Source organism: Massilia sp. ST3, assembly GCF_018119405.1.
Lineage (GTDB): Bacteria > Pseudomonadota > Gammaproteobacteria > Burkholderiales > Burkholderiaceae_D > Telluria.
Genome location: NZ_JAGPWC010000028.1, coordinates 1 through 56,808 on the forward strand (window position 1 = coordinate 1; position 56,808 = coordinate 56,808).

Genomic DNA, 56,808 nt, shown 5'->3' on the forward strand with positions numbered 1-56,808 from the left:
GGGGATGCCGCCGACCGCGGTGGCGACCACCGGCAGGCCGCTGGCCATCGCTTCCAGCAGGGTGACCGGGGTGCCCTCGGCGATCGAGGACAAGGCGAACAGCGAGAAGCCGCGCATGGCCGGAGCCACGTCGGCGCGCGCGCCGGCGAAGCGCACGCTGTCGCCCAGGCCGGCGTCGCGCGCCTGGGCCTCGAGCGCGGCGCGCAGCGGGCCGTCGCCGACCAGCACCAGGCGCAGGGGTTCGTGCGGCAGCAGGCGGCGCAGTTCGGCGAAGGCCTGGATCAGGGTCGCCTGGTCCTTGACGTCCTGCAGGCGGCCGACGGTGCCGATCACGAAGGCGTCCGGGTCGTCGTGCCAGGTCTCGACGCCGGCTGCGCCGGCCGGGGCCGGATGGAAGCGCTCGGTGTCGACGCCGTTGTCGATCAGGACCAGCTTGCGGCCGGCGATGCCGACCACCTCGCCCAGCCAGCGCCGCAGGTCCTGCGAAACCGGCACGATGCGGTCGATGAAGGGCGCGGCGCAGCGGCGCAGCAGGTTGTGCTTGGGATTCAGGCCCTCGGGGTCGCGCGCATCGCGTCCGTGCTCGGCGTGCACCCGCACCGGGACGCCGGCAGCGAAGCCGGTGGCCGCATATTCCATGGTGCCGAAGTTATAGGTGTGCAGGATCGCCGGGCGCAGGCGGCGCAGCAGGCGCCACAGCACGAGGTGGATTCCCAGGCCCAGGCCCGGCTGCTTGTGCAGCGCGACCAGCTCGACGCCTGGGCGCGTGATGCGCTGGGCGAAATCGGTGTAGTCGGTCAGGCACACGACGGCATGCCGGTAGCTGTGCGCCGGCATGCGGTTGATGATGTCCACCAGCAGGGTTTCCAGACCGCCGATGTCGAGGCGGTAGATCAGGTGCACTACCAGCGGCGGCGCGGGCCTGGCAGCGGCGGCGGAAACGGAGACGTCGGTCATGCTCAGCGTCCCTGGGTCGCCGCCAGCGCTGCGTCGAGCGCCTTGAAGTTATCGCCCAGGAAGGCGCGCAGGGCGCCGCGCGCCTTGTCCTGGCTTTCCGTGAACGGTGCGGCGAGCGCGATCATGGCGCCGTCGTCGCCCCGGAAGCGCAGGCGGCTTTCGGCCTGGCGCAGCTTGCCGACCACGTTGCTCGGGGTGTACTGGCCGCCGATCCACAGCACCTGCCACACCAGCAGCTTGCCGCCGGCGCTGTTCAGCACCGTCTCGCGCAGCGCCAGGCTGCGGCCGTCCACCTGCTCGCTGCGGCCGGCGCTCGAGAGCGGATGGTAGGGATCCTTTTCGCCGGTCAGGCGGTTGACGGAGCTGATCAGGCCTTTCTGCTTGGTCTGGTTGCGGTAGTAGAGCACCTGCAGGCGCACCGGGCGGTCGACGCCGGTGCGGGTATAGGTGCGCTCCAGGCGCGCATCCGGCTCCATGTAGTCGACGCGCCAGTCGGGGAAGCCGGCGGCGACCTGCCAGGCCAGGCTTGGCTCGGCCAGCTGTACCGGCGCCGGGTTGTGGTTGGCGCGGTCGTTGAAGACGGCGAAGGCGGGCCACAGCGCGGCCACCAGCACCGCGCCCGCGGCGACCGGCACGATGCGTCCCGGCAGCGAGGGCACCATGGTATGGGCGGCGGCGCGCTGCGCGGCCGCCTGCTCGTCCTCGCGCCAGTAACTGCCGACCCAGAACATGATGAACATGATCAGGCCGAAGAACAGCCAGCCGTAGATGATGTGGTCGACGCCGGTGGCCAGCTCCATGCCGCTCGAGTGGCCGATCATCACGATCATGTAGGCGCGCAGGCCGTTGGCCACGATCGGCACCAGGATCGACAGGCCGATGAAGACGACGCGGCGCAGGGTCGAGTGGTAGGTCAGGTAGGCATACAGGCAGCCCAGGGTGATCGAGGAGATCAGGTAGCGGATGCCGCTGCAGGCTTCCACCACCGACCAGCTGCCGGTGGGCAGCTCGAAGCGGGTGCCGTTGCGCAGCACCGGGATGCCGGTGGCCTGCACCGCCCAGATGGTGAAGTCGGCGGTGAACTGGATCAGGGGCTCGACGAAGATCTCGCCGAAGGGCACCGCGAACAGCAGGAACAGCAGCGGGAAGGCGAGCGAGCCGGCCAGGCGCGGGCCGAACAGGGCCACCGCCGCCACCGGGAACATGGCCACGAAGCTGTACTGCATCACCACCTGCACGTCGCCCATGCGCGCCGCCAGCCAGCCGGCGCCCAGCAGGGCCAGCAGCAGCAGGGCCGGCGGATAGGGACGGGTCGGGATCAGGCTGAAGTTCTCGCGCCGGCGCCAGATCAAGGCCAGGCTGATCGGCAGGATCACGTAGCCGTGGGCGAAGGTGTCGGAGCTGTTCCAGATCGAGACCATCGACTCCGCCGTGGCGAAGTAGAGCAGGAAGGGCGCCAGCATGGCCAGTGCCAGCACGGCGACCTGGACCGGCGTCAGCGGGGTGGGGGCGATCGGAACATGGGCGTGCGCGACGCCCGGCGGTGGTTTCAGGAACATTCGAGTCGCTCCCCGATGCAGGCCAGGTTGCTCGGCCAGCTGTATTGGCGTTCTACCCTGGCGCGTGCCGCCAGGCCCATGTCGTTGCCGTCGCGTGCCAGCAGCTGTGCGACGGCGTCGGCGAAGCCGGCGCCGTCCTCGGCCACGATCAGTTCGCGGCCCGGTTCGGCGTGGATGCCTTCCAGCGCCTGCGGCGAGACCACCACCGGGGTGGCCATCGCCATCGCTTCGAGCACCTTGTTCTGGATGCCGCGCGCGATGCGCAGCGGCGCCACCGCGGCGCGCGCGTGGGCGATGTAGGGGCGCACGTCGGGCACGGTGCCGGTGACGCGGATGCCCGGCTGGCGCGCCAGTTCCTGCACCGCGGGCGCGGGACGGGCGCCGACGATGTAGAAGTGCAGGTCGGGGTGACGCGCGCGCAGGATCGGCATCGCCTCCGAGGCGAACCACTGGACCGCGTCGACGTTGGGCCAGTAGTCCATGGCGCCGGTGAACACGATGGCCTGCTCGCCCGCCGCGTAGGGACTGGCGTAGTCGCTGTCCGGCGTGAAGTAGTCGGTGTCGACGCCGTTGCTGAAGTGGCCGATCTTGGCGGTGCTTTCGGGCGCCAGCTGGCGGAACAGGTCGGCCTCGGGGCCGGACACGAACAGCGAGGCGTCGTAGTCGCGCGCCACGCGGCGCTCGTAGGCCAGCAGCTGGCGCGCCTCGTGGCGGTACAGCCAGCTCATCGGCCAGGGCTTCTTGTCGGCGTACTGGCGCCATTTGTCCGAGTCGACGTCGCAGAAGTCGACCACGCGGCGCGCGCCCGGGAACTTGTCGGCGTACTGCGCCATCGCCGAGGAGAACACCAGGACCCGTTCGATCTTGTGGGCGGCCACGGTCTCGTCGACCCAGCGCGCCAGGCCGGCGTCGCGGTAGTAGTCGAGCGAGAGCGAGCGGCCCTTGACCAGCGCGCCCAGGCTGCGCACGCGGGCCAGGGTGGGGTTCAGGCTGGCGAAATGGCTGCTCGCGCACAGGCGCTCGACGGTCGGCACGTGCTGCCAGTCGTCGGCGTCGTCCACGAAGGTCGCCAGGTGCACCCGGTAGTCGCGCGCCAGGTGCTTGAGCAGGTGGTAGGAGCGGATCTTGTCGCCCTTGTTGGGCGGGTAGGGGATCCGGTGGATCAGCAGCAGCAGGTCTTCCACGGCATTATCCCAGGTTGCGCACGATGTACGGTCCGAGGAAGTTCGCCACCGGCAGCGGCAGCTTCTTCCACATCTTGATGAACAGCTGGTATTTCGGGTTCAGCGGATTGTTGTCCGGCAGCTTGCTCGAGGTGTACAGCTTGTATTCGTAGGGCAGCGGCTCGGCGGTGAAGCCCCAGTTCTTCTTGAAGTCGTAGGCGCCGGTGCCCAGCTTGCTGCGGCCGAAGTCGAAGATGCGGCAGCCGCGCGCGGCCGCAGCCTGCATCAGGCTCCAGTACATGTAGTCGTTGCCCGCCACTTCGCGCGCCAGGTCGGTGCCGCCGCCGTAGTAGGGTACGACCTCGTCGCGCCAGTAGAAGGACAGCACCGAGGCCACCAGGCGGCCGTCCTCGGTGAGGATGGTGCGCACTTCGCACTCGTCGCCGAAGGTCTGCTGCAGCAGGGCGAAGTATCTTTTTGGGAATACCGGGGTGCCCAGGCGCAGCACGCTGTGGGCGTAGGCGGCGAACATGCGCTCGACGTTGTCTTCCACCACGGCCTTCAGGCCCAGCTTGATCCCCTTGCGCACCATGGCGCGCTGCTTGCGCGGGATGGCGTTCAGGTTGGTCTCGTCGTCGCTAGAAATCTCCTTGCGGAAGGTGACGTAGAGTTCCTTGGTGTGCCAGCTGGGATCGTCCGGGTGGGCGCGCTGCATGCCGCGGTATTCCAGGTGGCCCACGCCGAGCTTTGTCGCCAGCGCGTGCGCGGCCTCGTCCAGCATGCGGCGCGCCTGGTCGCCGAGCGCGGCCACGCCGCCGTAGACGCAGAAGGGCATGGCGCCCAGCGCATGGCCGAACAGGCGGCTCTTGATCTCGGCCAGCGGCAGCACGCCCTGGATCTGGCCGTCCTGCTCGACGTAGTAGAACCAGGTCTTGATGCCGAAGGATTGCTGGATGACCTTCTGCCAGCCCGACAGGTGGAAGAAGGTCGCTTCCGGGCAGGCGCGCACGAAGGCGTCCCAGCGGGAGGCGTCCTGCGGCTGCATCAGGTGCAGGGTCAGCGGCCCGGTCGCCAGGACCGGGGCGGCGCGTTGGGCCTGTGCGGCTTCGATGATCGAGTTCATGCCGTGCGTGTTTCTTTCTTATTGCTTGTCCAGGAAGATGCGGTCCATGCGGTCCCACGCGAAGTCGCGCGCCAGCTGCTCGAGGCGCTTTTCCATGCGTCCGATGTTGACGTAGTGGCGGAAGCGCGACTTGGCGTCCAGGCCCGCGGGACGCGGCTGGCCCGGATCGAGCTCCCAGGGGTGGAAGTAGAACAGGGCCGGTTCGCCGTCCTCGCGGTTGACCTTTTCCATCATCCAGCGCGACAGCGCGTAGGGCAGCAGGCGGAAGTAGCCGCCGCCGGCCGGCAGGTTGCGTCCACCCATGCGGACCGTGGTGACCGGCACTTCCAGCAGGCCGTCCGGGCCGTTCGGGTAGAAGGCGAAGCGCGGCGCGTCCGGCATGCCGTAGTGGTCGTGGGCGATCGGGTAGATGCTCGAGCTGTAGCGGTAGCCCGCCTCGCGCAGCGCGTCCAGGGCCCACAGGTTCTGCGCGCCGATCGAGAAGCTGGGCGCGCGGTAGCCGAGCACCTCCTGGCCGCCGAGGTCCTCGAGCAGGGCCTTGCTGGAGCGGATGTCGTTGTCGAACTCGGCGCGGCTCTGGTCCGAGGCGCGCAGGTGGCCGTAGCCGTGGCTGGCCAGTTCGTGGCCGCTCGCCACGATGCGGCGCACCACGTTCGGATAGCGCTCGGCGATCCAGCCCAGGGTGAAGAAGGTGGCGCGCACGCCGTGGCGCTCGTACAGCGCCAGGATGCGCTCGACATTCGCCTCGACCCGGCATTCGCGCGTATCCCAGCTGTCGCGCGCGATGTAGGGGGCGAAGGCCGAGACCTGGAAGTAGTCCTCGACGTCGCAGGTCATGGCGTTGCGGATGCGCTGGCCGGGAGCAGGACGCGGCCGGGCGGCGGGGGCTTGCATCTTCATTCCTGGTTGTCCATGTGTTGGGCCGCCTGGCCCGGGGGCGCGGCGACGATTTTCTTCAGGATCGACAGTACGGAGACGATCGATTTCTCGAGGCGCATCATGCGTTCGTCCAGCACTTCCACGCTGGCGCCAGTGCGGCGTTCGCCCAGGCGCAGCTCGCCGTCCAGCGCGTCGGCGCCGGCGCCGGAGGCGCCCGGAAGTTCGGTGTCCGGCAGCTGGTATTCCTCCGAGATGTCGCGCACCACTTCCTTGACGTCGGCTTCGCCGAAGGCGTGCAGCTCCTCCAGGTAGCCCATCAGGAGGACGCGGTCCATCAGGGTATTGGTCTTGCGCGGGATGCCGCCGCTGTAGGCGAACACCGCCGCGTAGGCGCCGTCGTCGAAGGACGGGTCGCCGTTCCAGCCGACCGTGGCCAGGCGGTGCTCGACATAGGCGCGGGTCTCCTGGGCATCCATCGGGCCCAGGTGATAGCTGGCGATCACGCGCTGGCGCAGCTGCTGCATGCCGGGGCTGTGCAGGGTGGCGCGGAATTCCGGCTGGCCGAGCAGGAAGGTCTGCAGCAGCGAGCGGTCGTCGGTCTGGAAATTCGACAGCATGCGCAGTTCTTCCACCGTGCGCGCGTTCAGGTTCTGGGCCTCGTCGATCACCAGCAGGGCGCGCTTGCCCTGGCGGTCGACCGAGCGCAGGAACTGCTCCAGGCGGTTGAGCAGCTCGGCCTTGCTGGCCCCTTCATAGGGCAGGCCGAAGCTCGACACCACCATGCGCAGCGTGTCCTCGGGATCGAGGCTGGTGTTGACGATGTGGGCGGCGACGATCTGGTCGGTCGGGATCTTGTTCAGCAGGTTGCGCACCAGGGTGGTCTTGCCGGCCCCGACCTCGCCCGTGATGACGATGAAGCCCTCACCCTGCGACAGGCCGTACTCGAGGTAGGCCATGGCGCGCTTGTGGCCCTTGGAGCCGAAGAAGAAATGGGGGTCCGGCCGCAGCTGGAAGGGCTTGGCGGACAATCCGTAGTAGGTTTCGTACATCGCTGTTCTTCCGCTTAAAGCTGCATCGACAGGCTCGCCGTGACGGCGTTTTCCTGGTAGGTCGCGCCCGCGCCCAGGCCGAGGTCGCCGCTGCGGCGGCGCAGCTCGAGCGCGCCCAGCACCTTGTCGCCGTAGCGGCGCGTCAGGCCCAGGCGCAAGGTGCGCTGGTGGTCCACCAGGCCGGTGGTGATCGAATGGCTGCGCCGCAGATCCCAGCTGGCGATCACGCTCGAGCGGCGGTTCAGCTGGTAGGTGTAGCTGGCGTCCACGCCGCGCTGGCGCACGTTGTCGTTCAGGCTGGACAGCTGGCTGCCCAGCAGCTCGCTGTCGCTCTGCGAATCCGTGAGCGCGATGCGCTCGCTGGCATACAGGCTCAGCACCGCGCTGCTGCGTCCGCGCCGGTAGGCGCTCGAGGCCTGCAGCAGCTTCTGGCGCATGTAGCGGTTGCTCAGGAAGTTCACGCTGTCGGCCAGGCTGGGCGGCAGGCCGGAGGCCTGGATGTAGGCCGCCACCATGCGCTGGCGTTCGACCGGATCGGGGAAGGAGGCCGCGAACAGGCGGTCGAGCAGGGCCGCGGTGTCGATCGTCGACGGCAGCAGGAATTGCTGGCGCGAGTTCGTGACCGCGTCGCTGTAGTTGACGCTCCATACGGTATGGCGGCTGCGGTGGCTGGCCAGCAGCGAACCGGTCTGGCCGTAGTAGTGGCGGCCGAGCGAGGCCTGCAGGCTGGTGCGGGTACTTGGATTCCAGATGAAGCCGCCCGACCAGTTGCGTCCCTCGTCGCCGTTGCCCAGGCCGAAGTCGTAGCGGTCGTAGCCGGCGTTGGCGGTCAGCGACAGGCGCGGCGTGACGCGGTAGCTCAGGTTGGCCGACAGCGACTGGGTCGAGGAGTCGCCGATGCGCTCGCTCTCCAGGTCCTGGCGATAATAGGTCAGGCCCCAGCCGAGCGCGTCGAAGGCGCGGCCGCTGACCAGGCTGGCGTTGACGCTCTCGCCATTCGTCTTGTTGAAGCCGCGCCGCGTGACGCCGTCGAGCGCGTCGCGGCCGCTGGCATCGACGCCGTCGCGCGTGTAGCGCAGCTGCATGCTGGCGGTGTTGCCGAAACGCTGGACCAGGTAGGGGCTGATGCTCCAGGTCTCGATCTCGGCGCGGTTGCCGAGCGCATACAGGTCATTGCTCAGCTGTGGGCCGAAGGCCGAGGCGCTGCGCTGTCCGCGCGAGGCCGAGGCGTCGATGAACAGGAGATCCTCGGCCAGCTCGCCGCGCAGGGCGCCGTTGTACTGGCGCTGGTTGTCGACGGTGCGGCGGCCGGTGCTGTGCAGGAAGGCGTACTGGTGCCAGGCGGCGCTGGCCGAGACGCTCAGGCGCCGGCCCCTGCCGACCACGGTCACGCCGGGCGCCACCTGGGTCACCAGGTCGCTGTGCTTGAGCGTGTCGTCGCGCAGGTCGATGTTGTCGGTGTAGGTGGCGGTCGTGCTGAGCGTCGGGGTCACGCGCCAGTCGGCGTGCGCCGGCAGCGCCAGGGCCATGGCGGCCGCCAGCGGGGTCAAGCGTAACAACCGGCGCTGCGGGCGCGGCTGCTGCTTAGCCGTAGTGATAGTCATACGTCTCTTCGATGCCGGGGATGTCCCTGGTCTTGTTATAGATGAGGTTTACGTTGTTCATGCCGTCCAGCTGCTGCAGCGCTTCCTTGACCGCGTGCTGGGTCGTGGTCTGGGCTTCCACCACGACCACGATCTGGCCCATGTGGCTGGCCAGGACGCGCGATTCGCTGGTCAGCAGCAGCGGCGGCGAATCGAAGATGATGACGCGGTCCGGATAGCGGTTGGCGAGCTCGAGCACCATGGAACTCATGCTCGAGCTGGCCAGCAGCTCGGTGGCGCGCGAGGTGCTGGTGCCGGCCGGCAGGATCGACAGGGTGTCGACGTTGGTGCGCAGCATGACGTCGGACAGGTCGAGCTTGTCGTCCAGCAGGATGTCCATCAGGCCGCGGTGGGCCGGCAGGCCGAGGGTGCGCAGCACCGAGGGGCGCGCCACGTCGGCGTCGACCAGCAGGACGGTGTGGTCGAGTTCCATGGCGATGCTCATCGCCAGGTTGATCGCGCAATAGGTCTTGCCTTCGCCCGGCAGCGAGCTGGTCACCATGATCAGGTTGGCCGGGTTGGCGCCCGCGCTGCGTTCGCCGAAGGCGCGCTTGAGCAGTGGGCGCTTGATGATGCGGAATTCTTCCAGCAGGTTGGTGCGGCCGCCGGCGGCGGTCACCATGCCCAGGTCGCGCATGCGGCCCAGGTCCAGTTCGACCTTGCGCGGGGTGGAACGGGGCTGCGCCGGCGCTTCGGCAGCCGGTGCGGCGGCCGGCGCGAACGCGGCCGCGTCGACGGCCGCCTGGGCGCCGGATGCGGGGGCAAGGGCCACGGCCGTATCCAGGACCGGTTCCACGGAAACATCCGCCGGGGCGCCGGCGGCGGGGGTGACGGGAGCAGCGGCCTGGCGCTGCTTGTCGATGCGGCTGGCCGCTTTTTCGATAATGCTCACATTCGCTCCTTGGCTACGGCCTTACATGTTGGGACGGACGAGGATGGCGGCGACGCCGGCCCCGTAGGTGCCGAACAGCACCAGCACCGAGACGGCCAGGGCCACCAGGCGGCGCTTGCGGCGCACGGTCTGCTCGGCGGTCCAGTTCATGCTGATCGAGCCCAGGATCGGCACGCCGGTGACTTCGCGCAGCGTCGACTGGCTGAGGAAGGTCGGGCGCAGCTGGCTCATCAGGAATGCACCGGCCAGGCCGGCGGCCAGGGCGGCCACGAACACGAGCGAGAACAGCTGCAGGCGGTTGGGGCCGGACGGGACCGGCGGGGCGGTCGGCGGTTCGATCACGCGGAAGGTCAGCATGTCGGTGGCCGAGGACAGGTCGCCCGACAGCTTGGCCGATTCGCGGCGCTCGACCAGTTTCTGGTAGTTTTCGCGGTTGACTTCGTAGTCGCGGTTGAGCTGGGCCAGCTGGGCCTCGATCTCCGGCGCCTGGGCGCTCTGGGTGCGCAGCTGGGCAACGCGCGCGCCGTACTCGGCCACGCGCGCCTGCAGCGAGGCCACGCGCGCTTCCGCCTCCGACAGCGAGACGGTGAGCTGCTGCAGCATCGGGCTGTAGCTGGCGCCCGGATCGGCGCTCGGCTTGCGGTTCTTGGCTTCGTCCGCCTTGCGCGCCTGCAGCTGCTCGAGCAGGCGGCGGTTGGCGACGATGTCCGGGTGCTGTTCGGTGAACTGGGTGCGCAGGGTGTCCAGGGTCTTGGTGACGGTGGCGATGCGCTCTTCCAGGGCCGGATCGGTGAACGGCACTTCGGGACCCTTGCCCGGGGTGCTGCTGCCGCCCGAGATCTTGCGGCGGATCGCGTTGCGCGCCTGCTCGGCCTCGGCCAGCTCCAATCGTGCCTGGCTCAGCGCTTCATTGGCGGTGATCATGCGCGAACCGAAGTCGGCGCCCTCGCGCGGCAGCATGCCGACGTGCTTGATCTTGAACTCCTTGAGCGTGTTCTCGGCGTTGGCCAGCTTCTCTTCGTAGCTCTTGATCTGGTCGTCGATGAACTGCACCGCCTTCTCGGAATCCTGCTTCTTGCCGCCGAAGCTGCCCTCGACGAAGATGGTCAGGAAGGCCTGGACCACGTCGCGGCCCTGCTTGGCGTTGGGCGCGGTATAGCTGATGGTGTAGATGTCGTCGCGCTCGGTGCCTGCCATCTTGATGCGCGAGATCATGTCGTCGACCATCTTCTCCTGTTCCTTGCTGTCGCGCGCCTTGACGTCGAGGTCGACCATGCGCAGCACGCGCTCGACGTTCGGACGGCTGATCAGGGTGCGGCGCATGAACAGGACCTGCTGGTCCAGGTTGGGCACCGTGGTCATGTTCGACAGCAGGGGCTTGAGGATGCTCTGGGTGTCGACGTAGACGCGGGCCGAAGCCTCGTACTGGTTCGGCAGCTTGAACACCACCGCCCATCCGGCCAGGGCGACTACCCAGGTGATGACGACGGCATGCCAGCGGTATTTACCGATGGCTTTCAGGAAAGTAAGAATCAGGGCTGTAATCTCGGCCATCTTGTCAGTCTCGCCAGTGGGAGCCCTCGGCAGGGCTCAACAAATAAACATCTCGCATGATCGCTTGTACCCTGAGCAATTGCAATTACGTATTTGGAAATTGCGCTTTTCGGTACCAAGAGTGCAAACTGTTTGCAACAGAACTTCTGCATTGCAACAAAATCATCGTGCTTCCTGCGGTTTTTACCCCTGTTTCTGTTGCATTATCGCAAACATTTGCTTGCAGGGGTAATTGTATTTTTCTAAACCTTTTGATACCGGGATACGATGATGTCGTAACAAGTCAATAATTTTGTTGCTTTCAGTAAAACATGCTTATTGTAATGTTTAAAATAGGAAAGGGCCTGCACAATTGACAGCCCGAACGACAGATGTACCGGAGCATTGTGATATGCGTATGACAAGACTTTCATCCATCCTGCCTGGCGCCGTGCTGGCGCTGGCGGCCATCCTGGGCGCCTCTGCCGCGCATGCCGCGCCGCTCACCGAAACGGCGGCGGCCGTGAAGCAGTCGGTACTCGGCATCGGCACCTACCAGAAGACCCGCAGCCCGGCGATCGTGTTCGTCGGCACCGGCTTCGTCGTGGGCGACGGCCTGAGCGTGATCACCAACGCCCACGTGGTGCCCGACACCATGGATGGCGCCCGGCTGGAAGAGCTGGGCGTGGTGGTGGGCAAGGGCGAGCAGGTCGCTTTCCGTCCGGCCACCCTGGTGGCGCTGGACCGCGAGCACGATCTGGCCCACCTGCGCCTGTCGGGCGCGCCGCTGCCGGCCCTGGCCCTGGGCGACGGCGAGCGGGTAGTCGAAGGGCAGGAGATGGCCTTCACCGGGTTTCCCTTAGGCATGAACCTGGGCCTGTATGCCGCCACCCACCGCGCCTTGCTGGCGGCCGTCACGCCGGTGGTGCGGCCATCGCTGAATTCGCGCAAGCTGGATGCGCGCGCCATCACCCAGCTGCAGCGCTCCTCCTACCAGGTGTTCCAGCTCGACGCCACCGCCTATCCGGGCAACAGCGGCAGTCCGCTCTACGATCCGGCCAGCGGCGCCGTGCTCGGCGTGATCAATGCCGTGTTCGTCAAGGGACTGAAGGAGACCGCGATCAGCAACCCGAGCGGTATCACCTACGCGATTCCGGTCCGCCATGTGCAGGCGCTGTTGCAGCGTAAGCAGTAGAAATGAAACTATTTCAACTGTGCACGCAATTCAGCGGGAGCCTGTTATACAATAGCCACGCCTGTTAATGGGTGAATAACATTTTTTAGATCGCAAGATGATGCGCAGGCCAGGCGCCGCGCTGCCATGCGAAGGGGATCGACGTGAGCAAGATGATGCATTTGATGAAATATGTTGCTGCGGCGGGCGCCGCCGGCTGCCTGCTGCTGCTGGGCGGTTGCGCCAGCCCCGCGGCGCCGAGCCAGGCGGCCCTGGCGCCGGTCAATCCGGACTACCTGATCGGGCCGGGCGACAGCGTGAACATCATTGTGTGGCGCAATCCCGAAGTGTCGATGTCGGTCCCGGTACGTCCGGACGGCAAGATCACCACCCCCCTGGTCGAAGACCTGCCGGCCGCCGGCAAGACCTCGACCCAGCTGGCGCGCGACATCGAGCAGGCCCTGGCCAAGTTCATCCAGCAGCCGGTGGTGACCGTCATCGTCACCAACTTTGTCGGCAATTTCAACGAGCAGATCCGTGTGATCGGCCAGGCGGCGCGTCCGCAAGCCCTGCCGTACCGCCGCGACATGTCGCTGATGGATGTCCTGATCGCGGTCGGCGGCGTCACCGAATTCGCTGCCGGCAACAAGGCGACCATCGTGCGCACCGTCGACGGCAAGCAGGAAAAGCTCCCGGTGCGTCTCGACGCCCTGCTCAAGGATGGCGACATCTCGGCCAACGTGATGATGCGTCCTGGCGACGTTTTGATCGTTCCCGAAAGCTTCTTCTGAACGCCTGTCGAGAATTTTTACAAACCGACGCGTTCCCAAATTACAATAGCTTAAGCGGCAAACCGCCCGGCCGCAGCTAGGCCTCTGTTTCTCAAGGAGTTTTTTCTAAAATACAATGTATTTTGGAAAACCTTGCTAATAGAGGCACGTTTCTTGCATCATGCTACGGGCGTGCGCCGACCGGCCATCAATCCTCGAGGAACCCGACGTGGCTACCGAACATCAACCCGACCAAACTACTCCCCCGACTCTCGATGCCCGGGGTGCGGCCCGCCGCCGCCTCGGCAAGGCGGGCCTGGGCGCGGCCGGCGTCCTGTGGACGCTCGAGAGCAAGGCGACCATGAGCTACGGCGCGATCTGCGTCGCGCCCTCGGCCGGCCTGTCCGGCGGCCTGGACAGCACTTACGGTCCGAAGCCGACCTGCATCGGCCGTTCGCCGGGCTACTGGAAGCAGGCCCACCATTCCTGGCCCTGCTCGCGCCGCATCAAGTTCAGCGAAGTCTTCCCCTGCTACGGCGCGAACAAGAACACCTATGGCGCCGCCACGATGCTGACGATGCTGGGCAATGTTTCGTTCGACAAGTACAACCTCGGCCAGCACCTGGTCGCGAACTACCTGAACGTCATTTCGAAGAAGTCCTCTTTCCTGAGCGTCAAGACCCTGGTCGAGATGTGGACCGAGCTGCAATCCACCGGCCAGTACAGCCCGGCGCCGGACGTGTTCTGGAACGCCGAGGAGACCAAGCGCTACCTGGAACGCACCTACGGTGGTTCCTGAGGCGCGCCCCTGGCGCATCGTGCCCGGGCAAACGCTCGCCTGCCGCGAATGGGAAGACGGCGCGGTCCTGTTCAACAGCCTGTCCGGCGCCACCCACCAGCTGTCGGACGCCGCGCTCTGGATGCTGGATGCCCTGGCCGAGGCGCCGCGCAGCCCCGCGGCGCTGGCCGCCGCCCTGCGCGAGCAGGGCGCGCAAGCCGAACCCGAACACCTCGCCCGCCTCCTGCATGAGCTGAAAGGCCTGCACCTGGTCGAACCATGCTGACCGTGTCGTCCCTCGCGCCCGCGCAGCTGCGCGCGCGCCTGCAAGGCCCCGGCCTCGACTTGCGCACCGGGCCCTTCACCTGCCGCGTCACCAGCGACATCCCCCGGGTCCAGCAAGGCATTGCGCTGCTCTACGCCGACTATCCGGTGCAGGCGCCAGGCGGCTTCGCCGATTTCCACGTCAACCTGCGCCGCACCAAAGGCCTGCGCCGCTGGTTCCGTCCCCAGGTGCGCTTCGACCAGGACGGCCTGACCCCGTTCAAGCCGCTGCCCCTGGCCCAGGCCTATCCGATGTTCGAATGGGTGCTCAACTGGTGCGTGACCAACCGCGCCCACGGCTACCTGGTCGTGCACGCGGCCGTGGTCGAGAAGGGCGGGCGCGCCGTGATCCTGCCGGCCCCTCCCGGCTCGGGCAAGAGCACCCTGTGCGCGGCCCTGGTGTGCCGCGGCTGGCGCTTGCTGTCGGACGAGCTGTGCCTGGTCCGCCACGCCGATGGCGCGCTGGTGCCGGTGCCGCGCCCGGTCAGCCTGAAGAACGCATCGATCGGGGTGATCCAGGCGTTTTCGCCCCAGGCGGTGTTCGGTCCGCGGGTAGAGGGCACGGCCAAGGGCACCATCGGCCACATGCGCGCGCCGGGCGACAGCGTGGCGCGCGCCCTCGAGCCGGCGCGGCCCGTGGCCATCGTCTTCCCGCGCTACGAGGCCGGCGCCGCCACCCGGGTGGCCCAGTTGGGCAAGGCCGGCACCTTCATGCGCGTGGCCGACAACGCCTTCAATTACGCGCTGCTGGGCGAGCGCGGCTTCGCCACCCTGGGCGACCTGGTCGACGCCTGCAGCGGCATCGAGTTCAGCTACAGCAGCCTGGACGAGGCGATGGCCGTGTTCGAGCGCCTGGCCGAGGGACGCCAGCCATGAGCATGCCCTTGCTGCTGCAGCTGCTGCGCGACCCGCGCATCGCCGCGCGGCTGGCGCCCGGCGACTGGGACCTGCTGCTGCGCCAGGCCGCCAACGCCGGCATGGGCGCCACCGTGCTGGCGCTGCTGGAAGACGGCGGCCTGCTGGACACGGTGCCGTCCGCGCCGCGCGCCCATCTGGAATGGTGGCGCGTGGCCGCCGAGCGCCATGCCTGCGCGGTGCGCTTCGAGGTGGCGCGTATCCGCGAAGCCCTCGACGAACTGCAGCTGCCCGTGATCCTGCTCAAGGGCGCCGCCTATGCCCTGGCCGAGTTGCCGGCCGGGCGCGGGCGCGTGTTTTCCGACATCGACATCCTGCTGCCGAAGGCCGCCATGGGGAAGGCCGAGGCCGCCCTGATGCTGCACGGCTGGGCCACCACCCACCACGACGCCTACGACCAGCGCTACTACCGCCAGTGGATGCACGAGCTGCCGCCGATGATCCACATGCACCGCGGTAACGCGATCGACGTGCATCACGCGATCCTGCCCGAGACCGCGCCCGCGCGCCCGGATCCGGCCAAGCTGCGCGCCGCCGCCGTGGCGCTGCCGGGCGAACCCGGCCTGTGGACCCTGTGCCCGCACGACATGTTCCTGCACAGCGCGGTGCACCTGTTCTGGGGCGGGGAATTCAACCACGGCCTGCGCGACCTGTTCGACCTGCACCGCCTGGCCCTGCACTTCGGCGCCCGGCCCGGCTTCTGGGACGGCCTGGCGGCGCGCGCCGCCGAGCTGGAACTGGCGCGCCCCCTGTTCTATGCGCTGCGCTGGTGCGTGCGCCTGCTCGATACGCCGGTGCCGCCGGCCGTACTGGCCCAGGCCGCCGGGGGGCGTCCCAAGGGCGCGCTGATGGTGCTGATGGACGCGCTGTTCGCGCGCGCCCTGCTGCCGCTGCACCCGAGCTGCGGCGGCCGCGCGGCCGCCCTGGCGCACTTTGCGCTCTATGTGCGCGGCAACTGGCTGCGCATGCCGCCGCTGCTGCTGTCGCGCCACCTGTTCCACAAGGCCTTCCTGTCGCCCAAGGCCGCCGAGCCGGTTTGAGCCAGGCCCGGCCGAAAGCGGGCTGGAGGGGTGGTGCGGCGCGGAAGAATGGCATACTATTAACAGATTGCATCCCGGACCCTTGCGATTCCTCCAACGTCAACCCTTACGCGGATAAGACCCATGGAAACAGCGGACAAGCTGGTACGCCTGCAAGACCTGCGCCAGTTCCTGGCCGGCGGCAGCCTGGAAGACAACCTGCAGCGCCAGGCCGAGCAGGCCGCGCTGCTGGTCGGCGCCGACCACTGCTCGATCATGCTGATCAACAGCGGCAGCGGCGAGGAAATGCGGATGAGCATGTATGCGCGCCACGGCGACTTGCCGGACGCGGCCCTGCATGCCTCGATCGGCACCGGGGAGGGCATCTGCGGCCATGTACTGGCCAGCGGCGAGGCGCTGTTCGTGGAAGACATCGGGCGCTCGCCCTTCGCGCTGCTGGCGCGCCGCCCCGACGCTGCCGGCCGCGCCCTGATGGCGGCGCCGGTGAGGATAGGCGACAAGATCATCGGCGTGGTCAACGTCTCGGGCGCCCGTTTCGACCCGCTCGACCTGCCCCTGCTCGACATCGTCGCCAGCCTGATCGGCAAGTCGATCCAGGTATCCCAGCTGCAGAGGGTGCTGGACTCGCGCTTCGCCCAGCTGGCCCTGCTGCAGGAAGCCCAGCACAAGGTCGGCGAGCAGGTGCGCACCGCCTACCAGAATCCCGAGGACGTGGCGCGCATCCTGGCGCGCGCCTTCTTCCGCGAAATGACCAAGGCCGGCTTCGCCTCCGGCCAGATCGTCAGCGCGGCCACCGAACTCATCGATCAACTCAATCGTCAATTGCAGGCGGACGGAAAAGCCGCCTGAACCGCAATGGAAACACAACCCACCCCGCTCGAGGCGGCCGCCGCCGAGTGGCAGGCCGTGCTCGGCCCTCAGCAGGTTCTTTCCCGTGAGGCCGCCAGCGCCGCCTACGGACCCGACACCACCGGCATCGAGCGCAGCGTCCCGGCGGCCCTGCGCATCCTCGACCCCGCCCACCTGCCCGAGGTGATGCGCATCGCCCAGCGCCACCGGGTGCCGGTCTATCCGGTCAGTACCGGGCGCAACTGGGGCTACGGCAGCGCCCTGGCGGTCCAGCCCGATTGCGTGATCCTGGACCTGTCGGGTATGAACCGCATCCTGCATTTCGATCCCGAGATGGGCGTGGTGACCCTGGAACCCGGCGTGACCCAGGGAATGCTGGCCGACTTCCTCGACAGCAACAATTATCCCTTCATGGTGCCGACCACCGGCGCCGGGCCCTCCTGCAGCCTGCTCGGCAACGCGCTCGAGCGCGGCTACGGGGTCACGCCGTATACCGACCACTTTGCCGCCGTCACCGACCTGGAAGCGGTGCTGGCCGACGGCAGCCGCTACCGCACCGCGATGCGCGAGGCCGGCGGCGAGGAACTGGCGCGCCTGTTCAAGTGGGGCATCGGCGCCTATTCGGCCGGCCTGTTCACCCAAAGCGGACTGGGCGTGGTCACGCGCATGAGCATCCTGCTGGCGCGCCGGCCCGAGGTGGTCAAGGTCTGCCTGTTCAGCCTCAAGGACGACGCGCTGCTGGAACCGGCGATCGAACGCATCCGCACCATCCTCGGCAAGCTGCCCGGCACCGTGGCCGGCCTCAACCTGATGAACCGGCACCGGGTGCTGGCGATGTCGGCGCCTTATCCGGCCGACCGCCTTGGCGCGGACGGCCTGATCCCACCCGCGCTGGTCGAGGAGCTGGGCCGCCAGTACCAGATCTTTCCCTGGACCGGCTTCGGCACCTTGTACGGCACCCGGCGCATGGTGGCCGCGGCCCAGAAGGAGATCCGCGCCGCGCTCAAGGGCGTGGCCAGCCGCATGCTGTTCCTGAGCCAGGACAACGCGAATACCCTGCGCCGCGTGGCCGGCTGGCTGCCGGGCCCGGCCGGGCAGCGCCTGGCCAGCACGGCCGCCACCCTGGCGCGCTCGCTGGAACTGGCGGGCGGGCGTCCGAACGAGACCGCGCTGCCGCTGGCCTACTGGCGCAACCCCGCTGCCGGCGCGGAAGGAGCGCGCAATCCGGCCCGGGACGGTTGCGGGCTGATCTGGTACGCGCCGCTGGTGCCGATGCGCGGGCAGGGCGCGCGCGCCTATGTCGAGATGGTCAGCGCCGTCACCCGCAAGCACGGCATGGAGCCCCTGCTGACCTTCACTTCGCTGAGTGACAAATTATTCGACAGTACCGTACCCTTGCTGTTCGACCGCCACTCTCCCGCCGCGGTGGAAGCCGCCCAGGCCTGCTACCGCGAGCTGATCGAGCGCGGCCGCGAGCAGGGCTGGTTCCCCTACCGGGTCACGACCTCGGCCATGCCTGGGTTGAGCGCCCTGACCCAGGACTCGCAGCAGCTGCACGAGCGCCTGCGCCGCGCCCTCGACCCGCACGATCTGCTGGCGCCGGGACGCTATCGTTAATTATCTGTCGGGAATTTTTACAATGGCCGAGCCCGCACGGCCGTCCAGAATTGTGAACTTTGTGAAAAGCGATGCATTTTCAACCACTTAGCGAGGATCTTTAAACGCTGGCACACAGATTGCTAAATACCCAGTGTCGGTGTCGTTATCTATCAAACAGAATTTCTTTATCTTGGAGAACGCAGCATGAAAAAGATTCTCGCACTCGCATTTGGCGCTGCCATGAGCTTTGGCGCATATGCCGCACCGGCTACCCAGCTTCCTCCGGGCCCGATCTACCTGAAGTTCTCGGGTCAAGAGCAGATCGCCATCAACGGCGCCACCACCTGGGCGGGTTCGAACGAAATCAACTGGGGCGTGTTCACCATCTCGACCATGGAACGCGGCTCGGTCAACACCCCGAACGACCAGATCGACCCAACCGGCGACATCTTCTTCGTCAACGGCCTGGGCGGCGGTCAAGTGACCGGCATGTTCTACGGCGTCGAGGCAGGCACCCCGAACGCGAACAACCCGTTCCCGGCGACCAAGGGCTACATGGACCTGTACTGGCGCGACCTGAACAGCATGTCCAAGACCACCCTGGACACCATCAACCCGGGCGTTCGTTGCGGCTTCAGCTGCGCCACCGGCTTCACCGAAGGCACCTTCCTGGCCCGCCTGTTCTTCGACACCGGCATGGACACCATCGATCCGAACAACACCGTCGTGGGCGACCAGGTTCCGAGCAGCAACGGCTTCTCGGGCACCGCCGACTCCTACGCATCGGTGGACACCTCGGCCGGCGGCCTGTGGGCTGACCAGCTGGATTCGGATTGGTTCTCGAGCTGGCAAGGCCTGCGCGACCTGCGCTTCAAGAACAGCTACAACTACAACCCGAACTGGGGTAACGGCGCCAACAACATCCTCGGCGCGCGCATCGACGATCCGGGCCAGGCTTACGCCCTGCCGGAACCGGGCGCCCTGTCGCTGATGGGCCTGGCAATGGTCGGCATGGGCGCCGCCCTGCGCCGCCGCCAGAAGAAAGACTAAGCGTCTTCCTTCCCGCTAAAAAAGGCCTCTTCGGAGGCCTTTTTTGCGTTTACATGCCCGATTCGTATGCTGGGTTTATTGACAATATTGACGGAATCATAGTCTACTCTCCGACATGCGAATTCCTTACCGTCTATTGCTTCAAGTGCCATTGGTAATGGCCATCCTCGCCTTCGTGCCGACCAACCTCGGCAAGCTGGCGGCCTTGCTGCTCGTGTGGGCGCTCACCTTCGGCCGCCTGAGCAAGGTCGAGGCCGTGTTCTTCGCGGTGGTGTGCGTGTTCTTCACCGGCATGAACGGCGCCTCCCTGGCCCAGGGCATCTTCCGTTTCACCGAACCGGACCTGCTCGGCATGCCGGTATGGGAATTGTTCATGTGGGGTTTCTACCTGCTGCACACGCGCCGCGTGCTGGGCGGGAAGGCCGCGCACGACCGCCGCGGCGCCGTCTGGGCGCTGGCGCTGGCCTATTCGGCGGCCTTCTCCGCCATCCATGACGGCAATACCCTGCTGGCCGTCACCGGCGTCCTGCTGGCGATCGGCCTGGTGCTGTTCCACGAACGCGAAGACCTGGCCTATACCGGCTACATGATCCTGCTGGGCGCGCTGATCGAGTATTCGGGCGTCCTCAGCGGCAACTGGGCCTACCCGGGCGATCCGCCGGGCGGCGTGCCGCTGTGGTTCATCACCCTGTGGGGCGGGGTGGGGCTGTTCCTGCGCCGCCTGGTGCTGCCGATCCTGGAGCGCTTCGAAGGACGCCCACATGAAAACGGCCTGCTCGCGCAGGCCGCATCCGGGGCGTAAGTGCCGGTGAGAGGCAGCTCAGCCGAGCGACATGAGACGCCGGGTGATGCCTTCTTCTTCTTTCTGGGAGAAGAAATACGGGAACAGCGAACGCTCGTTGCCGGGATGGTTGCTGGTGCCGCCGAAACGCTCGATCTGTTCCTGCACATGGTCCAGGCTGCTCCACAGCAGCCAGGCCGGCGCGTCGACGCGCGGATTGGTGCGCATCTCGCCCAGGCGGGTGAAGCCGAGCATGGTCTCGTAGAAGCGGCGGTGGCGTGGATTGACCTCGATGAAGACGTCGGTGCAGTTGTGGATGCGGCGGCCGTAGATGAACAGGATGTGGAACAGCGAGGCCAGCGCCATCTTGGAGCGCACCTTGGGATCGAAAGCCAGCTTGGTGATCTCGCACACCTTGCCGCCCCGCGCGCGGTAGCGGTCGATTTCGTCCTTGAAGATCTCGTCGGCCAGTAGTCCGACATCGGAATCGATGCCGAGCGTTACCGTTCCCACCACTTCGCCGTGGTCGGATGCGGAGAGGGTGATTCGGTTAGGGTTGTCCTCAAGACGATGCGTGCCTGCATAACCACGCCACGCATACATTTTATTGATCAAGAGACTGGCTTTGCTTCGGCCTTGATCAGTATCGGCAACCCGGATCCCGAAGGATTTTTCGTTGATGGCCACGTCGGTGATCCTATCACATGAGGCCGGTGAGCCTTCGGTAGCTGAGCTGTATCGTGCGCTCCCCGGTTCAGAGATTAAATCTTTCAATTCTGTGGAATTTAGCGTGGTCATATTCTCTCTCCGCAGGATGGGCGCCGGACTGATGCAGTGGCGGTTCTTCTATCCTAGCACTGACGGCACGGGCGTGCCAGAAAGAAATTGCAAATTTATAACTAATGATGCTAAAACGCCACCTTGCGGTGGCGTTTTCGTTCCGGCTTACAGCTGCTTCAAGAGTTCCTTGGCCTGCTCGGCGCCGGGGCCGTTGCCCTTCGATGCCAGCAGTTCCAGTTCCTTCTTGGCGCCGGCCTTGTCGCCCGACTTGATCAGGGCCTGGGCCAGGTGCAGGCGCAGGTCGCCGCTGTTCGGCGCCAGGTTCACGCCCTTCTGCAGCAGGGGCACGGCGCGCTTGAGATCGCCGCGTTCGACCAGGATCGCACCCAGGGTGTCCATCACCGCCGGGTGGTCGCCGCTCGCGCGGTAGGCCTGCTCGGCGGTTTCGAGCGCCTTCGGATCCTTCAGCTGCTGGTAGGTCCAGGCCAGGTTGTTCAGCGCCACGCCGTTGTTCGGCGCGGCCTTCACGATGGTCTCGAACTGCGCCGCCGCCTGCTTGAGCTGGCCCTTGGTCAGGCTGCGCTCGGCCTGGTACATGGTGACCGACATGTCGTTCGGGTTCTTCTTCATCCAGTCGGCCAGGCGGGCGTCGGCCTGGGCTTCCTTGCCGGACGCGAGCATGGCGCGGTGGATGGTCAGCAGCACCTTGGAGCTCGGCTGCAGCGCATAGGCCTTCTCGTACATCGCCAGCGCCTGGGCCTGCTTCTTCTCGCGGGTCAGCAGGTCGCCTTCGAGCACGTAGCCGACGGCGGCGTTGTTGGGCTGCTTCTGCAGGGCGCGTGCGCTCTCGAGCGCCTGCTCCGGCTTCTTGGCGCGCATCGCCAGCTCGACCTGGGCCAGGTGGGCCGGCAGGAAGTCCGGCTGCAGGGCCAGGGCGCGCTTGATGTCGTCGGCGGCGGCGCTTTCGTTCTTCAGCGCCACGTGGGCGTTGGCCAGGCGGTACTGGGCCATTGCCGACTTCGGCAGCACCTTGACCAGCTTGCTGTAGGTCTCGAGGGCGCCGGCGGCGTCCTTGCTGGCCAGCTGGGCCTGGCCGAGCAGGTCGAGCAGGTCGGGCTGGGTCGGGTTCTCGGTGCTGGCCTTGCGCGCCAGGTTCAGGGCCTTCTGCGGCTCGTTCTGGCTCAGGTAGTGGCCGCCCAGCTTGATGATCGGGGCCACGGCGCCCGGGTTGTCGGTGCTGGCCTTCTCCAGCCAGGTGGTGGCTTCGGCCGGTTTCTTCTCGTAGAGCGCGATCTGGGCCAGCGCGGTCATGGCGCCGACATGCTTCGGATCGGCCTTGAGGACGCCGTTGAAGCGCGCCTTGGCGGAGTCGATCTTCTTGTCGCGCATGTCGAGTTCGGCCAGCGCGGTGGCGGCCGGGTAGAAGGCCGGCTGCAGGCGGACCGATTCCTCGAAGGCGGCGCGGGCGGAAGCCGCGTCCTGCTTGGCCAGGTGGACCAGGCCCAGCAGGTTATGCACCTGGGCGTTGTTCGGCTGCTGCTTGGCCAGCTGCTGGGCGGCGGCCAAGGCCTTGTCGTAGTTCTTCATGCCGAGTTCGGCCTGCACCAGCGCCATGCCGCCGTCGGGCGACTTCGGATCGAGGGTGGCGCCTGCCTGCAGGTCGCTCAGGCCCTTGTCCCGGTCGCCCTGGCCCAGGCGCGACAGGCCGAGCGAGGTGCGGATCGCCGCCACCTTCGGCGCCAGCTCGCTGGCCTTCTCGAAGTAGCTGGTGGCCTTGTCGAAGTCGCGCACCTGCATGTAGGACTGGCCGGCCAGGGCCAGCAGCTGCGGATCGTTGCCGGCGTCCTTGAGTACCGGGGCCAGGGCGTCGACCGCATCCTTCGGCTGCGAGCTCTTGAGCAGGGTCTGGGCCAGCAGTTTGCGCGCGAAGACGTTGTCCGGATTCGACGCCAGGTATTTGCGCAGGTGCAGTTCGGCCTGCTGGAGGGCGCCCAGGTTCAGCTCCACCGCGCCCGACAGCAGGATGCTCGGCAGGTGATCGGGAGAGGCCTTCAGGACCTTCTGCAGCGATTCCTGGGCCTCGGCGTGCTTGCCCTGGGTGTAGTCGAGCAGGCCCTGGGCGTAGGTCGCCAGCAGGTTGCCCGGCGCATTCTTGCGCGCGGCCTCGATCGAGGCCTTGGCGGCGTCGAACTTGCCCTGGTTGATCTGGATATAGGCTTTTTCGACGTAGGCGCTGCGGTCGTGCGGGCGCAGGGCGATGACCTGGTCATAGGCCTTCATGGCCTCGTCCGTCTTGTTGAGGGCGCGCAGGATGCCGCCCTGGAACAGCCAGGCGTCCGCGTTCTTGGCATCCTTGGTCACGGCCTCGAGCGCGTAGCGTTCGGCGGCGGCCGTGTCCTGGCTGAACAGCGCGTGGCGCGCCAGGCCGATCAGGGCTTCGCCGGTGGCGGGATCGAGCTGGAGCGCCGCGTCGTAGGCTTGCTTGGCCTCGTCGGTCTTGCGCTGCTCGAGCAGGGCGTCGCCGCGCAGCGCCATCAGGGAAGCCGAGCCCTTGGCCTTCTCGAGCGTGACTTCTTCCAGCACCTTGTCGGACTGGCCCTGGGTTTGCAGGGCGCGCGCCAGCAGCGGCAGGGTGCGCTCGGAGGCGATGCCCAGGCTGGCCGCCTTGCGCAATTCCTTCTCGGCCGACACGGCGTCGCCGCTGTCGAGGTGCAGGCTGCCCAGCAGGAAGCGGGCTTCGCCGTCTTCCGGACTCTGGGCCACCGCGTTCTTCAGCTGGATCAGCGCGGCCTTGCGGTCTCCCTTGTCCTGGTACGCCTTCGCCTCGGCCAGCAGGGTCGCAGTCGATTCGGTGCGGTTGCAGCCGGCCAGGCCGCCCAGCACGAGGGCGCCGGAGACGAGGGCTGCGGTAAGAGTGAGCTTATGGACATGACGCGGCATTGAATCGTTCCTTTTAGGTAGTATCGCGGCGATGGGGGGACCGGGATGACCGGGAGGAGAGTTTCCTCATCGACAATAATACCCGAACGGGTTCATATGCAGTGAGTCTATGGACACGACTGTTGCGGACTTGCCATGACAGTTACGCAATCCTGCATGAATACCAACTGGCGCTCACTATCCCGGGCTCAACCGCCGGACGACGGGTCGTCTCCTTTCTTGAGCCGGTTCAGCAAGGCCTCGACGTTGTCGCTCACCGGCAGCCCGTGGCGCCGCAGCAACTGCACGTGCAGCACCAGGTTTTCCAGCACCAGCTTGGCGGACACCGCGAGCAGGGTCATCAAGCGATCCTCGGTGCTGAAGTTCTCCATCGACGCCGCCATCTCGCACAAATGGGTGGCGACCAGGGTGCGCAATTCGTCCTCGGGAAAGGGCAGGTCGGCGAAGTCGATCGGGTCTTCCTGCTCGACTTCCTGCATCAGGGCGGCCAGGTGCTCGGGTTTGATCGGCATGCATTGCTCCGCGAGTGGTTCAGGGCTACATTGTAGGTTTGCCCGCCGCGCAACGCCCACGGGATACGCAAGGCGGGACGCCCCCGTTTTTGATGGACCGATCATGGCGCAACTCTTCTTCACGCAGCAGCTGGCGCGCTTCACCGCCGTGCCCGAGCTCAGTACCGATGCCGGCTGCCTGCGCGAAGGCCTGGACAGCGCCTTCGCCCTGAACCCGCGCCTGCGCGGTTACGTGCTGGACGACCAGGGGGCCTTGCGGCCCAACGTCGTGATCTTCATCGATGGCCGGCGCTGCCTCGACACGCGGCGCCTCGACGATCCACTTCGGCCCGACAGCAAGGTCTACGTGCTGCAGGCCCTGTCAGGAGGATGAGCGGAAAATGAGCATGCAGGCCTATGTGGCGACCCGCAAGGGATTGTTCGAATTGTCGTTCAGCGGCGGGCGCTGGGAGTTCGGCCCCGTGCACTTCCTGGGCGAGCCGGTGTCGATGGTGCTGCCCGACCGCCGCGACGGCGCCTTGTACGCGGCCCTCAACCTGGGCCACTTCGGCGTCAAGCTGCACCGCAAGCAGGGCGAGATCTGGACCGAGCTGCCGGCGCCCAGCTATCCGCCCAAGCCGGAAGGCCTGGAAGAGAAGGTCGAATGGACCAACAAGCTGATCTGGTCGCTGGAAGCGGGCGGCGCCGGCCAGCCGGGCGTGCTCTGGGCCGGCACCCTGCCGGGCGGCCTGTTCCGCTCGAACGACCGTGGCGACAGCTGGGAGCTGGTGCGCCCGCTCTGGGACCAGCCCGGCCGGCCGCACTGGTTCGGCGGCGGCTACGACGACCCCGGCATCCACAGCATCTGCGTCGACCCGCGCGACAGCGCCAGCCTGCTGGTCGGGATCTCCTGCGCCGGCGCCTGGCGCAGCGCCGATGGCGGCGCCAGCTGGGCCCTGAGCGCGAAAGGCATGCGCGCCGACTACATGCCGCCCGACATGCAGGACAGCGAGGAAGCCCAGGACCCGCACCGCATCGTGCGCTGCGCGGGCCAGCCGGACGTGCTGTGGTGCCAGCACCATAACGGCGTCTGGCGCTCGGGCGACGACGGCCGCAGCTGGCAGGAAGTGAAGAACATGCCCTTGTCGCACTTCGGCTTCGCGGTGGCGGCCCATCCGCGCGACGGCCAGACCGCCTGGTTCGTGCCGGCCGAGAAGGACGAGCGCCGCATTCCCGTCGGCGCCTCGCTGGCCGTCACGCGCACCCGCGACGGCGGCAAGACCTTCGACGTGCTGCGCGCGGGGCTGCCGCAGGAGCACTGCTACGACCTGGTGTACCGGCATGGGCTGGCGGTGCACGAGGATGGGCGCACCCTGATCATGGGGTCGACCACGGGCAATGTGTGGGTGTCGGATAACGGCGGGGATAGCTGGCACGCGGTGGCGGGGAATTTGCCGCCGGTGTATGCGGTGAGTTTTGGCTAAAGGACGCGCTGGGGGTGCGCTACGAACTTGGGCGGAACAATGCCAGTGACATTGTTCCGGCCTTCGCCGGAACGACGCTGTTTGAGTTTACCGGTAGCTCAAAGACCGTCATTCCGGCGAAGGCCGGAATCCAAGTTTGCGTGAACATTGAAAACATAAAAAAAGAGCGCGGATTCCGCGCCCTTTTCAGTTAACCCTCGCCGATTACATATTGCGGCGATACTGCCCACCCACCTCGAACAGCGCCGTGGTGATCTGCCCCAGCGAGCACACCCGCACCGCGTCCATCAGCTTGGCGAACACGTTTTCGTTGTCGATCGCCGCCTGCTGCAGCGCAGCCAGGGCGCTTGGGGCCTGGGCTGCATTACGCGCGTGGAAGGCTTCCAGGCGGGTCAGCTGCGACTGCTTCTCGTCGTCCGTGGAACGGGCCAGCTCGATGGTCGCCGGCGCGCCCGCGCCGTTCGGGTTGCGGAAGGTGTTCACGCCGATGATCGGCAGCGTACCGTCGTGCTTCTGGTGCTCGTACAGCATCGACTCTTCCTGGATCTTGCCGCGCTGGTAGCCGGTCTCCATCGCGCCCAGCACGCCGCCGCGTTCGGCGATGCGCTCGAACTCCTGCAGCACCTGCTCTTCGACCAGGTCGGTCAGCTCGTCGATGATGAAGGAGCCCTGGTTCGGGTTCTCGTTCTTCGCCAGGCCCCACTCACGGTTGATGATCAGCTGGATCGCCAGGGCGCGGCGCACCGATTCGTCGGTCGGCGTGGTGATCGCCTCGTCGTACGCGTTGGTATGCAGCGAGTTGCAATTGTCGTAGATCGCGATCAGCGCCTGCAGGGTGGTACGGATGTCATTGAAGTCGATCTCCTGCGCGTGCAGCGAGCGGCCCGATGTCTGGATGTGGTACTTGAGCTTCTGCGAGCGCTCGTTGGCGCCGTACTTGTCGCGCATCGCCACCGCCCAGATGCGGCGCGCCACGCGGCCCAGCACCGTGTATTCCGGGTCCATGCCGTTCGAGAAGAAGAAGGACAGGTTGGGTGCGAAGTCGTCGATGTGCATGCCGCGCGCCAGGTAGGCTTCGACGAAGGTGAAGCCGTTCGAGAGCGTGAAGGCCAGCTGCGAGATCGGGTTCGCGCCCGCCTCGGCGATGTGGTAGCCCGAGATCGACACCGAGTAGAAGTTGCGCACCTGGTGGTGAACAAAATATTCCTGGATGTCGCCCATCACCTTGAGCGAGAACTCGGTCGAGAAGATGCAGGTGTTCTGGCCCTGGTCTTCCTTCAGGATGTCGGCCTGCACCGTGCCGCGCACGTTCATCAGGACCCAGTCCTTGATCTTCTGGGCTTCGTCATCGGTCGGCTGGCGCTTGTTCTCGAGGACGAACTTGTCGATCTGCTGGTCGATGGCGGTGTTCATGAACATCGCCAGGATGGTCGGGGCCGGGCCGTTGATCGTCATCGAGACGGATGTACTCGGGCTGCACAGGTCGAAGCCGTCGTACAGCACCTTCATGTCGTCCAGGGTCGCGATCGACACGCCCGAGTTGCCGACCTTGCCGTAGATGTCGGGACGGATCGCCGGATCGGCGCCGTACAGGGTCACCGAGTCGAAGGCGGTCGACAGGCGCTTGGCGTCCATGCCGGTCGACACCAGCTTGAAGCGCTTGTTGGTGCGGAAGGCGTCGCCTTCGCCCGCGAACATGCGGGTCGGGTCTTCGCCTTCGCGCTTGAAGGCGAACACGCCGGCCGTGTAGGGGAAGGAGCCCGGCACGTTTTCCAGCATCAGGAAGCGCAGGATTTCGCCATGGTCTTCGAACTTCGGCAGGGCCACCTTGCGAATCGGGTTGCCCGACAGGGTCTTTTGCACCAGGCGGGTGCGGATTTCCTTGTCGCGGATCTTGACGACGTAATCCTCGCCCGCGTAGGCGGCCTGCATGTCAGGCCACATGGCTAGCAGTTTTTTCGCGCCGCCTTCCATGGCGTTGTCGCGCTCCGTGATCAGGTCGTCGAGGACCACGTCGCGGTTCGCGGCCGCCAGCATGCGCTTGGTTTCCATCAGCTGCTGGCGTTCGCGCGCCAGCTTGACCTGCTTGTAGGTGTTGCGGTGGTAGCCGCGCACGGTGTCGGCGATCTCGGCCAGGTAGCGCGCGCGCGCCGGGGGCACGATCACGTTCTTGCCGCTCGAGTACTTCTGCGAAGGGGCGTTCAGCTTGCCCGCTTCGACTTGCAGGCCCAGCTCGGCCAGCTTCGGCAGCAGGCCGTGGTAGAGGGCGGTGACGCCGTCGTCGTTGAAGCGCGACGCCTGGGTGCCGAACACCGGCATCTCGTCCGGCGACTTGCTCCACAGCTCGCGGTTGCGCTGGTACTGCTTGGCGACGTCGCGCAGCGCATCCTGGGCGCCCTTGCGGTCGAACTTGTTGATGGCGATGAAGTCGGCGAAGTCGAGCATGTCGATCTTCTCCAGCTGCGAGGCGGCGCCGAATTCCGGGGTCATCACGTACATCGAGGTGTCGACGTGCGGCACGATGGCGGCGTCGCCCTGGCCGATGCCCGAGGTCTCGACGATGACGAGGTCGAAGCCGGCCACCTTGCAGGCGGCGATCACGTCCGGCAGCGCCTGCGAAATCTCGGAACCGGCTTCGCGGGTGGCGAGCGAGCGCATGAAGACGCGCGCTTGCCCATTCCACGGGTTGATCGCGTTCATGCGGATGCGGTCGCCCAGCAGGGCGCCGCCCGACTTGCGGCGCGACGGGTCGATCGAGATCACCGCGATGTTCAGGCGGTCGCCCTGGTCGAGGCGGATGCGGCGGATCAGTTCATCGGTCAGCGAGGACTTGCCCGCGCCGCCGGTGCCGGTGATGCCGAGGACCGGGGTCTTCACGTTTTCCGCGGCGTTCACGATTTGTTCGCGCAGGCTTGCGTCGGCCTTTCCGTTTTCGAGCGCCGTGATCAGCTGGGCCAGCGGACGGTGGCGCGCGCCGATCTCGCCCTGCTGGAGGGCGTCGATCGAGGTCGGGGCGTAGGAGGACAGGTCGACGTCGCAAGCTTCCAGCATCGAGCGGATCATGCCGACCAGGCCCATGCGCTGGCCGTCTTCCGGGCTGAAGATGCGGGTGACGCCGTAGGCGTGCAGTTCCTCGATCTCGCTCGGGACGATCACGCCGCCGCCGCCGCCGAACACCTTGATGTGGGCGCCGCCGCGTTGCTTGAGCAGGTCGATCATGTACTTGAAGTATTCGACGTGGCCGCCCTGGTAGCTGGAGATGGCGATGCCCTGCACATCCTCGGCCAGGGCCGCGGTCACGACTTCGTCGACCGAGCGGTTGTGGCCGAGGTGGATGACCTCGGCGCCGTTCGACTGCAGGATGCGGCGCATGATGTTGATCGAGGCGTCGTGGCCGTCGAACAGGGAGGCGGCGGTGACGAAACGGACCTTGTTGGCGAGTTTCGGCTGTTCCGGCAGGTCGAGCTTGGCGGCGGAGGTGATGTCGTTCATTGGATGGGTCCTTGGGTGTCGGCGGACTGAGGATATTCTGGTACGGTATATGACGTTAACGTTAACGTCAAGAAGGCTTCGGTTGGGTTTAGTACCACCAGCTCAAAGACCGTCATCCCGGCGCAGGCCGGGATCCAAGTTTGCTGCGTACCACTCGTGCTGTTGCAGCTCGCGGCGGGGAACTTGGCTCCCCGCCTTCGCGGGGACGACGGTGCAAAGGGTGGCGGCGAGATCAGGCAGCCCGGCGCTTGACGTTGCCCGACAGCAGCTCCGCCTTGCGCGCCCGGTACTCGGCCACGGCCTTTTCCTTCACGTGGCCGAAGCCGCGAATCTGGTCCGGGAGGGCCGCCAGTTCCACCGCGGTCGCGTGGTTCGACGCGTCCAGGGTGGCCAGCAGGCCTTCGACCATCTCGCCGTATTCCGCGATCAGGGCGCGTTCCATCTTGCGCTCGGCGGTGTAGCCGAAGACGTCGAGGGCGCCGCCGCGCAAGCCCTTGAGCTTGGCCAGAAGCTTGAAGGCGCCGAACATCCACGAGCCGTACTTGGCTTTCACCATGTGGCCCTTGGCGTCCTTCTTGGCCAGCAGCGGCGGGGCCAGGTTGAAGCTGAGCGAGAAGTCGCCTTCGAACTGGGTCTTGAGCTGCTCGAGGAAGCGGCCGTCGGTGTACAGGCGCGCCACTTCGTATTCGTCCTTGTAGGCCATCAGCTTGGCGTAGTTCTTCGCCACCGCCATGGACAGCTTGTTGCCCAGGCCTTTGCCACTCTCGGCTTCGCGCACGCGCTTGACCAGGTCTTCGTAGACGGCCGCGTAGGCGGCGTCCTGGTAGCCGGTCAGGTGCTCGACGCGCTTCTTGATCACGCTTTCCAGGTTCTGCGGCATCTGGATCACGACCGTCTGGCTTGGCGTCGCCTGCTTCTCGACGCGCTTGAAGTCCACGGCGGCGCGGCGGCCCCACAGGAAGCTCATCTTGTTCGAGGCGACCGCCACGCCATTCAGCTCGATCGCGCGCAGCAGGGCGGCTTCGCTCAGCGGGATGCGGCCCTTCTGCCAGGCGTAGCCCATCAGGAAGAGGTTGGTCGCGATCGAGTCGCCCATCAGCGAGGTGGCCAGCTTGGTGGCGTCGACGAAGTCCACGCCCGAGTCACCGCCCACGGCTTCCAGGATCAGCGAACGCACGTCGCCGGACGGGAATTCCCAGTCGCGCTGCTGGGCGAAGGTGCCGGTCGGCTGCTCGTGCAGGTTGACGATGGCGAGCGTGCGGCCCGGACGCATCTTCGAGACCGCATCGGCGGCGCCGGTGGTCAGGATGTCGCAGCCCAGGATCAGGTCCGCTTCGCCGGTGGCGATGCGCTGGGCACGCAGGCGCTCGGGCGAGGCGGCGATCTTCACGTGCGAGGTGACCGAACCGTTCTTCTGGCTCATGCCGGTCATGTCCAGCACCGAGGCGCCCTTGCCTTCGAGGTGGGCGGCCATGCCCATCAGGGCGCCGACGGTGATCACGCCGGTGCCGCCGATGCCGTTGATCAGGATGTTGTAGGGATGCTCGACACCCGGCAGCGTGGGCAGCGGCAGCTCGCCCCAGCCGTCATCGGCGCCGTTCTTGCTGACGCCGGCCTTGCTCTTCTTGAGCGCGCCGCCTTCGACGGTCACGAAGCTCGGGCAGAAGCCCTTGTTGCACGAGAAGTCCTTGTTGCACGAGGACTGGTCGATCTGGCGCTTGCGGCCGAATTCCGTTTCCTTCGGCAGGATCGAGACGCAGTTCGACTGGATGCCGCAGTCGCCGCAGCCTTCGCACACGGCTTCGTTGATCACCATGCGCTGGGCCGGGTCGGGGAATTCGCCTTTCTTGCGGCGGCGGCGCTTCTCGGCGGCGCAGGTCTGGTCGTAGATGATGACGGTCACGCCCGGCAGTTCGCGCAGCTCGCGCTGGATGTCGTCCATGTGCTTGCGGTCGTGCAGGGTGACCAGGGCCGGCAGATTGCTGCGGTCGGCGTAGCGCGACAGGTCTTCGGTCACCAGGGCGATGCGCTTGACGCCTTCGGCCGCCATCTGCTGGGCGATCATCGGCACCGACGTTTGGCCGTCGACCGGCTGGCCGCCGGTCATCGCGACCGCGTCGTTGTACAGGATCTTGTAGGTGATGTTGACCTTGGCCGCCACCGCCGCGCGGATCGCGAGATAACCGGAGTGGAAGTAGGTGCCGTCGCCCAGGTTCTGGAACACGTGCGGCACCTGGGAGAACGCGGCCTGGCCGATCCACGGGGTGCCTTCGCCGCCCATGTGGGTGGTCAGCTTGTTCATCTCGGGGTAAATCGAGGTCGCCATCACGTGGCAGCCGATGCCGGCCAGCGCGAAGGATCCTTCCGGCACCTTGGTCGAGCTGTTGTGCGGGCAGCCGGAGCAGTAGAAGGCCGGACGGAAGGGCGTGGTGATCGCCTTCTGCAGCACGGCGTCCTTGGCGTCCAGGAAGGCCAGGCGCGCCTTGATCAGGTCGCGGGTGCTGTCGTCCAGGTTCAGGCGCGCGATGCGGCCGGCGATCACGCGCGCCACCTGGGCCACCGAGAAATCGGCTTTCGGCGGCAGCAGCCAGTCGCCGCGCGGCGCGACCCATTCGCCCTTGTCGTCGAACTTGCCGACGATGTGGGGGCGCACGTCGTCGCGCCAGTTGTACAGTTGTTCCTTGAGCTGGTATTCGACGACCTGGCGCTTCTCCTCGACCACCAGGATCTCTTCCAGGCCTTGCGCGAATTCGCGCACGCCTTCCGGCTCCAGCGGCCAGATCATGGCCACCTTGTACAGGCGCAGGCCGACCTTGGCGGCCATGGTTTCGTCGATGCCCAGTTCTTCCAGCGCTTCCAGCACGTCCAGGTAGGATTTGCCGGACGCGATGATGCCCAGCTTGGCGTTGGCGCTGTCGATGGTGGTGCGGTTCAGCTTGTTTTCACGGGCATAGGCCAGGGCAGCATAGATCTTATAGTCCTGCATCAGCGCTTCCTGGTTGCGCGCCTGCTGACCCAGCGGCACCGAGGACAGCTTGGTATTCAGCCCGCCTTCCGGCATGGTGAAGTCCTTCGGATACTTGACTTCGACGCGGAACGGATCTGCGTCAACCGAGGCGCTCGATTCGACCGTGTCGGCCAGGGCCTTGAACGCGACCGCGCAGCCCGAGTAGCGCGACATGGCCCAGCCGTGCACGCCCAGGTCCAGGTATTCCTGCACGTTGCAGGGATAGAGCACCGGGATCATGCAGGCCGAGAAGATGTGGTCGGACTGGTGCGGCAGGGTCGACGAATACGCGCCGTGGTCGTCGCCGGCCACCAGCAGCACGCCGCCGTGCTTGGCGGTGCCGGCGTGGTTCATGTGCTTGAAGACGTCGCCGCAGCGGTCCACGCCCGGGCCCTTGCCGTACCACATGGCGAACACGCCGTCGTACTTGGCCGGGCCGATCAGGTCGACGGTCTGGGTGCCCCAGACGGCGGTGGCGGCCAGGTCTTCGTTCACGCCCGGGACAAACTGGATGGCGTTCGCTTCCAGGTGTTTTTTCGTCTTCCACAGGGTCTCGTCCAGGCCGCCCAGCGGGGAGCCGCGGTAGCCCGAGATGAAGCCGGCCGTGTTCAGGCCGGCGGCCAGGTCGCGCTCGCGCTGCATCATCGGCAGGCGCACCAGGGCCTGGATACCGGACAGGAAGATGGCGCCCGACTTCGCGGTGTACTTGTCGTCCAGGGTGACGGTGGTGAGGCGGGAAGAATAGTCGGCGGGCGCACTGGCGCTCTGGTCGCCGGGCGTGACGGTATCGGGCATTGCTGTCTCCAAAGGGTATTCGGCTTGTATCCGCCGCGGCGCCGGGTAGGCAGGCGGCGGATGGTTTTTGCTGTGCGCGTGGGTGGCGCACTTTAACCGCGTGGAGTGTAGGGACTTAGCTGTCCACAATCCAATAGGGATTCCGGATGGGGGTATAAGAAAAAATGATAACCGAAATTCAGCTGGCCAGGCGGGCTCCGGGCCAGGCGCCGCGCGCGCATAGGTCCTCGGTCACTTCGCGCACCAGGCGGCCGATGGCGGCGGCGGCATTCGTGAGCGGGATGTTGCGCGAGCCGCACAGGATCACGCGCCGCGTCACGGCCGGGTCCTGCACCGGCCAGGCGGCCATGGCGCCGCGCGCCAGGTCGTCCTGGAAGGGCGCGCGCGGCAGCAGGGTGGCGCCCAGGTCGGCCAGGATGGCCGAACGCAGGATGGCGATCGAGTTGATTTCCAACACATTGCGCAGCACCAGGCCGGCGCCCTGCGCCACCTGTTCGACCAGCGGGCGCACGCCGTGCTGGCGCGCCGGCAGGATCAGGGTGCTGGCCAGGGCCTGGCGCAGGCTGAGGGCGGGGCCCGCGGGCGCGAAGGCGGAGCCGGCCTTGCAGATGAAGACCAGGTCTTCCTCGACCAGGGGCGTGGCCGTGAACTGCACGGTGGGGGCATCGTCGAACAGCACCGCCAGGTTCAGGCGCCCGGACTTGAGCTGCTCGGTGAGGTTGCCCGAGATTTCCTCGGTCAGCTGCAGGGTGATTTCGGGATAGCGCTCGCGCACCGCGGTGAGCAGGGGCAGGGCCAGGGCGCCCGAGATGCTGTGCGGCAGGCCGAGGGTGACGCTGCCCGAGGGCCGGTCCAGCGACTGGGTGACGGCCGCGCGCGCGTCGGCCACCTGCTTCAGGATCGCCTGCGCGTGCTCGTAGAACACCTTGCCGGCATCGGTGCTGACCACGCCATGGGCCGAGCGGTGCAGCAGCTGGGCCCCTAGTTCCTCCTCGAGCTGGCGCAGCTGCTGGGTCAGCGCCGGCTGCGCCACGTGCAGCACCAGGGCCGCGCGCGAGAGCGAGCCGTGATCGACAATGGCGACGAAATAGCGCAGCTGGCGAAGTTCCATAAATCCTGAAATCAATATGTGTGTCTACACAGCAACAATGTGTGCCTACACAAAATGCATAATTGCTATACTGCACTGTGGCCGATGGGCGGCGAGATTAACATAGCAAGGTTACAAGATGTTGAAGAAAGTGGATGCGTCGCAGTTGAAGATCGGGATGTTCATCCACGATCTGGATTGCGGCTGGATGGAGCATCCTTTCGTGCGCAACCGTTTTCTCCTGACGACGGACGAAGAGATCTACAAGATCCGCAACGCCAGGATTCGCGGCGTGGTGATCGATTGCGCGCGCGGCCTGGACATCGACGACGCCCCGACCCTGGCCGAAGCCGACGCCGCCACCGAGGCGGAAGTCACGGCCATCGCCGCCGCCAAGCCGATCGTGGTCACCCGCGTTTCGCTGGGCGAGGAGCTGGCGCGCGCCGCCACCATCCGCAAGCAGGCCGCCGGCCTGGTGCGCACCGTGATGCAGGACGCGCGCCTGGGCAAGGCGGTGGAGCTCGACAAGGTCGGCCCGGTGGTGCAGAGCGTGACCGAATCCATCCTACGCAATTCCGGCGCCTTGCTTGGCCTGCTGCGCATCAAGAACAAGGACGACTACACCTTCCTGCATTCGGTCAGCGTGTGCGCGCTGCTGGTGGCCTTCTGCCGCTCGCGCGGCATGCTTGAAGACACTATCTACCAGGCCGGCCTGGGCGGCCTGCTGCACGACACCGGCAAGGCCCTGGTGCCCGACCACATCCTGAACAAGCAGGGCCGCCTGACCGACGAGGAATTCGCCGTCATCAAGCGCCACCCGCGCGATGGCTACGACCTGCTGCGCAAGTCGCCGGAGATCGGCGCGATCCCGCTCGACATCACCCTGCACCACCACGAGCGGCGCGATGGCAGCGGCTATCCGGACCAGCAGGCCGAAGGAGGCATCAGCGAGCTGGCCCAGATGGCGGCCATCGTCGACGTCTACGATGCGATCACCTCGGACCGCTGCTATCACAAGGGCATGTCGGCGGCCGAAGCGCTGCGCAAGATCTACGAGTGGAGCAAGTTCCACTTCAGTCCCAGCCTGGCGCAGGAATTCATGCGCTGCGTGGGCATCTACCCGGTCGGCACCCTGGTAATGCTGGAATCGGGCCGCCTGGGCGTGGTCGTCGAGCCGCACGAGAGCAGCCTGCTCACTCCCAAGGTCAACGTCTTCTTCAATACCAAGAGCCAGATCTACATCAAGCCGGAAACCCTGGACCTGTCCAAGGCGCTGGGCTTCGGCGGCGGCGACAAGATCGTGCGCCACGAGTCGCCCGAAAAGTGGAAGGTCGATCCCTTCCGCTTCATGCAGCTGGCCTGACGCCTTCTACAATCCTCCGCCGCAGCGCAGGGTCGCCGCGGTGACGTAGGACGCCGCCGGCGACAGCAGCCACAAGACCGGTTCGGCGATCTCCTCCGGCGCGGCCAGGCGCTGCATGGGGATCTTCGGCGCCACGCGCGCGGGCCGTCCAGGCTCGCCCGCCGCCGCGTGGATGTCGGTCAGGGTCGATCCCGGCGCCACCGCGCAGACGCGGATGCCTTCCGCCGCCAGTTCGCGCCCCAGTCCCAGCGTAAACGTCTCCACCGCCGCCTTGCTGGCGGCGTAGTGCACGAATTCGTGCGGGCTGCCCAGGGTGGCGGCGGTCGAGGACAGGTTGACGATCACCCCGCGCGTGCCGCTCTTCCTGAAGGAACGCACGGCGGCGCGGCTGCAGTGCATGACACCGTGCACGTTGGTGCGGAACACCGCCTCGATCGCGGCCGGATCGGCGTCCATGAAGGGACCGAGGCGGCCGGTGATGCCGGCGTTGTTGACCAGGGCGGCGGGTGGTCCCAGTTCCGCTTCCACCCGCGCGAACAAGGCTTCCACTTCCTCCACCCGACCGATATCGGCCTGGATCGCCAGCGCCCGGCCGCCGGCCGCGCCGATGTCGCGCACCAGCGCGTCGGCGGACTGCGCGTCGCGCTGGTAGTTGACGGCGACCGCGTAACCGCGCGCGGCCGCCAGGCGCGCCACGGCGGCGCCGATGCCGCGTCCCGCGCCGGTGACGATCAAGACCTGTTCCATCATGCCTCCCGCCTGCTTGTTGTCGCGTTGTGAATGTGGCAGTGTGTGCGCTGGTCCCGTTTTGGGCAAGCCCCCACTATCGCAGAGGAGTAGACAATGAGCGCTTCCGTACCGCCCGTCATCGAGTTCTGGTTCGAATTCGGCAGCAACTACAGCTATCTGACCCTCATGCGCATCGAGGAAGAGGTGCGGCGCGCCGGCCTGCGGCTGGCCTGGAAGCCCTTCCTGCTCGGGCCCATCTTCCGCGAACTGGGCTACGAGAACGCGCCCTTCGTGCAGCAGAAGGAAAAGGGCGAGTACGCCTGGCGCGACGTCGCGCGCCGCGCCGCGAAATATGGCCTGGCGTTCCGGCGTCCGAGCGAGTTCCCGCGCACGGCCCTGCCGGCGATGCGGGTCGCACTGCTGGCGGCGGACGAACCCTGGATCGGTGAGTTCTGCCGCCGCATCATGCAGCGCAACTGGGTGCGCGACCTGGAGATCGCCTCGAACGAGGCCGCGCTCGAGGCCCTGGAGGGCCTGGCGCCGGACCCGCAGGCGGTGCTGGCCGCGGCACTGGGCGAGGCCAACAAGCTGGCGCTGCGCGAGCAGACGGCGCAGGCGCGCCGGCGCGGCGTGTTCGGGGCGCCGACCTTCTTTGTCGGGGACGAGATGTTCTGGGGCGACGACCGGCTGGAGGACGCGATCGCCTTCGCGCGCGAACAGATCTAGAAGAACTCGGCGGTGTCGTTGGTGGCCACGGTCTGCAGCAGGCCGTGCGCCACCAGCTCTTCGTAGTAGCAGGCGCGGTTGCGGCCGTTGGCCTTGGCATAGTAGAGCGCCTGGTCGGCATGGCCGAGGGTGACCACCGGCGAATCGCTGGCGCTGACGCTGGTGAAGCCGACGCTGACCGTCACTTGCCCCACCTGGGGGAAGACGTGGGCTTCGACGTTGGTGCGGAAGCGGTCGATGATCTTGCGCGCGTTTTCCAGCGTGGTGGAGCGCAGCAGCACCACGAACTCCTCGCCGCCGAAGCGGAACACCCGGTCCTGGGCGCGGAAGGAGGACTGCAGCAGGTTGGCGACCAGGATCAGCACCTCGTCGCCGTACAGGTGGCCGAAGCGGTCGTTGACCCCCTTGAAATGGTCGACGTCGACCACCGCCAGCCACTGTTTCTCCTCGCCGCCGTGGTGGCGCCGCTCCGGCTGGCCCGGCACCAGCGGCTCGCTGTCCGAGGCGTGCAGCATGCGCGCCAGCTGGTCGTCGAAGGTCTTGCGGTTGAGCAGGCCGGTGAGCGAATCGCGCTCGCTGTAGTCGAGCAGGTTCTGGAAGTTGCGGTAGACGCTGACGATCCCGCTGATCATGTGGATCGCTTCCGGCGTGAACGGACCCTGGTGCGCGATCTCGAGGCAGGTGTCGGCCTTGTCGCCGAACCAGATCGGCAGCCACAGGTGGCGCAGCCCATCTTCGCCGGCGGCTTCGGCGCGCGAATCGTGGTTGTCGAGGCAGTGGGCCAGGGCTGGATAGAGCGCGATCGGCTCGCCCGGGCTGGCGCTGTCCTGGGGTTCCTCGGGGCAGGCCACGCCGCCCATGCGGATGCAGGCGCGCGAACGCACGAAGCGCTGGCCGCAGACCGTGGCGATGCTCAGCACCCGCGTCTGCACCGCCCGTCCCAATTCCTGCACCGCCGAGATCACGGAGATGTCGAGCATCGTGTGATCGCGGTGGCCGGTCATGTCGACCATGTGTCGCAGCAGGGTGTCGTTCACGGAAGCGTCGTCAATCACAGGCACGGGGCTCGGGTACCGATGGTGCCGCTTTTTTGGGCGGCGAAGCGACAAAGGATAATACTTTTTTGTATTACAGGCAATTATTCTTATCAATAATTATTCTTTTTCAGGCATCGCTGGATGCCTGCCCGCGCAATCTTCCTCAAAGCCTGTTCCTCGTCAGAATCTTACGTTTCCACTAGGAAAAGTTGACAGTAGTCAAGTTGCCGTACGGCACGATTCGGTAAAGTGAACTCACTGGCAAACGCAACAAAGCAGTAGCGACGGGGCCCCGACGCAGCCAGTTTTCCTCAACCACCATAAGGAGTTTGTCATGAGCACGATGTCCTCCGCCATCAAAGCTTTCATTGCCGACGAAAACGGTGTGACCGCCATCGAATACGGCATGATCGCCGCCCTCATCGGCGTCGTGATGGCGACCGTGGCTGGCGAAGTCGGCGAAAAGATCAAGGACGCGTTCACGTTCATCCGCGACCAGTTCCCTGACACCACCGCTTGATCGTCCGCCCCCGCGGCTGCATCCGGCCCTGGGGGGCTTTTTTTTCGGGAGGAGGGCGCATCATGCCTGTCGCACCGTACCTCGATACCTTGTTGTTGCTGATGGTGGCGGCTTGCGCCGTCAACGACCTGGCAAGCCGCCGCATTCCGAACCGGCTGCTGCTGGCCGGCGTGGCCGGCGCCTTGTGCCTGCATCTTGCCTCGGCAGCGCCCCTTGGCGGCCTGCAGTCCTGGCTGGGCGGCCTGGCCACCGGCCTGATCGTTTTTCTACCGTTTTACCTGATCCGCGGCATGGCTGCCGGGGACGTCAAGATGATGGCCGCAGTGGGCGCCTTCACCGGCGCGGTCGATGCGCTGCACATCGCCATCATGGCCTGGTGCGTGGGCGGCGTGATGGCGCTCGCGATCGTCGCCTGGCGCGGCCGCCTGTGGCTGGCGCTGTCGAACATGTGGTCCATCCTGCGCGGTGCACTGCTGCGCCTGCCGCCCACGGGCGCCTACGGCGCAACGGGCCAGGACAGCGCCGGCTCCATGCCTTACGGGGTCGCCATCGCCGCCGGAACAATGATTATTTTGATAAGCCGTTATGACTAATTGTGGGCGGGTGCGCACTTGTTGGCCGTCAAAGGCCGGGCATGGACGCTCGCTAGAATCAAATCAAGTTCTCTTAAACACTTGCCTTGAGCAGGAGGTTGCAATATGGAAGCGCTAACGGGAAGCGCAGGGCTGGGCGCGGCGGCTGAAGCAGCCGCGGGCGGCGCCGGCGAGCGCCTCGCGCCGCCGCTGGAGATCGACGCCGTGCCGGTGCTGCCGCGCCAGGCGCGGACCATCCGCGATACCGGCCTGGAGCCGCGCTTCGTGACCGCTCTGGTGGTCAAGGCCATGCATGCGAGCGGCCGGACGGCGCTGTCGGTGCTGACCGGCCGGCTGCGCCTGTCGGTGAGCGTGGTGCGCGAAGTCATGCAGCACCTGGTCGCCGCCCAGCAGGCCGAGGTGGCGTATTCCGGCGACTCCGACATCGACGTGCACTACCAGCTGACCGCCTATGGCCAGCGCGCCGCCGCCGATTACCTGCTCGCCTCGCGCTATGCCGGGCCGGCGCCGGTGCCGCTGGCCGCCTGGCGCGCCGCGATCGAGGAACAGTCGCTGCGCCGCGACGACGCCCTGCGGGTCACGCCCGCCGACCTGCAGGCCGTGCTGGCCGACGATGGCCTGGAGCCGGCGGTGCGCGAGCTGGTCGGCGCGGCCCTGCGCTCGAACCGTCCGCTGCTGCTGTTCGGGCCGTCGGGCAGCGGCAAGACCACCTTGGCCAGGAAGCTGGCGCGGCTGCGCCAGGAACCGGTGGCGGTGCCGTATGCGGTGCTGGTCAACCACGAGATCGTGCAAATCTACGATCCGGTCCTGCATCCGGCTCCGCTGGCCAGCCGCGGCATGGAAGAGCGGCGCAGCTGCGATGCGCGCTGGGCGCTGTGCCAGCGTCCGCTGGTGCACGTGGGCGCCGAACTGACGCGCGACATGCTGGAGCTGCGCCACGATCCGTCCGGCGGCCTGTTCCACGCGCCGCCCCAGCTGCTGGCCAACAACGGCCTGCTGGTGGTGGACGACCTGGGACGCCAGCGCATGCCCGCCGGCGAGCTGCTGCACCGCCTGCTGGGCGCGCTCGAACAGGGGCGCGACCACGTCGCCGTACCGAATGGACCAACCCATGCGCTGCCCTTCGACGCCAGCCTGGTGCTGGCCACCAGCCTGGCGCCGGAATCGGTGCTCGACGACTCCTGCCTGCGCCGCATCGGCTACCGGATCGGCATCGGGCCGCTGTCCGAAGCGGGCTACCGCGCGCTGCTGCTGCGCCAGGCGCGCCTGAACCGGATCGAGCCCGAGGCCGGGGCGCTCGACTACCTGGTGCACGAACTGCACCGCCGCACCCGGCGTCCGATGCTGGCGGCCTATCCGCAGGAACTGGTCCAGCGCATCCGAGATTTCGCCGGCTTCGCCGGACGCGCTCCACGCTTCGACGTGGACAGCGTGGCCCAGGCCTGGAGCAGCCTGTTCGGCGCAGGCTCGCTGCCGATTCCGACGGGAGATGTGCGATGAAGAACAAGCGTGCCGTGATCGTGATGGCCCTGGCCGTCGTGTTCGGGATGGGGGCCGTGGCGTTGGCCGCCCAGTGGCTGCTGCATGCGCCAGCGTCGAGTGCCGGGCGCATCGCCGTGGCCGTGACCGATATCGACATCGGCCAGCGCCTGGCCCCCGAGATGCTCAAGCTGGTCGACTGGCCGGCCGACAGCGTGCCCAAGGGCGCCTTCAGCGATCCCCAGAAGCTCAGCGGACGCGTGATGCGCACCAGCGTGCAGGCGGGCGACCCGGTGAGCGAATCCAAGCTGGCCCCGGCCGGGACCCTGGGCGGCCTGTCGGCCCTGATCGCCGAGGGCAAGCGCGCCATCACGGTGCGCGTCAACGACGTGATCGGCGTGGCCGGCTTCGCGCTGCCGGGCAATTACGTCGACATCATCGTCAGCACCGAGACCGATCCGCAGCCTCAGGTCCAGGGCGGGCAGCGTGAGCAGAGCATCTCGAAGATCGTGCTCGAACGGATCCTGGTGCTGGCCGTGGCCCAGGAAGTCAGCCGGGACGAGACCAAGCCCAAGGTGGTCAACGCGGTGACCCTGGAGGTCACGCCGGAACAGGCCGAGAAGCTCGACCTGGCGCGCAGCGTCGGCACCCTGTCGCTGGCGCTGCGCAACCAGGTCGATCCGGCCGCCAGCGCGACCGCCGGCGCCACCAAGCAGAACCTGCTGCCGCCGCTGGCCGCACCCGCCGCGCCGGTGCACCGGGTCGCGCTGCCGGTATCCCGGCCGCGGCCGCTGGCGCAGCGGCCACCAGCCCCACCGGCGCCGCGGCGCGACTGCGTCGGCGTGATCAACGGCCTGCACAGTTCGCAGGAATGCTTCTGAGACCTCCTCGCCTGGATTGATGCCATGAACAGACGCTCCACGATTGCGCGGCACCGGACGCTGCGCGCCTGCCTCGCGGCAGGACTGGCGCTGGCCGCCGTTTCCGCCCATGCCGACGCTCCCCAGGCGCAGGCGAAACAGCCGTCCAAGGCCGCCGCGAAAGCGCAAGCGCAGCAGCCTTCGAAAGCGCGGCAGGAAGCCGGCTGCAGCGGCGAAGCGGCGCGCCCGGCGCGCATGTCGCTCCACATGGGCAAGTCGACCATGCTCAAGCTGCCCGAGCCGGTGCGCCACCGCAGCGTCGGCAATCCGGCCGTGGTGCAGGCCATGCTGGTCGCCCCGGACACGCTCTATATCGCCGGCGTCGACGTCGGCAGCACCAACATGATCGTGCAGGGCCGCAGCGGCGTGTGCAGCATCGTCGACATCGTGGTGGCGATGGACCCGGCCGGCCTGCAGGCCACCCTGGCAGCCGCGATGCCCGAGGAAAAGGACATCAAGGTGATGTCCGCCGCCGATTCGCTCGTGCTGACCGGCACCGTCAGCGATGCCGCGGCGGTGGCGCGCGCGGTGGAGCTGGCCAGCGCCTATGTGCGCCGCCCGCTGCGCCAGCTGCCGCCGGCCGCCAAGGACAACGACACCGACGGCGTGATCGCGGTCGCCGCGAACAGCGCGAACAACAACAACGGCGCGTCCGCGGCCGCCGCGCGCGTGGTCAACCTGCTCGGCGTCAGCGCGCCTCAGCAGGTGCAGCTGGAGGTCAAGGTGGCCGAGGTCTCGCGCAGCCTGATCGAGCGCCTGGAAACCGGCACCCGCTTTTCCTTTGGTTCCGGCAGCTGGACCACGACCCTGGCCACCGAATTCGTGACCGGCCTGGCGCGCGGCGGCCTGGCGGGCCGCAAGACCAACGGCAACCGCTTCGACGTCGAAGCCGACAAGCAGGACGGCCTGGTGCGCATCCTGGCCGAGCCCAATGTGCTGGCGATCAGCGGCCAGGAAGGCACCTTCCTCGCGGGCGGCAAGTTCTACATCCCGGTGGCGCAGGACAACAACAAGATCACCCTGGAAGAGAAGGAATTCGGCGTCGGCCTGCGCTTCACCCCGACCGTGCTGGGCGGAGGGCGCATCAACCTGAAGGTGGCGCCGGAAGTGTCCGAGCTGTCGCGCGAAGGGATCGGCATCAGCGCGGTCGGCATCGCCGGCACCGCCATCATGCCCCTGGTGACCACGCGCCGCGCCAGTACCACGGTGCAGCTGCACGACGGCCAGAGCTTCGCCATCGGCGGCCTGGTGAAGAACAACCTGGTGACCAACCTGAAGGGCCTGCCGGTGCTGGGCGAAGTGCCGGTGCTGGGCGCGCTGTTCCGCAGCACCGATTACCAGCAGGACCGCACCGAGCTGGTGTTCGTGATCACGGCGCGGCTGGTCAAGCCGATGACGGGCGCCGGCTACACCCTGCCCACCGACAAGATCGGCACGCCGACGCGCGCCGAAGTGATGCTGGGCGGCCGCCTGGAGGGCGATCCGCCGGCCGCCGGCACGGCGCTGCAGTCGGCGCCCAGCATCGCGCCACCGGCATCGACCACGGCGGGCGGATTCGAACTTAAATAAGGGAATAGCCATGGCAAGCAACACGATACGGAAGCTATTGCTGGGGGCGTGCTGCGCCACCTTGCTGGGCTGCGCGCCGGCCACGCCGCGCTGGGACCGCGAATTCGGCAACGCGGTGCGCGCCAACCTGTCGGCGCAGGTGCTCGATCCCGCCGCCAGCGCCAGCACCGACCCGGTCACCGGCATCGACGGCCACGCCGCCCGCGCCGCGCACGAGCGCTACCAGCGTTCCTACGCACGGCCGGACGCCGAGCCGGCGCGCTCGCTGGTCACCCAATAAGCGGATGCCATGAAAGCGCTCCTGATCAGCCGCGACGGCCAACTGTACTCGGAAATCGCCTCCCAGGGCGCGGCGCGGGTGCCGCCCCTGCACCTGGCGGGCACCCGCGCGAGCCTGCGCGACGCCCTCGACCGCGTCGAGTCGGACAACCTGCAGCTGCTCATCATCGACGCCAGCGACAGCGAACAGCTCGAAGCCGGGCTGCTCGAACGCCTGGGCCGCCAGTACCCGTCGGCGCAGCTGATGTTGCTAACCGACCACCACCAGCCCGACCTCCTCATCACCGCCATGCGCGCCGGCGTGCGCGAGGTGCTGCAGCTGCCGCTGGTGCACCGCGCCTTCCACGAGGCGATGGACCGGATCGCGTCGGCCGCCGGCGTGTCTCTCATGCGCGACGGGAAGGTGCTGGCCTTCATCGCCTGCAAGGGCGGCAGCGGCGCCACCTTCATCTCGACCAATTTCGGCTACGCGCTGGCGACCCTGGCCGCCAAGAAGGTGCTCTTGATCGACCTGCACGGCCAGTTCGGCGACGCCGCGCTGTATGTGTCGGACCAGAAGCCGAGCATGACCCTGTCGGACGTCTGCGCCCAGATCGCCCGCGTCGACGCGCCCTTCCTGGACTCCTGCCTGGTGCATGTCACGCCCGGCTTCGGCATCCTGGCCGCGGCCGACGACCCCGCCCACGCCAAGGACGCCAAGCCCGAGCACATCGACACCATCCTGCGCGTGGCGCGCCAGCACTACGACTACGTGCTGCTCGACGTCGGGCGCCAGATCGACGCGGTCTCGCTGCGCGCGCTCGACATCACCGAGACCATCTATCCTGTGCTGCAGCTGGCGCTGCCCGACATCCGCGATGCGCGCCGCCTGCTCGACATCTTCCGCTCGCTCGGCTACGTGCTCGACCACATCCGCCTCATCGTCAACCGCTACGAGAAGGGCGGCAAGCTGCGCCTGCAGGACCTGCACGCCGCGCTCGGCTGCGAAGTGATGCACACCTTCCCGAACGATTACATCGCGGTGACCGATTCGGTGAACCAGGGCGTGCCGGTGCTGCAGCTGTCGCGCTCGAGCGCGGCCGCGCGCAGCCTGGCCGAGATGGTGGAGCTGGTCACGGCGCGCCGCGTCCAGGAAAGCAAGGGCCTGCTCGACCGCCTGTTCGGTGGAAGCGCCTAGTCCGCCACTCACCCGATTACCGTTGACGATTGGAGCCCCCATGTCCCTACGTGAACGCCTCGCCGCGGGCGGCCAGGAACGCCCGATGGCGAGCAGCCTGCCGGAAACCGGCAACCAGGCCTTCCAGGAGCTCAAGAAGCTGATGCACCAGATGATCCTCGACCGGATCGACCTGGAGCGCCTCAAGCGCCTGACGTCCGAGCAGTTCAAGCACGAGCTGGCGCTGCTGGTCCAGCGCATCATCGAAGAGGAGCGCATCGTCCTCAACCAGCACGAGCGCCACCACCTGGTGCTCGACATCCAGCACGAGATGCTGGGCTTCGGGCCGCTCGAGCCGCTGCTGAACGACCCCACCATCTCGGACATCCTGGTCAACACCGCCAGCAAGGTGTATGTCGAGCGGCGCGGCAAGCTGGAGCTCACCGAGGTCACTTTCCACGACAACGCCCACCTGATGAAGATCATCGAGAAGATCGTCTCGCGCGTGGGCCGGCGCGTGGACGAGTCGAGCCCGATGGTCGACGCGCGCCTGCCGGACGGCTCGCGCGTCAACGCGATCATCCCGCCGCTGGCGGTGGACGGGCCCCTGCTGTCGATCCGGCGCTTCGGCGGCAGCCCCCTCACGGTGCAGAACCTGCTCGACTACAAGAGCCTGACCCCACCCATGATCCGCGTGCTGGAAGGCCTGGGCACGGCCAAGGTGAACATCCTGATCTCGGGCGGCACCGGCAGCGGCAAGACCACCCTGCTGAACCTGATCTCGGGCTTCATCCCGGCCAGCGAGCGGGTGGTGACGATCGAGGACGCGGCCGAGCTGCAGCTGCGCCAGCCGCACGTGGTGCGCCTCGAGACCCGGCCGCCGAATATCGAGGGCAAGGGCGAGGTGACCCAGCGCGCCCTGGTGCGCAACGCCCTGCGCATGCGGCCCGACCGCATCATCCTGGGCGAGGTGCGCGGCGCCGAGGCGCTCGACATGCTGCAGGCGATGAATACCGGCCACGAAGGCTCGCTCGCCACCATTCACTCGAATACGCCGCGCGACGCCTTGTCGCGCCTGGAGAACATGGTCAGCATGGCCGGGGTGAACCTCACCGCGCGCGCGATCCGCCAGCAGATCGTGTCGGCGGTGACGGTGGTGGTGCAGGCATCGCGCCTGACCGACGGCACGCGCAAGGTGGTCAGCATCCAGGAGATCACCGGCATGGAAGGCGACATCATCTCGATGCAGGAGATCTTCCGCTTCGAGCAGCGCGGCGTCGACGCTGAAGGCAAGGTATTGGGCCACTTCTCGGCCACCGGCGTGCGCCCGCGCTTCGCCGACCGCCTGCGGCTGTTCGGGGTGCCGGTGCCGGAAGACAGCTTCGATCCCGACCGGGTGTTCGACTGAGCGGAGGCGGCATGGATGCACTGTTCTACGGTTTCGTGGTGCTCCTGTTCGCGGCGGTGATCCTCGCGGTCGAAGGCATCTACCTGTGGTGGATGGGCACCCATGGCGCGGCGGCGCGCCGCGTCGCGCGCCGCCTGCAGCTGATGTCGGGTGGCGTGGGCCGCTCGGGCGAGCGCATCTCGATCCTCAAGCAGCGCCGCTACAGTAGCCACCAGGCCTTCGACCGCCTGCTGCACCATGCCGGGGTGGCCGCGCGGATCGACGCGCTGCTGGTGCAGGCGGGTTCGCCCTGGACCGTGGCGCAGTTCTGCGCCTGGTCGCTCGGCTGCATGGCGATCGGACTGGTCCTGGCGTCCGGCTGGCCGATTCCGTGGGCGGGGCGGCTGCTGATCGGCCTGGCCTGCCTGTGCCTGCCCTGGGGCCTGATGCGCCGCGCACGCCAGCGGCGCCTGCTGCGCATCGAGCAGCAGCTGCCGGATGCGGCAGACTTCATCGCGCGTGCGCTGCGCGCCGGCCACTCCTTCAGCAACGTGCTGCAAATCGTCGGCAACGAGCTGCCCGAGCCGCTCAGCAGCGAGTTCCGCATCGCGCGCGAGGAAATCAACTACGGCGTACCGATGAGCGAAGCGCTGCACGGCATGGCGGCGCGCATTCCGCTGACCGACCTGCGCTACCTGATCATCGCGGTGCTGATCCAGCGCGAGTCGGGCGGCAACCTGGCCGAGATCCTCGGCAATATCAGCGAGATCATCCGCGCCCGCCTGAAGCTGGTCGCCCACGTGCGCGTGCTGTCGGCCGAGGGCCGGATGTCGGCCTGGATCCTGGGGCTGATGCCCTTCTGCGTGGGGGCCGCCATGGTGCTCGCCAACCCCGGCTACATCAGCCTGATGTGGACCGACCCGTCCGGCGTGCGGCTGCTGTGGTATGGCGTCGCCATGATCGTGTTCGGCGTGTTCTGGCTGCGCCAGGTCATCCGCATCCGCATCTGAGGTGACTATGCAATCCGCCCAACTCGCTTTCCTGGTCATCGTCTTCCTCGTCGTCTGCGGACTCGGATGGCTCGGCGTGACCCTGTTCGCACCGCTCTCCCTGCGCGAGCGCCTGCGCCGCTTCCTCGGCACCAAGCCGGCCGAGGCCGAGAACAGCCTGGATGGCGGCGCCGGCTGGGTCGAGCGCGTGGCCAGCGTCGCCCGGCCGCTCACCAAGCTGTCGATTCCCGAAGAGGGCTGGGAAAAATCGACCCTGCGCACCCGCTTCATGAACGCCGGCTGGCGCAATCCCGCAGCCCCGACCCTGTATTTCGCGTCCAAGACCGGCCTGGCGCTGCTGGTGCCGTCCCTGTGCGCGCCCTTCCTGATCCTGTACGGGGGCGAGCTGGGATCGAACAAGGTGCTGGCGGTCTTGCTGCTGGGCGCCGCCCTCGGCTACTACATCCCCAACGTGGTCCTGACCCGCATCGTCAACCGGCGCCGGCGCGAGATCTTCGAGACCATCCCCGACGCGCTGGACCTCCTGACCGTATGCGTGGAGGCGGGCCTGAGCCTGGAGCGCGCGATGGTCAAGGTGGCCGGCGAGATCCACATCAAGAGCCTGGTGCTGGCCCAGGAGCTGCAGCTGGTGCTGATGGAAATGCGGGCCGGCTTCAGCAAGGAAAAGGCACTGCGCAACTTCGCCCTGCGCTCGGGCGTCGAGGACGTCGATACCCTGGTCGCGATGCTGGTCCAGTCCGAGCGCTTCGGCACCAGCATCGGCGATTCCCTGCGCGTGTATTCCGACAACCTGCGCCACAAGCGGCGCCTGCGGGCGGAGGAATGCGCCGCCAAGATCGGTCTCAAGCTGCTGTTCCCCCTGATCTTCTGCATTTTCCCGACGCTGCTGATGGTGCTGCTCGGGCCGGCCGCGATCCAGATATCGCGGGCCCTGGGCGCGCTGCACGGCGCGCGCTGACCTCAACCGAGCCGATGGAGCCTGCGATGCGAACCGCTACTACCCTGACCACCCTGGCGCTGGCCTGCGCCGGCCTGCTGGCCTGTACGCCGCTGTCTACCCGGTCCACTGCCACCGCAACTGAGGGCAGCGACGACGCCTACCTGGCCGGGCGCAACCACCACCTGGCGCGGCGCTACGAGGAGGCGCGCGCCGCCTACCAGGCCGCGCTGCAGGCCGATCCACAGCACATCAGCGCCCGCAACGGCCTGGCGACCCTGCATGCCGAGCAGCGCGAGTTCGCGGCCGCCGTCGCCATCTGGCGCGAGCTGACCGCGCCGCTAAGCTTGTCCTCCGGTCCCGGCAAGGCCTATTTGTTCGGCAACCTGGGCCATGCCTATCTCCTGAGCGGTGACTACGACGATGCCCTGGTGGCGCTGGAAAAGGCGTGCCTGCTCGATCCGCTCAATCCGCGCGCCTGGGAGCTGATGGGCGAAACCCTGCGCAAGCTGGGCCAGGATGCGCGCGCCGAGCAGATGCTGCGGCAGGCCGCCACGCTGCGCCAGCACGACCTGCGCGCCGACCTGGCGGCCATCGGCGACAAGACCTCGGTGGCGGCGATCGGCCAGGCGGCGCAGGTGCAGGAGGCGGTGAAGGAGCAGGATGATGCCTGGCTGGACACCGAGCTGCGCATGACCGCAGGCGGCATGTTCGAACTACGCCGCGGCAAGGCGCCGACGCCTGCCGGCCTGCCCGCGCCCGCGGCCCCCTTGGCGCCGGTGCCGGCGGCGCCCGCGATCGAAGGCGCGGTGGCGCGCCTGGAGATCAGGAACGGCAACGGCGTGCCCGGCATGGCGCGTGCGCTGGCGCGCCGGCTCGGCGAGCCCGGCGTGAGGGTAACCCGCCTGTCGAACGACAAAGGCTTCAGCGTGCGCCGCACCCGCATCGAATACGAGGCGGCCCACCGCGCGGCGGCCGAGCGCCTGGCCGAGCGGCTCGGCAGCGCGCAGCTGCAGGAAGTGCGTGATGCCGCGCCGGCCGACCTGCGCCTGGTGCTAGGACGCGACCTGGGGCGCCGCGGTGTCGCCCTGCGTCCGCCGAAGGTCCCGGCAGGAGTGACCGGCGCAGCCGGTGCGGCGACGGCGGCCAGTACGCCGCGCGGAGCGGGGCAAGACCAGTTGAATGCTTCCGGCGCTCCGTCGTGCTTAGCGTGCCTACTGCTTATTTCCAGCTGATCTTGCCAAGACCGTTGGCATTGCCATTGCGCTTGGCCGGGTTGCCGTAGACGGTGGCGGAGCCCAGGCCGTTCAGGCTCACATCGGCCGCCTGCTTGGCATATACGGAGGCGCCGCCCAGGCCATTCAGGTCGAGATCGACGGTGTCGGCTTGCAGACCCTGGGCTTCCAGGCTGCCGACGCCGGTCAGCTTGGCCTGCAGCAGCCGGGTCTGGCCCTGGACCGTCATGCGGCCGGCGCCGCGCAGGTTCAGGTCGACGCGTTCGGCGCGCACGCCGTTCAAGGTCATGGCGCCCACGCCACCCAGGCGCGCATCGATCTGGCGGAAGCCGCCGTCGACGGTCACCGCGCCGGCGCCGTCCAGGGCCAGCTTCACGGCATCGCCCGAGAAGCCGCTGACGGTCGAGGCGCCGACGCCATTCGATGCGAACTCGGCCAGGTTGGGCACGGTGAGTTCGGCGCGCAGCTTGTGCTCCATGCGTTCGTTACGGGTGCTGAAAGATTCGGTGCCGATTTCGAGCGTGTCGCCGCGCTGCGCGGTCGTGATGCGCTGGACGTAGCGGCGGTCGCCCGAAACCACCAGCGAGGGCGTGGCGCCCTGGCGCAGGACCAGGTCGACCACGCCGCCCAGCTTGACCTTGGTGACCTTGGCATCCACGGCGCGGGTTTCGCGCACGGCGTCGTCGGCAAGGACAGGGCCGGCGGCCAGGGCGAGCGAGCCGGCGACGAGGGCGGCGGTCAAGAGCTTTTGCATGGTGGGTCTCCAAAATGATTGTCGATGGAGACAGGATAGGGGAGGGGCCAGGATTTGCCTTCCGGATTGCGACGGATTGCGCATTCGACGGGATAAACCGCACAAATCCGCGCCTGTCGCGGCCCGGCCGGCGCGGCTGGTCCAGCTGCCGCTCAGCCTCCCGGACCGGCCCTGCGGTACACGCGCACGTAATCCACCAGCATCTGTTGCGGCAGGACCGTCGTGCTGTCCGGATAACCCGGCCAGTAGCCGCCCACCGCCAGATTGAGCAGGATGAAGAAGGGGTGTTCGAACACCCAGTCGCCCTTCACCAGGCTTGGTCGCGCGGTGTGGAAGTGCTGGCCGTCGCGGTACCAGCGGATCTCGCCCGGTTCCCATTCGACGGCGAACACGTGTAAGTCGTCCGCATACTTGCCGCTGGCCAGGGGCGCGGGCTTGCCGAAGGCCTGGTCGCCGGAATAGCCCGGCCCGTGCAGGGTGCCGTGCACGATGGCCGGCTCCTTGCCGATGTTCTCCATGATGTCGATCTCGCCGCTGCGCGGCCAGCCGGCCTGCTTGATGTCGGCGCCCAGCATCCAGAACGCCGGCCAGATGCCCTGGCCCTGTGGAACCTTGATGCGGGCCTCGAACCGGCCATGCATGCGCTGGTACAAACCCGCCGTCTTGATGCGGGCCGAGGTGTACTCGCGGTTCTCGAAGGCCTCCTTGCGCGCCTCGATGACCAAGTGGCCGCCGGACACGCGCAGGTTTTCCGGCCGCCCCGTGTAGAACTGCAGTTCGTTGTTGCCCCAGCCATGCCCGCCGGTTTCCGCGACCCATTTGCCAGGGTCCAGGCTGTCGCCGTCGAACTCGTCGCTCCACTCGAGCATCCAGCCGCTGGCCGGCGCGGCGGCTCCCTCTGGCGCCGGCTGGCTGGCGCACCCTGCGCACAGGAGCAGGGCCGCCAGCGCGGCCATCTTGTTCATCGTGGTCATGGTTCTTCCAATGGCAGTCATTGCGAAGCGGACTTGGGAGCAGCCTGAGAAGCAGCTTGAGATGCGGCCTGCTCCCCCCTGACGTGCTTCATGATATTGAGGAAGGTATCGGTCCAGTATTCCTGCCGGTGCTGCGCCAGGAAGCGCACCAGCTCCTCGTGCGCCTGCGCCGACACGCTCAGGTAGTCGCCGCCGATGCCGTGGAAGGTGAAGGCGACCATGGTGCCGCGCGCGGCGGCCTGCCTGACCAGCGCGATCATCTCCTGGCCGCTGGCGTTCACCGGCCCGGCCACCGCCACCGCGTAGGGATCGAGCCGCGCCATGGACGGCACCACGTCCGCGCCCCCGCCCGCCTTGATCGCCACGAAGGCGTCGCGCAGGGCCGGCAGATAGGAACGTCCCGCGGCCAGCATGTCGCCGCAGGGCGCGGTATAGGTGCGTTCGCGCTGTCCGTCGATCGCTTCCAGCATGGTATTGCCGAGCAAGACCTGGTCGCGCATCTGTTCCGGCGTGGTGGTGTCGAGGTTGCGGTGCGCCTCGACCCAGGCGCGGTCCGTCCCTGTGCCCGAACACTGGTGGAACAGGCTGTGGTTGCCCAGTTCGTGCCCGCGCCGCGCGGCCGCGCGCCACTCGCCCATCCGCCTGGCGACCGCCGGATTGGACAGCTGCAGGTAGAACGTGCCCCTGATGCCGTGGCGGTCGAGTGCGGGAATGGCATGGTCGAGCTGGGAATCGAGGGCGTCGTCATAGGCCAGGCTGACCGCGGCGCGCGCCCCGTTCGGCCAGCGGAAAGCTCCGTCCTGCGCGCCGGCCGGTGCGGCGGCCAAGGAACCCGCCACGACGGCGGTCAGCGCCGCGGCCAGCAGCGGCCGCGGGGGAAACGCGAGAACGAAAGAACGGCGCATTAAGCACTTCTCCGCGGTGAATTTGGAAACGTTACCAAAACGACAAGCCGACTATATCCCGTCGAAAAAACCGTGTCAACCATTCCCGCCGGTCCCGTCGTCCCGGGGCAGCCGCAGCGCCGACTCCGTAGGCGCATGACGACTGTTGCAAAACTGCCGCATATCGACCCATATCTGTATGGAATATTCCGTTGACAATTTTTTTTTCCAACCCTAATATTCAGACAACTTACATGGAAACGTTTCCATGCAGTTGAAGCGAGTCGCAGAGAGAGCTTTGATTCCGTACCACGGCACCGACACATGCTGAGGGATGACAGATGAAACAGCGCAGCGCGCACCCCGACATCCGCAAGCGCACGACGAGGACACCGGCCCTGGCCGGCTGTCCTCGTCGCGCCGCTTGGCAGGCTTGTGGCGCTGCGGCGCAGGCAGGAAAGCAGGCAGCGGCCCGGGCACTGCCGGTCCGGCCGGCGCCAGGGAGCGACTTCGGGCGGGGAAGTATGCGGGTGGAAGGATAGGCAGGGTGGGCCGGCGTAGTTCCAGGGAGTGTGGAGCGCGCCCGGCCGGTAGTGGAGACAGGGTAGGCACCGTGGATGGGTGACGGTCATATTTTAAAAAGAACAGGAGAACACATGTATTACCCCAAGGCTAAACAGACACTGATGAGTCTGGCAGTGGCAAGCGCATGCGCGGCATTCATGCCGGCCTACGCCCAGGACCAGGCAACCCCGGCGGCGCAGGAATCCACCGCCCCGGCCACCCCGACCAGCGCGGCCTCCCAGCCCACCGACGGCGCCAGCGCGCCCGGACTGTCCCCGAGCGGCGCCACCCAGACCGTGGTCGTGACCGGCCTGCGCGCCAGCCTCGAGTCGTCCCTCAACCTCAAGCGCAATGCCCAGGGCTTCGTCGACGGCATCGTGGCCGAAGACATCGGCAAGTTCCCCGATACCAACCTGGCCGAATCGCTGCAGCGTATTTCCGGCGTGTCGATCGACCGCACCATCGGCGAAGGCTCAAAGGTGACCGTGCGTGGCACCGGCCCCGACTTCAACCTGGTGCTGCTGAACGGCCGCCAGATGCCGACTTCCGGCCTGAGCGACCGCAACGGCCGCGCCTTCGACTTCGCCAACCTGGCCTCCGAAGCGGTGTCGCAGATCCAGGTGTACAAGTCGGCGCGCGCCGAGACCCCGACCGGCGGCATCGGCGCCACCATCAACATCATCACCCCGCGTCCGCTGTCGCGTCCCGGCATGCAGGCCAGCGTCGGCGTCAAGGGCGTGTACGACAAGTCGGCCCAGAACCTGCCGGACGACGTCAAGCGCGGCGACAAGGTCACCCCCGAGATCTCGGGCATCTACAGCAACACCTCGGCCGACGGCCGTTTCGGCGTGGCGCTGACCGCCAGCTACCAGGAACGCAACCTGGGCTTCAACCAGGCTGCGGTGTCCAACGGCTGGAAAGGCCCGTTCCGCGGCGACGAGAACAACTGGGGCACGATCCCGCAGCCGGGCACCCCGGGCTCGGAACGGATCACCAACCGTCCGGATCCGACCGACACCTACCAGGTGCCGCAGAACCTGAACTACAACATGAACGGCGTGCAGCGCCAGCGCACCAACGGCCAGGTGGTGTTCCAGTTCGCCCCGACCAAGGCGCTGACCACCACCCTCGACTACACCTACTCGGAAAACAAGGTCCAGACCCGCCGCAACGACATCTCGGCCTGGTTCAACTTCGGCGCGTCGTCGAGCACCTGGACCGACGGCCCGGTCGCCAGCCCGCTGATCTACACCGAGCACATCCCGGCCGCGAACAGCGACATCGCGATGGGCGGCGCCGACTTCGCCACCAAGAACGAGAACAAGTCGCTCGGCTTCAACGCCGCGTGGAAACTCAACAACGACGTGCGCTTCGAGTTCGACGCCCACCACTCCAGCGCCGAATCGACCCCGGACAGCCCCTGGGGATCGAGCAACGTCCTCGGCACCGCGAGCATGAGCCGCGGCGACACCACGGTCGACTTCAGCAAGGACTTCCCGGTCCTGAGCATTGCCGGCGCCGACTTCGCCCGCGCGCCGCAGCAGGTGACGGGTTCGGTGTTCGAGAACGGCTACATGAAGACCGAGATCGACCAGGCCCAGGCCCACGGCAGCTGGAAGATGCTGGAATCCTCCGAGCTGAAGTTCGGCCTGGCCGCGACCAAGGTCGACTACCGCTCGGCCTTCTCGGTGCAGCAGCGCGACACCTGGACCGGCGCCACCAGCCCGGCCGATTACCCGGCCAGCATGTTCCACCGCGAGACCCTGAACAAGTACTTCGACAACATCGACGGCAGCAGCAACCCGGCCCTGTTCAACCAGTTCTACACCTTCGACTTCGAGCAGCTGCGCGCGCTGGCGGCGCAGGTCACCGGATTGCCCGACCTGTACCGCCCGCAGCCCCTCTACACCACCGACCAGCGTACCGAGGAAAAGTCGAAGAGCCTGTACCTGCAGTTCAATACCGATTGGGATACGGCCTTGCCGGTTCATACCTCCTTCGGCCTGCGCTACGAAAAGACCGATGTCACCTCGAGCGCGATGGTGCAGACGCCTACCGCGATCAGCTGGGTGTCGCAGAACGAGTTCCCGGTGCTGTTCGGCGAGCGCGGCTTCACCACGCTCAAGGGCAAGTACAAGCACCTGCTGCCGAGCTTCGACGCCGATGTCGATGTGCGTCCCGACATGAAGGCCCGCTTCAGCTACGGCGAGACCATCGGCCGTCCGCGCTACGACCAGATCTCCGGCGGCCAGGTCCTGGATACGCTGGCGCGCGTGGAAGGCGGCACCGGCAGCCAGGGCAATCCCTCGCTCGAGCCGGTCAAGTCCAAGAACTTCGACCTTGCCTTCGAGTGGTATTACGCCAAGTCGAGCTTCTTCTCGATCAACCACTTCCGCAAGCACCTGAGCAACTTCGCCGGCCAGTCGCAGATCATCGCCCAGCCCTTCGGCGTGCGCACCCCGGTCGGCGGCGCCTACTGGAATGCCGCGCTGCAGAACGGCTGCGCCAACGCCGACACCACCTGCATCCGCAGCTACATCCTGCGCAACTTCGCCGGCCAGCCGGGCGTGGTGCGCGGTGCGGACGACGGTGCGGGCGCCCCGACCGGCACCATCACCGCCACCGCCAACGATCCGATCGCGAACTTCCGCATCACCTCGTACTCGAACCAGCGCAAGGACCGCCTGCGCGGGCTGGAATTCAACCTGCTGCACATGTTCGGCGACAGCGGCTTCGGGCTCCAGGCCAACTACACCTACGCGCATTCCGGCCTGAAGTACGACAATGCCAGCACCGGGGTGCAGTCCGCCCTGCCTGGCCTCAGCGATTCGGCCAACCTGGTCGGTATCTTCGAGAACGACAAGTGGAACGTGCGCGCGGCCTACAACTGGCGCGACGAGTTCCTGTCGGGGACCTTCGACGGCTCGGGCCCGAACCCGAACTATGTCGAGGCCTATGGACAGTTCGACCTGAGCGTCGGCTACAACCTCACCAAGAACCTGGTCGTGCAGTTCGAAGGCATCAACCTGACGGACGAGATCAAGCGCATCCACGGCCGCACCAAGCAGACCTTGCTGTTCGTGGAACAGTCCGGGCCGCGCTACATGCTGTCCGCGCGCTACAAGTTCTAAGCCTGTGATGTGAGGGCCGCGGGCATTCCCGCCGCGGCCCGTTCGGGGTAGACTGCCCCATCTGTTTTTCAGGAAGCACCATGGTGACGAACACCATCAGGCAGGTCGTGATCGTGGGCGGCGGCTCGGCCGGCTGGCTGACCGCCGCCGTTCTCGCGTCGCGCTACCAGGGGCTCGAACAGGGCGGCCTGCGCATCACCCTGATCGAGTCGCCCGACGTCGCGCCGATCGGCGTGGGCGAGGGCACCTGGCCCACCATGCGCGACACCCTGCGCGAGGCCGGCGTATCCGAAACCGCCTTCTTCCGTTCCTGCGACGCCGCCTTCAAGCAGGGCTCGCGTTTCAACCGCTGGGTCACCGGCGGCGCGGACGACTATTACTTCCACCCCTTCGTGCTGCCCCAGGGCTACGGCGAGGCCGATATCGCGCGCCACTGGCAGAAGCACCACGGCGGCGTGCCCTTCGCCGACATGGTGAGCTACCAGCCGCACCTGTGCGTGGCCGGCCGCGCGCCCAAGCAGCTCTCTACGCCGGAATTCGCGGCGGTGGCCAACTACGGGTACCACCTCGACGCCGGCAAGTTCGGCGCCTTCCTGCGAACGCACTGCCTGGAAAAGCTGGGCGTGCACTACGTGCCCGACCACGTCACCGGCATTCGCTCGCACGACAACGGCGACATCGCCGCCCTGCACACCAAGACGCACGGCGACCTGGAAGGCGACCTGTTCGTCGATTGCACCGGCATGCAGTCCATGCTGCTCGGGAAGCACTACGGCATCCCCTTCCTGCCCCAGCGCGGCGTCCTGTTCAACGACAGCGCGCTGGCGGTCCAGGTACCCTACGCGCACGAGAACGACCCGATCGCCTCCCAGACCACCTCCACCGCGCAAAGCGCCGGCTGGATCTGGGACATCGGCCTGCCCACGCGGCGCGGCGTGGGCCACGTGTATTCGAGCGCCCACATCTCGGACGAGCAGGCCGAGCGCGAGCTGCGCGCCTACCTGAAACAAAGCGGCGCCGGCGAGGACATCCCCACGCCGCGCAAACTGAGCTTCGAGCCCGGCTACCGCGCCAAGTTCTGGCACCGCAATTGCGTCGCCATCGGCCTGTCGAGCGGCTTCATCGAGCCGCTGGAAGCCTCGGCCCTGGCCATGGTGGAGCTGTCGGCCGCCATGCTGGCCGACGAGATGCCGGTCACGCGCCCGCAGATGGAGGCCGCCGCCGCGCGCTTCAACGAGACGTTTACCTACCGCTGGGAGAGGGTAATCGACTTCCTCAAGCTGCACTATGTGCTGAGCCGGCGCGACGATTCGGACTACTGGCGCGACAACCGGCGCCCCGAGACCATCCCCGAACGCCTGCAAAAGCTGCTTCTGCTCTGGCGTCATCGCCCTCCCTCGCGCT

The 56,808-nt window shown here is 67.2% G+C and carries 48 protein-coding genes (1 of these 48 only partly in view); 28 read left to right on the forward strand and 20 right to left on the reverse strand.

Annotated features, from left to right (window positions below; translation table 11 throughout):
- The 9 genes from KBW98_RS11680 to KBW98_RS11720 all read right to left on the reverse strand — a co-directional run.
- Nucleotides 1-957 (reverse strand): glycosyltransferase (locus KBW98_RS11680; RefSeq protein ID WP_211520312.1); only part of this gene is annotated, 957 nt, incomplete at its 3' end.
- Between the two features lie 2 nt (nt 958-959).
- Nucleotides 960-2,516 carry an exosortase A gene (xrtA, locus tag KBW98_RS11685; protein WP_211520313.1) on the reverse strand — a complete coding sequence of 519 codons (1,557 nt, stop codon included), beginning with the start codon at nt 2,514-2,516 and terminating at the stop codon, nt 960-962.
- Complete coding sequence (locus tag KBW98_RS11690) at nt 2,507-3,700, reverse strand: TIGR03087 family PEP-CTERM/XrtA system glycosyltransferase (protein ID WP_211520314.1); 1,194 nt, start codon at nt 3,698-3,700, stop codon at nt 2,507-2,509. Before KBW98_RS11690 ends, xrtA begins: the two co-directional genes overlap by 10 nt.
- 4 nt (nt 3,701-3,704) lie before the next feature.
- Nucleotides 3,705-4,802, reverse strand: coding sequence for a FemAB family XrtA/PEP-CTERM system-associated protein (locus tag KBW98_RS11695; protein ID WP_211520315.1), 1,098 nt, complete (start codon nt 4,800-4,802; stop codon nt 3,705-3,707).
- 18 nt (nt 4,803-4,820) lie between these two features.
- The gene (locus tag KBW98_RS11700; RefSeq protein ID WP_211520316.1) at nt 4,821-5,702 is read right to left on the reverse strand and encodes an XrtA system polysaccharide deacetylase; all 882 of its coding nucleotides are present in this window, start codon (nt 5,700-5,702) and stop codon (nt 4,821-4,823) included.
- Nucleotides 5,699-6,730, reverse strand: coding sequence for an XrtA/PEP-CTERM system-associated ATPase (locus tag KBW98_RS11705; RefSeq protein WP_211520317.1), 1,032 nt, complete (start codon nt 6,728-6,730; stop codon nt 5,699-5,701). Before KBW98_RS11705 ends, KBW98_RS11700 begins: the two co-directional genes overlap by 4 nt.
- Nucleotides 6,731-6,744: 14 nt before the next feature.
- Complete coding sequence (locus KBW98_RS11710; RefSeq protein WP_211520318.1) at nt 6,745-8,334, reverse strand: TIGR03016 family PEP-CTERM system-associated outer membrane protein; 1,590 nt, start codon at nt 8,332-8,334, stop codon at nt 6,745-6,747.
- The gene (locus tag KBW98_RS11715; protein WP_211520319.1) at nt 8,315-9,265 is read right to left on the reverse strand and encodes an XrtA-associated tyrosine autokinase; all 951 of its coding nucleotides are present in this window, start codon (nt 9,263-9,265) and stop codon (nt 8,315-8,317) included. Before KBW98_RS11715 ends, KBW98_RS11710 begins: the two co-directional genes overlap by 20 nt.
- Before the next feature lie 21 nt (nt 9,266-9,286).
- The gene (locus KBW98_RS11720; protein WP_211520320.1) at nt 9,287-10,819 is read right to left on the reverse strand and encodes an XrtA system polysaccharide chain length determinant; all 1,533 of its coding nucleotides are present in this window, start codon (nt 10,817-10,819) and stop codon (nt 9,287-9,289) included.
- Nucleotides 10,820-11,216: 397 nt separating this feature from the next.
- Between KBW98_RS11720 and KBW98_RS11725 the strand changes: the two genes are divergently transcribed.
- The 10 genes from KBW98_RS11725 (at nt 11,217) to KBW98_RS11770 (ending at nt 20,099) form a co-directional block, all read left to right on the forward strand.
- Nucleotides 11,217-11,993, forward strand: a complete 777-nt coding sequence (locus KBW98_RS11725) for a serine protease (protein WP_211520321.1) — start codon at nt 11,217-11,219, stop codon at nt 11,991-11,993.
- A 155-nt stretch (nt 11,994-12,148) separates the two neighbouring features.
- Nucleotides 12,149-12,763, forward strand: a complete 615-nt coding sequence (locus KBW98_RS11730; RefSeq protein WP_211520363.1) for an XrtA/PEP-CTERM system exopolysaccharide export protein — start codon at nt 12,149-12,151, stop codon at nt 12,761-12,763.
- Between the two features lie 208 nt (nt 12,764-12,971).
- Nucleotides 12,972-13,541 carry a hypothetical protein gene (locus KBW98_RS11735; protein WP_211520322.1) on the forward strand — a complete coding sequence of 190 codons (570 nt, stop codon included), beginning with the start codon at nt 12,972-12,974 and terminating at the stop codon, nt 13,539-13,541.
- 19 nt (nt 13,542-13,560) lie between these two features.
- Nucleotides 13,561-13,806 (forward strand): HPr-rel-A system PqqD family peptide chaperone, encoded by a 246-nt coding sequence (locus KBW98_RS11740; protein WP_211520323.1) that lies wholly within the window; start codon nt 13,561-13,563, stop codon nt 13,804-13,806.
- Nucleotides 13,800-14,720 (forward strand): HprK-related kinase A, encoded by a 921-nt coding sequence (locus KBW98_RS11745; RefSeq protein WP_211520324.1) that lies wholly within the window; start codon nt 13,800-13,802, stop codon nt 14,718-14,720. The genes KBW98_RS11740 and KBW98_RS11745 overlap by 7 nt, the downstream gene beginning before the upstream one ends.
- Nucleotides 14,717-15,799, forward strand: a complete 1,083-nt coding sequence (locus KBW98_RS11750; protein ID WP_211520325.1) for a nucleotidyltransferase family protein — start codon at nt 14,717-14,719, stop codon at nt 15,797-15,799. The genes KBW98_RS11745 and KBW98_RS11750 overlap by 4 nt, the downstream gene beginning before the upstream one ends.
- 123 nt (nt 15,800-15,922) lie before the next feature.
- On the forward strand, nt 15,923-16,648 hold the full coding sequence (locus KBW98_RS11755) for a GAF domain-containing protein (RefSeq protein WP_211520326.1): 726 nt from the start codon (nt 15,923-15,925) through the stop codon (nt 16,646-16,648).
- A 6-nt stretch (nt 16,649-16,654) separates the two neighbouring features.
- The gene (locus tag KBW98_RS11760; protein WP_211520327.1) at nt 16,655-18,265 is read left to right on the forward strand and encodes an FAD-binding oxidoreductase; all 1,611 of its coding nucleotides are present in this window, start codon (nt 16,655-16,657) and stop codon (nt 18,263-18,265) included.
- A 222-nt stretch (nt 18,266-18,487) separates the two neighbouring features.
- Nucleotides 18,488-19,297, forward strand: a complete 810-nt coding sequence (locus KBW98_RS11765; RefSeq protein WP_211520328.1) for a PEP-CTERM sorting domain-containing protein — start codon at nt 18,488-18,490, stop codon at nt 19,295-19,297.
- A 157-nt stretch (nt 19,298-19,454) separates the two neighbouring features.
- Nucleotides 19,455-20,099 (forward strand): DUF2878 family protein, encoded by a 645-nt coding sequence (locus KBW98_RS11770; protein WP_211520329.1) that lies wholly within the window; start codon nt 19,455-19,457, stop codon nt 20,097-20,099.
- An 18-nt stretch (nt 20,100-20,117) separates the two neighbouring features.
- On the opposite strand, the gene KBW98_RS11775 is transcribed toward KBW98_RS11770, so the two are convergent.
- The 3 genes from KBW98_RS11775 to KBW98_RS11785 all read right to left on the reverse strand — a co-directional run bounded on the left by KBW98_RS11775 (nt 20,118) and on the right by KBW98_RS11785 (nt 24,310).
- Complete coding sequence (locus tag KBW98_RS11775) at nt 20,118-20,876, reverse strand: GNAT family N-acetyltransferase (RefSeq protein ID WP_373888931.1); 759 nt, start codon at nt 20,874-20,876, stop codon at nt 20,118-20,120.
- A gap of 147 nt (nt 20,877-21,023) precedes the next feature.
- Complete coding sequence (prsT, locus tag KBW98_RS11780) at nt 21,024-23,798, reverse strand: XrtA/PEP-CTERM system TPR-repeat protein PrsT (protein ID WP_211520330.1); 2,775 nt, start codon at nt 23,796-23,798, stop codon at nt 21,024-21,026.
- Between the two features lie 188 nt (nt 23,799-23,986).
- Nucleotides 23,987-24,310, reverse strand: coding sequence for a hypothetical protein (locus KBW98_RS11785; RefSeq protein WP_211520331.1), 324 nt, complete (start codon nt 24,308-24,310; stop codon nt 23,987-23,989).
- 103 nt (nt 24,311-24,413) lie between these two features.
- Here KBW98_RS11785 and KBW98_RS11790 point away from each other — a divergent pair, with 103 nt between their 5' ends.
- From KBW98_RS11790 to KBW98_RS11800, 3 genes are read left to right on the forward strand one after another with little or no spacing between them, the layout of a single operon-like run.
- Nucleotides 24,414-24,683 carry a MoaD/ThiS family protein gene (locus KBW98_RS11790; protein ID WP_211520332.1) on the forward strand — a complete coding sequence of 90 codons (270 nt, stop codon included), beginning with the start codon at nt 24,414-24,416 and terminating at the stop codon, nt 24,681-24,683.
- Between the two features lie 7 nt (nt 24,684-24,690).
- The gene (locus tag KBW98_RS11795) at nt 24,691-25,773 is read left to right on the forward strand and encodes a glycoside hydrolase (RefSeq protein WP_211520333.1); all 1,083 of its coding nucleotides are present in this window, start codon (nt 24,691-24,693) and stop codon (nt 25,771-25,773) included.
- Between the two features lie 14 nt (nt 25,774-25,787).
- Nucleotides 25,788-25,967, forward strand: a complete 180-nt coding sequence (locus KBW98_RS11800) for a hypothetical protein (RefSeq protein WP_211520334.1) — start codon at nt 25,788-25,790, stop codon at nt 25,965-25,967.
- A gap of 10 nt (nt 25,968-25,977) precedes the next feature.
- On the opposite strand, the gene icmF is transcribed toward KBW98_RS11800, so the two are convergent.
- The 3 genes from icmF to KBW98_RS11815 all read right to left on the reverse strand — a co-directional run bounded on the left by icmF (nt 25,978) and on the right by KBW98_RS11815 (nt 34,178).
- Nucleotides 25,978-29,265 carry a fused isobutyryl-CoA mutase/GTPase IcmF gene (gene icmF, locus KBW98_RS11805; protein ID WP_211520335.1) on the reverse strand — a complete coding sequence of 1,096 codons (3,288 nt, stop codon included), beginning with the start codon at nt 29,263-29,265 and terminating at the stop codon, nt 25,978-25,980.
- Nucleotides 29,266-29,497: 232 nt separating this feature from the next.
- Nucleotides 29,498-33,067 carry an indolepyruvate ferredoxin oxidoreductase family protein gene (locus tag KBW98_RS11810; protein WP_211520336.1) on the reverse strand — a complete coding sequence of 1,190 codons (3,570 nt, stop codon included), beginning with the start codon at nt 33,065-33,067 and terminating at the stop codon, nt 29,498-29,500.
- Nucleotides 33,068-33,245: 178 nt separating this feature from the next.
- Nucleotides 33,246-34,178, reverse strand: coding sequence for a LysR substrate-binding domain-containing protein (locus KBW98_RS11815; protein ID WP_211520337.1), 933 nt, complete (start codon nt 34,176-34,178; stop codon nt 33,246-33,248).
- A gap of 118 nt (nt 34,179-34,296) precedes the next feature.
- Between KBW98_RS11815 and KBW98_RS11820 the strand changes: the two genes are divergently transcribed.
- Nucleotides 34,297-35,520, forward strand: a complete 1,224-nt coding sequence (locus KBW98_RS11820; RefSeq protein ID WP_211520338.1) for an HD-GYP domain-containing protein — start codon at nt 34,297-34,299, stop codon at nt 35,518-35,520.
- 6 nt (nt 35,521-35,526) lie between these two features.
- Here KBW98_RS11820 and KBW98_RS11825 read toward each other — a convergent pair whose 3' ends face one another.
- Entirely contained in the window at nt 35,527-36,270 is a 744-nt protein-coding gene (locus KBW98_RS11825) for an SDR family oxidoreductase (RefSeq protein WP_373888932.1), read from the reverse strand.
- 93 nt (nt 36,271-36,363) lie between these two features.
- Here KBW98_RS11825 and KBW98_RS11830 point away from each other — a divergent pair, with 93 nt between their 5' ends.
- Nucleotides 36,364-36,975, forward strand: coding sequence for a 2-hydroxychromene-2-carboxylate isomerase (locus KBW98_RS11830; protein WP_211520339.1), 612 nt, complete (start codon nt 36,364-36,366; stop codon nt 36,973-36,975).
- On the opposite strand, the gene KBW98_RS11835 is transcribed toward KBW98_RS11830, so the two are convergent.
- Nucleotides 36,972-37,988 (reverse strand): GGDEF domain-containing protein, encoded by a 1,017-nt coding sequence (locus KBW98_RS11835; RefSeq protein WP_211520366.1) that lies wholly within the window; start codon nt 37,986-37,988, stop codon nt 36,972-36,974. The genes KBW98_RS11830 and KBW98_RS11835 overlap by 4 nt on opposite strands.
- Before the next feature lie 358 nt (nt 37,989-38,346).
- Here KBW98_RS11835 and KBW98_RS11840 point away from each other — a divergent pair, with 358 nt between their 5' ends.
- From KBW98_RS11840 to KBW98_RS11890, 11 genes are all read left to right on the forward strand, one after another.
- Complete coding sequence (locus KBW98_RS11840; RefSeq protein ID WP_211520340.1) at nt 38,347-38,532, forward strand: Flp family type IVb pilin; 186 nt, start codon at nt 38,347-38,349, stop codon at nt 38,530-38,532.
- Between the two features lie 62 nt (nt 38,533-38,594).
- Nucleotides 38,595-39,125: a prepilin peptidase gene (locus KBW98_RS11845; protein WP_211520341.1), complete on the forward strand. Its 531-nt coding sequence runs from the start codon at nt 38,595-38,597 to the stop codon at nt 39,123-39,125.
- 105 nt (nt 39,126-39,230) lie between these two features.
- Nucleotides 39,231-40,625, forward strand: a complete 1,395-nt coding sequence (locus KBW98_RS11850; protein WP_229429136.1) for an ATP-binding protein — start codon at nt 39,231-39,233, stop codon at nt 40,623-40,625.
- A complete protein-coding gene (gene cpaB / locus KBW98_RS11855) occupies nt 40,622-41,485 on the forward strand; it encodes a Flp pilus assembly protein CpaB (RefSeq protein ID WP_211520342.1) in 864 nt (287 codons plus the stop codon). The genes KBW98_RS11850 and cpaB overlap by 4 nt, the downstream gene beginning before the upstream one ends.
- A gap of 24 nt (nt 41,486-41,509) precedes the next feature.
- A complete protein-coding gene (locus KBW98_RS11860) occupies nt 41,510-43,093 on the forward strand; it encodes a type II and III secretion system protein family protein (protein WP_211520343.1) in 1,584 nt (527 codons plus the stop codon).
- A 10-nt stretch (nt 43,094-43,103) separates the two neighbouring features.
- Nucleotides 43,104-43,373, forward strand: a complete 270-nt coding sequence (locus KBW98_RS11865) for a hypothetical protein (RefSeq protein WP_211520344.1) — start codon at nt 43,104-43,106, stop codon at nt 43,371-43,373.
- A 9-nt stretch (nt 43,374-43,382) separates the two neighbouring features.
- On the forward strand, nt 43,383-44,549 hold the full coding sequence (locus KBW98_RS11870) for an AAA family ATPase (protein ID WP_211520345.1): 1,167 nt from the start codon (nt 43,383-43,385) through the stop codon (nt 44,547-44,549).
- Nucleotides 44,550-44,589: 40 nt separating this feature from the next.
- Nucleotides 44,590-45,936, forward strand: coding sequence for a CpaF family protein (locus KBW98_RS11875; protein WP_211520346.1), 1,347 nt, complete (start codon nt 44,590-44,592; stop codon nt 45,934-45,936).
- An 11-nt stretch (nt 45,937-45,947) separates the two neighbouring features.
- Entirely contained in the window at nt 45,948-46,925 is a 978-nt protein-coding gene (locus tag KBW98_RS11880; RefSeq protein ID WP_211520347.1) for a type II secretion system F family protein, read from the forward strand.
- 7 nt (nt 46,926-46,932) lie between these two features.
- The gene (locus tag KBW98_RS11885) at nt 46,933-47,883 is read left to right on the forward strand and encodes a type II secretion system F family protein (protein ID WP_211520348.1); all 951 of its coding nucleotides are present in this window, start codon (nt 46,933-46,935) and stop codon (nt 47,881-47,883) included.
- Nucleotides 47,884-47,909: 26 nt separating this feature from the next.
- The gene (locus KBW98_RS11890) at nt 47,910-49,097 is read left to right on the forward strand and encodes a LytR C-terminal domain-containing protein (RefSeq protein WP_211520349.1); all 1,188 of its coding nucleotides are present in this window, start codon (nt 47,910-47,912) and stop codon (nt 49,095-49,097) included.
- Here KBW98_RS11890 and KBW98_RS11895 read toward each other — a convergent pair.
- The 3 genes from KBW98_RS11895 to KBW98_RS11905 all read right to left on the reverse strand — a co-directional run bounded on the left by KBW98_RS11895 (nt 49,084) and on the right by KBW98_RS11905 (nt 51,730).
- Nucleotides 49,084-49,851 carry a head GIN domain-containing protein gene (locus KBW98_RS11895; RefSeq protein ID WP_229429137.1) on the reverse strand — a complete coding sequence of 256 codons (768 nt, stop codon included), beginning with the start codon at nt 49,849-49,851 and terminating at the stop codon, nt 49,084-49,086. The genes KBW98_RS11890 and KBW98_RS11895 overlap by 14 nt on opposite strands.
- Nucleotides 49,852-50,003: 152 nt before the next feature.
- Nucleotides 50,004-50,825 carry a family 16 glycosylhydrolase gene (locus KBW98_RS11900; RefSeq protein WP_211520350.1) on the reverse strand — a complete coding sequence of 274 codons (822 nt, stop codon included), beginning with the start codon at nt 50,823-50,825 and terminating at the stop codon, nt 50,004-50,006.
- 17 nt (nt 50,826-50,842) lie between these two features.
- Complete coding sequence (locus KBW98_RS11905; RefSeq protein ID WP_211520351.1) at nt 50,843-51,730, reverse strand: polysaccharide deacetylase family protein; 888 nt, start codon at nt 51,728-51,730, stop codon at nt 50,843-50,845.
- Nucleotides 51,731-52,395: 665 nt separating this feature from the next.
- Between KBW98_RS11905 and KBW98_RS11910 the strand changes: the two genes are divergently transcribed.
- On the forward strand, nt 52,396-55,404 hold the full coding sequence (locus KBW98_RS11910; protein ID WP_229429138.1) for a TonB-dependent receptor: 3,009 nt from the start codon (nt 52,396-52,398) through the stop codon (nt 55,402-55,404).
- 80 nt (nt 55,405-55,484) lie between these two features.
- Nucleotides 55,485-56,808: the 5' portion of a tryptophan halogenase family protein gene (locus KBW98_RS11915; protein ID WP_211520353.1), read on the forward strand. Its footprint extends 230 nt past the window's final position; the window shows 1,324 of its 1,554 coding nt (coding positions 1-1,324); its start codon is at nt 55,485-55,487; its stop codon lies off the right edge, out of view.

Excerpts from the sequence above, each read along its gene's own strand:
- xrtA (WP_211520313.1), bottom strand. The coding sequence starts at position 2,516 with ATGTTCCTGAAACCACCGCCGGGCGTCGCGCACGCCCATGTTCCGATC.
- KBW98_RS11695 (WP_211520315.1), bottom strand. The coding sequence starts at position 4,802 with ATGAACTCGATCATCGAAGCCGCACAGGCCCAACGCGCCGCCCCGGTC.
- KBW98_RS11700 (WP_211520316.1), bottom strand. The coding sequence starts at position 5,702 with ATGAAGATGCAAGCCCCCGCCGCCCGGCCGCGTCCTGCTCCCGGCCAG.
- KBW98_RS11705 (WP_211520317.1), bottom strand. The coding sequence starts at position 6,730 with ATGTACGAAACCTACTACGGATTGTCCGCCAAGCCCTTCCAGCTGCGG.
- KBW98_RS11710 (WP_211520318.1), bottom strand. The coding sequence starts at position 8,334 with ATGACTATCACTACGGCTAAGCAGCAGCCGCGCCCGCAGCGCCGGTTG.
- KBW98_RS11720 (WP_211520320.1), bottom strand. The coding sequence starts at position 10,819 with ATGGCCGAGATTACAGCCCTGATTCTTACTTTCCTGAAAGCCATCGGT.
- KBW98_RS11725 (WP_211520321.1), top strand. The coding sequence starts at position 11,217 with ATGACAAGACTTTCATCCATCCTGCCTGGCGCCGTGCTGGCGCTGGCG.
- KBW98_RS11730 (WP_211520363.1), top strand. The coding sequence starts at position 12,149 with ATGCATTTGATGAAATATGTTGCTGCGGCGGGCGCCGCCGGCTGCCTG.
- KBW98_RS11745 (WP_211520324.1), top strand. The coding sequence starts at position 13,800 with ATGCTGACCGTGTCGTCCCTCGCGCCCGCGCAGCTGCGCGCGCGCCTG.
- KBW98_RS11750 (WP_211520325.1), top strand. The coding sequence starts at position 14,717 with ATGAGCATGCCCTTGCTGCTGCAGCTGCTGCGCGACCCGCGCATCGCC.
- KBW98_RS11755 (WP_211520326.1), top strand. The coding sequence starts at position 15,923 with ATGGAAACAGCGGACAAGCTGGTACGCCTGCAAGACCTGCGCCAGTTC.
- KBW98_RS11760 (WP_211520327.1), top strand. The coding sequence starts at position 16,655 with ATGGAAACACAACCCACCCCGCTCGAGGCGGCCGCCGCCGAGTGGCAG.
- KBW98_RS11765 (WP_211520328.1), top strand. The coding sequence starts at position 18,488 with ATGAGCTTTGGCGCATATGCCGCACCGGCTACCCAGCTTCCTCCGGGC.
- KBW98_RS11770 (WP_211520329.1), top strand. The coding sequence starts at position 19,455 with ATGGCCATCCTCGCCTTCGTGCCGACCAACCTCGGCAAGCTGGCGGCC.
- KBW98_RS11775 (WP_373888931.1), bottom strand. The coding sequence starts at position 20,876 with ATGACCACGCTAAATTCCACAGAATTGAAAGATTTAATCTCTGAACCG.
- prsT (WP_211520330.1), bottom strand. The coding sequence starts at position 23,798 with ATGCCGCGTCATGTCCATAAGCTCACTCTTACCGCAGCCCTCGTCTCC.
- KBW98_RS11785 (WP_211520331.1), bottom strand. The coding sequence starts at position 24,310 with ATGCCGATCAAACCCGAGCACCTGGCCGCCCTGATGCAGGAAGTCGAG.
- KBW98_RS11790 (WP_211520332.1), top strand. The coding sequence starts at position 24,414 with ATGGCGCAACTCTTCTTCACGCAGCAGCTGGCGCGCTTCACCGCCGTG.
- KBW98_RS11795 (WP_211520333.1), top strand. The coding sequence starts at position 24,691 with ATGAGCATGCAGGCCTATGTGGCGACCCGCAAGGGATTGTTCGAATTG.
- icmF (WP_211520335.1), bottom strand. The coding sequence starts at position 29,265 with ATGAACGACATCACCTCCGCCGCCAAGCTCGACCTGCCGGAACAGCCG.
- KBW98_RS11810 (WP_211520336.1), bottom strand. The coding sequence starts at position 33,067 with ATGCCCGATACCGTCACGCCCGGCGACCAGAGCGCCAGTGCGCCCGCC.
- KBW98_RS11815 (WP_211520337.1), bottom strand. The coding sequence starts at position 34,178 with ATGGAACTTCGCCAGCTGCGCTATTTCGTCGCCATTGTCGATCACGGC.
- KBW98_RS11820 (WP_211520338.1), top strand. The coding sequence starts at position 34,297 with ATGTTGAAGAAAGTGGATGCGTCGCAGTTGAAGATCGGGATGTTCATC.
- KBW98_RS11825 (WP_373888932.1), bottom strand. The coding sequence starts at position 36,270 with ATGATGGAACAGGTCTTGATCGTCACCGGCGCGGGACGCGGCATCGGC.
- KBW98_RS11830 (WP_211520339.1), top strand. The coding sequence starts at position 36,364 with ATGAGCGCTTCCGTACCGCCCGTCATCGAGTTCTGGTTCGAATTCGGC.
- KBW98_RS11835 (WP_211520366.1), bottom strand. The coding sequence starts at position 37,988 with ATGGTCGACATGACCGGCCACCGCGATCACACGATGCTCGACATCTCC.
- KBW98_RS11840 (WP_211520340.1), top strand. The coding sequence starts at position 38,347 with ATGAGCACGATGTCCTCCGCCATCAAAGCTTTCATTGCCGACGAAAAC.
- KBW98_RS11845 (WP_211520341.1), top strand. The coding sequence starts at position 38,595 with ATGCCTGTCGCACCGTACCTCGATACCTTGTTGTTGCTGATGGTGGCG.
- KBW98_RS11850 (WP_229429136.1), top strand. The coding sequence starts at position 39,231 with ATGGAAGCGCTAACGGGAAGCGCAGGGCTGGGCGCGGCGGCTGAAGCA.
- cpaB (WP_211520342.1), top strand. The coding sequence starts at position 40,622 with ATGAAGAACAAGCGTGCCGTGATCGTGATGGCCCTGGCCGTCGTGTTC.
- KBW98_RS11860 (WP_211520343.1), top strand. The coding sequence starts at position 41,510 with ATGAACAGACGCTCCACGATTGCGCGGCACCGGACGCTGCGCGCCTGC.
- KBW98_RS11865 (WP_211520344.1), top strand. The coding sequence starts at position 43,104 with ATGGCAAGCAACACGATACGGAAGCTATTGCTGGGGGCGTGCTGCGCC.
- KBW98_RS11870 (WP_211520345.1), top strand. The coding sequence starts at position 43,383 with ATGAAAGCGCTCCTGATCAGCCGCGACGGCCAACTGTACTCGGAAATC.
- KBW98_RS11875 (WP_211520346.1), top strand. The coding sequence starts at position 44,590 with ATGTCCCTACGTGAACGCCTCGCCGCGGGCGGCCAGGAACGCCCGATG.
- KBW98_RS11880 (WP_211520347.1), top strand. The coding sequence starts at position 45,948 with ATGGATGCACTGTTCTACGGTTTCGTGGTGCTCCTGTTCGCGGCGGTG.
- KBW98_RS11885 (WP_211520348.1), top strand. The coding sequence starts at position 46,933 with ATGCAATCCGCCCAACTCGCTTTCCTGGTCATCGTCTTCCTCGTCGTC.
- KBW98_RS11890 (WP_211520349.1), top strand. The coding sequence starts at position 47,910 with ATGCGAACCGCTACTACCCTGACCACCCTGGCGCTGGCCTGCGCCGGC.
- KBW98_RS11895 (WP_229429137.1), bottom strand. The coding sequence starts at position 49,851 with ATGCAAAAGCTCTTGACCGCCGCCCTCGTCGCCGGCTCGCTCGCCCTG.
- KBW98_RS11900 (WP_211520350.1), bottom strand. The coding sequence starts at position 50,825 with ATGACCACGATGAACAAGATGGCCGCGCTGGCGGCCCTGCTCCTGTGC.
- KBW98_RS11905 (WP_211520351.1), bottom strand. The coding sequence starts at position 51,730 with ATGCGCCGTTCTTTCGTTCTCGCGTTTCCCCCGCGGCCGCTGCTGGCC.
- KBW98_RS11910 (WP_229429138.1), top strand. The coding sequence starts at position 52,396 with ATGAGTCTGGCAGTGGCAAGCGCATGCGCGGCATTCATGCCGGCCTAC.